This is a genomic window from Acidovorax sp. KNOB132 (assembly GCF_057541515.1).
On the sequence record NZ_BAAJYT010000004.1, the window covers coordinates 1 to 56888 of the forward strand.

The 56888-nt window shown below is 68.2% G+C and carries 50 protein-coding genes, 2 pseudogenes and 2 riboswitches (1 of these 54 running past the window's edge); of the genes and pseudogenes, 24 read left to right on the forward strand and 28 right to left on the reverse strand.

Annotated elements, in window-relative coordinates; all coding sequences use genetic code 11:
* Positions 1 to 863: hypothetical protein (locus tag AC27IO_RS01285; protein WP_498736853.1), on the forward strand; the 863-nt coding region annotated here is incomplete at its 5' end.
* A gap of 81 nt (positions 864 to 944) precedes the next feature.
* Here the strand turns inward: AC27IO_RS01285 and AC27IO_RS01290 are convergent.
* The 11 genes from AC27IO_RS01290 to AC27IO_RS01340 form a co-directional block, all read right to left on the reverse strand.
* Complete coding sequence (locus AC27IO_RS01290; RefSeq protein ID WP_272569444.1) at positions 945 to 2225, reverse strand: NAD(P)/FAD-dependent oxidoreductase; 1281 nt, start codon at positions 2223 to 2225, stop codon at positions 945 to 947.
* Between the two features lie 166 nt (positions 2226 to 2391).
* Positions 2392 to 4647 carry a catalase/peroxidase HPI gene (katG, locus tag AC27IO_RS01295; RefSeq protein WP_498736855.1) on the reverse strand — a complete coding sequence of 752 codons (2256 nt, stop codon included), beginning with the start codon at positions 4645 to 4647 and terminating at the stop codon, positions 2392 to 2394.
* Positions 4648 to 4854: 207 nt separating this feature from the next.
* Complete coding sequence (locus tag AC27IO_RS01300) at positions 4855 to 5784, reverse strand: SMP-30/gluconolactonase/LRE family protein (RefSeq protein WP_498736857.1); 930 nt, start codon at positions 5782 to 5784, stop codon at positions 4855 to 4857.
* A 73-nt stretch (positions 5785 to 5857) separates the two neighbouring features.
* Positions 5858 to 6760, reverse strand: coding sequence for an amidohydrolase family protein (locus AC27IO_RS01305; protein ID WP_498736858.1), 903 nt, complete (start codon positions 6758 to 6760; stop codon positions 5858 to 5860).
* Between the two features lie 8 nt (positions 6761 to 6768).
* On the reverse strand, positions 6769 to 7728 hold the full coding sequence (locus tag AC27IO_RS01310; RefSeq protein WP_498736860.1) for a Bug family tripartite tricarboxylate transporter substrate binding protein: 960 nt from the start codon (positions 7726 to 7728) through the stop codon (positions 6769 to 6771).
* Positions 7729 to 7836: 108 nt separating this feature from the next.
* Entirely contained in the window at positions 7837 to 8769 is a 933-nt protein-coding gene (locus tag AC27IO_RS01315; protein WP_498736923.1) for a tripartite tricarboxylate transporter substrate binding protein, read from the reverse strand.
* Between the two features lie 189 nt (positions 8770 to 8958).
* Positions 8959 to 9897 carry an NAD(P)-dependent oxidoreductase gene (locus AC27IO_RS01320; protein ID WP_498736862.1) on the reverse strand — a complete coding sequence of 313 codons (939 nt, stop codon included), beginning with the start codon at positions 9895 to 9897 and terminating at the stop codon, positions 8959 to 8961.
* Positions 9894 to 10580 carry an RraA family protein gene (locus AC27IO_RS01325; RefSeq protein WP_284430905.1) on the reverse strand — a complete coding sequence of 229 codons (687 nt, stop codon included), beginning with the start codon at positions 10578 to 10580 and terminating at the stop codon, positions 9894 to 9896. The genes AC27IO_RS01320 and AC27IO_RS01325 overlap by 4 nt, the downstream gene beginning before the upstream one ends.
* Before the next feature lie 63 nt (positions 10581 to 10643).
* Complete coding sequence (locus AC27IO_RS01330; protein ID WP_498736865.1) at positions 10644 to 11663, reverse strand: Bug family tripartite tricarboxylate transporter substrate binding protein; 1020 nt, start codon at positions 11661 to 11663, stop codon at positions 10644 to 10646.
* Between the two features lie 18 nt (positions 11664 to 11681).
* Entirely contained in the window at positions 11682 to 12590 is a 909-nt protein-coding gene (locus tag AC27IO_RS01335) for an amidohydrolase family protein (protein ID WP_498736866.1), read from the reverse strand.
* 48 nt (positions 12591 to 12638) lie between these two features.
* Positions 12639 to 13646: a Bug family tripartite tricarboxylate transporter substrate binding protein gene (locus AC27IO_RS01340; RefSeq protein WP_498736868.1), complete on the reverse strand. Its 1008-nt coding sequence runs from the start codon at positions 13644 to 13646 to the stop codon at positions 12639 to 12641.
* Between the two features lie 213 nt (positions 13647 to 13859).
* Between AC27IO_RS01340 and AC27IO_RS01345 the strand changes: the two genes are divergently transcribed.
* From AC27IO_RS01345 to AC27IO_RS01355, 3 genes and pseudogenes are all read left to right on the forward strand, one after another.
* Complete coding sequence (locus AC27IO_RS01345) at positions 13860 to 14597, forward strand: IclR family transcriptional regulator (protein ID WP_284430901.1); 738 nt, start codon at positions 13860 to 13862, stop codon at positions 14595 to 14597.
* Between the two features lie 50 nt (positions 14598 to 14647).
* A pseudogene (locus tag AC27IO_RS01350) lies at positions 14648 to 15221 on the forward strand (peroxidase-related enzyme).
* A 240-nt stretch (positions 15222 to 15461) separates the two neighbouring features.
* Entirely contained in the window at positions 15462 to 17366 is a 1905-nt protein-coding gene (locus AC27IO_RS01355; RefSeq protein WP_487088734.1) for a multicopper oxidase family protein, read from the forward strand.
* Positions 17367 to 17559: 193 nt separating this feature from the next.
* Here AC27IO_RS01355 and AC27IO_RS01360 read toward each other — a convergent pair whose 3' ends face one another.
* Complete coding sequence (locus tag AC27IO_RS01360; RefSeq protein WP_284430898.1) at positions 17560 to 17781, reverse strand: hypothetical protein; 222 nt, start codon at positions 17779 to 17781, stop codon at positions 17560 to 17562.
* Between AC27IO_RS01360 and AC27IO_RS01365 the strand changes: the two genes are divergently transcribed.
* Entirely contained in the window at positions 17769 to 18536 is a 768-nt protein-coding gene (locus tag AC27IO_RS01365; protein WP_498736871.1) for a DJ-1/PfpI family protein, read from the forward strand. The genes AC27IO_RS01360 and AC27IO_RS01365 overlap by 13 nt on opposite strands.
* A 24-nt stretch (positions 18537 to 18560) precedes the next feature.
* Here the strand turns inward: AC27IO_RS01365 and AC27IO_RS01370 are convergent, their stop codons facing one another.
* A complete protein-coding gene (locus AC27IO_RS01370) occupies positions 18561 to 19223 on the reverse strand; it encodes a TetR/AcrR family transcriptional regulator (protein ID WP_284406886.1) in 663 nt (220 codons plus the stop codon).
* A gap of 120 nt (positions 19224 to 19343) precedes the next feature.
* Positions 19344 to 20351 carry a LacI family DNA-binding transcriptional regulator gene (locus AC27IO_RS01375; RefSeq protein WP_498736874.1) on the reverse strand — a complete coding sequence of 336 codons (1008 nt, stop codon included), beginning with the start codon at positions 20349 to 20351 and terminating at the stop codon, positions 19344 to 19346.
* Between the two features lie 305 nt (positions 20352 to 20656).
* Between AC27IO_RS01375 and AC27IO_RS01380 the strand changes: the two genes are divergently transcribed.
* The 3 genes from AC27IO_RS01380 to garD all read left to right on the forward strand — a co-directional run bounded on the left by AC27IO_RS01380 (position 20657) and on the right by garD (position 24506).
* Positions 20657 to 21616 (forward strand): Bug family tripartite tricarboxylate transporter substrate binding protein, encoded by a 960-nt coding sequence (locus tag AC27IO_RS01380; RefSeq protein WP_498736876.1) that lies wholly within the window; start codon positions 20657 to 20659, stop codon positions 21614 to 21616.
* Between the two features lie 61 nt (positions 21617 to 21677).
* Positions 21678 to 22832: an L-talarate/galactarate dehydratase gene (locus AC27IO_RS01385; RefSeq protein WP_284406888.1), complete on the forward strand. Its 1155-nt coding sequence runs from the start codon at positions 21678 to 21680 to the stop codon at positions 22830 to 22832.
* 78 nt (positions 22833 to 22910) lie between these two features.
* Complete coding sequence (gene garD / locus AC27IO_RS01390) at positions 22911 to 24506, forward strand: galactarate dehydratase (protein WP_498736878.1); 1596 nt, start codon at positions 22911 to 22913, stop codon at positions 24504 to 24506.
* A gap of 42 nt (positions 24507 to 24548) precedes the next feature.
* Here the strand turns inward: garD and AC27IO_RS01395 are convergent, their stop codons facing one another.
* Positions 24549 to 24971: an acyl-CoA thioesterase gene (locus AC27IO_RS01395; protein WP_317358922.1), complete on the reverse strand. Its 423-nt coding sequence runs from the start codon at positions 24969 to 24971 to the stop codon at positions 24549 to 24551.
* Positions 24972 to 25310: 339 nt separating this feature from the next.
* Here AC27IO_RS01395 and AC27IO_RS01400 point away from each other — a divergent pair, with 339 nt between their 5' ends.
* Positions 25311 to 26216, forward strand: coding sequence for a metal-dependent hydrolase (locus AC27IO_RS01400; RefSeq protein ID WP_498736881.1), 906 nt, complete (start codon positions 25311 to 25313; stop codon positions 26214 to 26216).
* An 83-nt stretch (positions 26217 to 26299) separates the two neighbouring features.
* Here AC27IO_RS01400 and AC27IO_RS01405 read toward each other — a convergent pair whose 3' ends face one another.
* From AC27IO_RS01405 to AC27IO_RS01425, 5 genes are all read right to left on the reverse strand, one after another.
* Positions 26300 to 26968: an ankyrin repeat domain-containing protein gene (locus AC27IO_RS01405; protein ID WP_498736883.1), complete on the reverse strand. Its 669-nt coding sequence runs from the start codon at positions 26966 to 26968 to the stop codon at positions 26300 to 26302.
* Positions 26969 to 27080: 112 nt separating this feature from the next.
* Positions 27081 to 28607, reverse strand: a complete 1527-nt coding sequence (gene katB / locus AC27IO_RS01410; protein WP_487090559.1) for a catalase KatB — start codon at positions 28605 to 28607, stop codon at positions 27081 to 27083.
* Positions 28608 to 28863: 256 nt separating this feature from the next.
* Positions 28864 to 29583, reverse strand: a complete 720-nt coding sequence (locus AC27IO_RS01415) for an autoinducer binding domain-containing protein (protein ID WP_284430888.1) — start codon at positions 29581 to 29583, stop codon at positions 28864 to 28866.
* A gap of 152 nt (positions 29584 to 29735) precedes the next feature.
* A complete protein-coding gene (locus AC27IO_RS01420; protein WP_498736886.1) occupies positions 29736 to 30653 on the reverse strand; it encodes a DMT family transporter in 918 nt (305 codons plus the stop codon).
* Positions 30654 to 30663: 10 nt separating this feature from the next.
* On the reverse strand, positions 30664 to 31446 hold the full coding sequence (locus AC27IO_RS01425) for an SDR family oxidoreductase (protein WP_272563733.1): 783 nt from the start codon (positions 31444 to 31446) through the stop codon (positions 30664 to 30666).
* Between the two features lie 139 nt (positions 31447 to 31585).
* Between AC27IO_RS01425 and AC27IO_RS01430 the strand changes: the two genes are divergently transcribed.
* Complete coding sequence (locus AC27IO_RS01430; protein ID WP_284406895.1) at positions 31586 to 33292, forward strand: electron transfer flavoprotein-ubiquinone oxidoreductase; 1707 nt, start codon at positions 31586 to 31588, stop codon at positions 33290 to 33292.
* 194 nt (positions 33293 to 33486) lie between these two features.
* Positions 33487 to 34089: a lipocalin family protein gene (locus tag AC27IO_RS01435; protein ID WP_284430885.1), complete on the forward strand. Its 603-nt coding sequence runs from the start codon at positions 33487 to 33489 to the stop codon at positions 34087 to 34089.
* A gap of 137 nt (positions 34090 to 34226) precedes the next feature.
* Here AC27IO_RS01435 and AC27IO_RS01440 read toward each other — a convergent pair whose 3' ends face one another.
* The gene (locus AC27IO_RS01440; protein WP_272563736.1) at positions 34227 to 34685 is read right to left on the reverse strand and encodes an Lrp/AsnC family transcriptional regulator; all 459 of its coding nucleotides are present in this window, start codon (positions 34683 to 34685) and stop codon (positions 34227 to 34229) included.
* 280 nt (positions 34686 to 34965) lie between these two features.
* Positions 34966 to 35053, forward strand: a riboswitch (glycine riboswitch).
* Positions 35054 to 35076: 23 nt separating this feature from the next.
* Positions 35077 to 35190, forward strand: a riboswitch (glycine riboswitch).
* 47 nt (positions 35191 to 35237) lie between these two features.
* On the opposite strand from AC27IO_RS01440, the gene gcvT reads away from it, so the two are divergent.
* The 10 genes from gcvT (at position 35238) to AC27IO_RS01490 (ending at position 47846) form a co-directional block, all read left to right on the forward strand.
* The gene (gene gcvT / locus AC27IO_RS01445; protein WP_498736890.1) at positions 35238 to 36371 is read left to right on the forward strand and encodes a glycine cleavage system aminomethyltransferase GcvT; all 1134 of its coding nucleotides are present in this window, start codon (positions 35238 to 35240) and stop codon (positions 36369 to 36371) included.
* 80 nt (positions 36372 to 36451) lie between these two features.
* Positions 36452 to 36826, forward strand: a complete 375-nt coding sequence (gene gcvH / locus AC27IO_RS01450) for a glycine cleavage system protein GcvH (protein ID WP_284426881.1) — start codon at positions 36452 to 36454, stop codon at positions 36824 to 36826.
* 43 nt (positions 36827 to 36869) lie between these two features.
* Positions 36870 to 39788, forward strand: coding sequence for an aminomethyl-transferring glycine dehydrogenase (gene gcvP / locus AC27IO_RS01455; protein ID WP_498736893.1), 2919 nt, complete (start codon positions 36870 to 36872; stop codon positions 39786 to 39788).
* Between the two features lie 174 nt (positions 39789 to 39962).
* Positions 39963 to 40310 carry an FKBP-type peptidyl-prolyl cis-trans isomerase gene (locus tag AC27IO_RS01460; protein ID WP_442867280.1) on the forward strand — a complete coding sequence of 116 codons (348 nt, stop codon included), beginning with the start codon at positions 39963 to 39965 and terminating at the stop codon, positions 40308 to 40310.
* A gap of 22 nt (positions 40311 to 40332) precedes the next feature.
* Positions 40333 to 41352 carry a MerR family transcriptional regulator gene (locus AC27IO_RS01465; protein WP_498736895.1) on the forward strand — a complete coding sequence of 340 codons (1020 nt, stop codon included), beginning with the start codon at positions 40333 to 40335 and terminating at the stop codon, positions 41350 to 41352.
* Between the two features lie 82 nt (positions 41353 to 41434).
* Positions 41435 to 42772, forward strand: coding sequence for an MFS transporter (locus tag AC27IO_RS01470; RefSeq protein ID WP_498736897.1), 1338 nt, complete (start codon positions 41435 to 41437; stop codon positions 42770 to 42772).
* A gap of 191 nt (positions 42773 to 42963) precedes the next feature.
* Positions 42964 to 45159 (forward strand): PAS domain-containing hybrid sensor histidine kinase/response regulator, encoded by a 2196-nt coding sequence (locus AC27IO_RS01475; protein WP_498736899.1) that lies wholly within the window; start codon positions 42964 to 42966, stop codon positions 45157 to 45159.
* Positions 45143 to 45844, forward strand: coding sequence for an RluA family pseudouridine synthase (locus tag AC27IO_RS01480; RefSeq protein ID WP_498736901.1), 702 nt, complete (start codon positions 45143 to 45145; stop codon positions 45842 to 45844). Before AC27IO_RS01475 ends, AC27IO_RS01480 begins: the two co-directional genes overlap by 17 nt.
* Before the next feature lie 133 nt (positions 45845 to 45977).
* Complete coding sequence (locus tag AC27IO_RS01485) at positions 45978 to 46736, forward strand: SDR family NAD(P)-dependent oxidoreductase (protein WP_498736903.1); 759 nt, start codon at positions 45978 to 45980, stop codon at positions 46734 to 46736.
* 126 nt (positions 46737 to 46862) lie between these two features.
* Entirely contained in the window at positions 46863 to 47846 is a 984-nt protein-coding gene (locus AC27IO_RS01490; protein ID WP_284426888.1) for a Bug family tripartite tricarboxylate transporter substrate binding protein, read from the forward strand.
* Positions 47847 to 47971: 125 nt separating this feature from the next.
* Here the strand turns inward: AC27IO_RS01490 and AC27IO_RS01495 are convergent, their stop codons facing one another.
* Entirely contained in the window at positions 47972 to 48409 is a 438-nt protein-coding gene (locus AC27IO_RS01495; protein ID WP_272552433.1) for a universal stress protein, read from the reverse strand.
* A 135-nt stretch (positions 48410 to 48544) separates the two neighbouring features.
* Entirely contained in the window at positions 48545 to 49294 is a 750-nt protein-coding gene (locus tag AC27IO_RS01500; RefSeq protein WP_284426889.1) for a 2OG-Fe dioxygenase family protein, read from the reverse strand.
* A gap of 120 nt (positions 49295 to 49414) precedes the next feature.
* On the opposite strand from AC27IO_RS01500, the gene AC27IO_RS01505 reads away from it, so the two are divergent.
* On the forward strand, positions 49415 to 49798 hold the full coding sequence (locus AC27IO_RS01505; RefSeq protein WP_284400318.1) for a PilZ domain-containing protein: 384 nt from the start codon (positions 49415 to 49417) through the stop codon (positions 49796 to 49798).
* A 15-nt stretch (positions 49799 to 49813) separates the two neighbouring features.
* On the opposite strand, the gene AC27IO_RS01510 is transcribed toward AC27IO_RS01505, so the two are convergent.
* On the reverse strand, positions 49814 to 51517 hold the full coding sequence (locus AC27IO_RS01510) for a long-chain fatty acid--CoA ligase (protein WP_498736907.1): 1704 nt from the start codon (positions 51515 to 51517) through the stop codon (positions 49814 to 49816).
* A gap of 349 nt (positions 51518 to 51866) precedes the next feature.
* Between AC27IO_RS01510 and AC27IO_RS01515 the strand changes: the two genes are divergently transcribed.
* A complete protein-coding gene (locus tag AC27IO_RS01515) occupies positions 51867 to 52874 on the forward strand; it encodes a D-2-hydroxyacid dehydrogenase family protein (RefSeq protein ID WP_284412378.1) in 1008 nt (335 codons plus the stop codon).
* A gap of 133 nt (positions 52875 to 53007) precedes the next feature.
* Here the strand turns inward: AC27IO_RS01515 and AC27IO_RS01520 are convergent, their stop codons facing one another.
* The 4 genes and pseudogenes from AC27IO_RS01520 to AC27IO_RS01535 form a co-directional block, all read right to left on the reverse strand.
* Positions 53008 to 54138: a branched-chain amino acid ABC transporter substrate-binding protein gene (locus AC27IO_RS01520; RefSeq protein ID WP_272563750.1), complete on the reverse strand. Its 1131-nt coding sequence runs from the start codon at positions 54136 to 54138 to the stop codon at positions 53008 to 53010.
* Between the two features lie 160 nt (positions 54139 to 54298).
* Positions 54299 to 54544 carry a hypothetical protein gene (locus AC27IO_RS01525; protein ID WP_498736910.1) on the reverse strand — a complete coding sequence of 82 codons (246 nt, stop codon included), beginning with the start codon at positions 54542 to 54544 and terminating at the stop codon, positions 54299 to 54301.
* Between the two features lie 291 nt (positions 54545 to 54835).
* Positions 54836 to 55270, reverse strand: coding sequence for a DNA polymerase III subunit chi (locus AC27IO_RS01530; RefSeq protein ID WP_284430874.1), 435 nt, complete (start codon positions 55268 to 55270; stop codon positions 54836 to 54838).
* A pseudogene (locus AC27IO_RS01535) lies at positions 55267 to 56800 on the reverse strand (leucyl aminopeptidase). The gene AC27IO_RS01530 and the pseudogene AC27IO_RS01535 overlap by 4 nt, the downstream one beginning before the upstream one ends.
* A gap of 23 nt (positions 56801 to 56823) precedes the next feature.
* On the opposite strand from AC27IO_RS01535, the gene lptF reads away from it, so the two are divergent.
* Positions 56824 to 56888, forward strand: partial view of an LPS export ABC transporter permease LptF gene (lptF, locus tag AC27IO_RS01540; protein ID WP_272563754.1) — the start only. 1030 nt of this gene lie beyond the right edge of the window; only the first 65 of its 1095 coding nucleotides appear in the window; it begins with the start codon at positions 56824 to 56826; its stop codon lies beyond the right edge, outside the window.

A 56888-nucleotide genomic window follows, 5' to 3' on the forward strand; every position in this document is an offset into this window, starting at 1 on the left:
TCGCAGCCCTCGCCGCATTGACCGCCGCCTCCCTGACCGCATGCGGCGGTGGTGGAGGTGGGGGCGATGTGACCACGCCGCCCGGCGGCACCCCAGCTCCAGCGCCCACGCCAGCCCCATCCCCATCGCCATCGCCATCGCCATCGCCATCGCCATCGCCGACACCATCACCCGCTCCGGCACCGGCCCCCACTCCAGCCCCCGCACCTTCGGGCAGCAGCTCCGCCGCCTGCTACAACGCGGCGGACTTCAACGAGGGAACCGTGCTCGTCGAAGAGGGACTCACGAAGATGGACGGGCAACCCGACCTCACCACCACCAGCACGACGACGACCGGAGGCCGGCAGGATTTCGCCGGCGCGAAACCGGTCATGTTCACGCCGCAGTCCACCGGTTCCCTGGGCAACAACCGGCTGTTCCGCGACCGCACGGCCAGCAGCGAACTGGCGTATGGCGTCGTCTCCGACACGTCCACCCAGGTACTGACGCAGGTCTACGATCCACCCGTGTCCACGCCCCTGGACATGCAGCCCGGCCAGACCGTCCAGCGGGACCACAAGAACCAGTTCACGATCGTGCCCAAGGCGGGCTCGGCGCCCAGCTCCTATTCGGAAACCGTGGAAGACCAGTTCACGTACGTGGGCAGGGAGTCGCTGCAGACCGCCATGGGTACCTTCAACGTCTGCAAATTCAACAACGACTTCGTCACGGTGGGGCCGACCGGGCGCGTCGTGGCCAACTTCCAGACCTGGGTGGTCGCAGAAGGCCCTTACCAGGGCCGGACGATCAAGATCGCCACGTCCAGCTCCAACGGCAGGCCCTCGACTTACGAGGTAACGAAGATCACCTATACCCCCAAGTAAGGCGCGCAAGCGGGCCGCAGGACGGTGGCGGGCGGCCGGGTCGGAACCGGCATGCCTGCCCAGCTCCTTGCAGCCACGCGCTCAGTGAAGCTTCAGCCGTCCGGACACGCGCTGCTGCAGCAGCCGCGCCAGGGCGAGCACAGCCGTCTTGCCCAGGCCCAGGATGGCCCGGTGGTGATTCAAGTGCAAGGAGATGTACATCCACTTCGCGATGAGGCCTTCCACGAAGAAGTTGCGTCCCATCAGGCCGCCCATGAGGTTGCCCACGCCCTTGTTATCGCCCAGCGACACCAGCGAGCCGAAGTCGCGGTACACGAACGCCTCGGTCACTTCGCGCTCGCGCAGCATCGCGCCGAGCACCTTGGCCAGGTAGTCGGCTTGCTGGTGCGCGGCCTGGGCCCGCGCCGGAACGGTCTTGCCTCCCTCCCACGGGCAGGCGGCGCAGTCGCCGAATGCATAGACGCCGGGCACCGAGGTGCGCAGGCGGTCGTCCACCACGAACTGGTTCAGACCGTTCACGGCCAGCCCCATGCGGGCATTGGCATCAGCAGCCTTGATGCCCGCGGCCCACACGATCATTTCGGCGGGAATGCTGCCTTCGGAGGTGACCAGCGCGCCACGGCGCACCTCGGTCACACGCGTGCCGGTGCGCACGTTGACCTGCTTGCGCTCCAGCGCCAGCCGGGCCTGGGCCGAGATCTTTTCGGGCAGGCCGCCCAGGATGCGCGGGCCGCCTTCCACCAGCGTGATGTCGAGCCGAAAGCGCTGGCCATCGCCCATGCTTTCCTGAAGTTCGGCATGGGCCTCCAGCAGTTCGGCCGACAGTTCCACGCCGGTCGCCCCACCGCCCACGATGGCCACGCCCAGCGCACGGCTCTCGGAGAAAGAAGCACGGGCGCACGCGGCCAGCCAGTCGGCATGGAAACGCTGCGCATCGCGCACGTTCTCCAGCAGGTACGCGTGCTCCACGCCAGGCGTGCCGAAGGCATTGGAGCCGCTGCCGATCGCCAGCACCAGGCGCGTGTAGCTCACGGTGCGCCGGGGCACCACGGCTTCACCCTGCGCATCGCGAATCTCCGACAAGGTGATGCCTTTGCGCTCGGTGTCGAGGGCCGCCATCTCGCCCATGGCAAAACTGAAATGGTTGCGCCGGGCCAGCACGGTGTAGGACAGCCCTTCCTGGTGCGCATCGAGCGTGCCGGCGGCCACCTCGTGCAGCGTGGGCTTCCAGATGTGGAACGGGCTGCGGTCGACCAGCAGCACCTTTTCCCGCCCTACCCGGGGCCCCAGGCCCCGCCCGAGGCGTGCCGCCAATTCCAGGCCGCCCGCGCCGCCGCCAACGATCACGATGTCGAAATGCATTCCATCTCCCGCTTTTTGTGCGATGCAGCAAGTTTAGGGCGCACGGGCCTTCCCCGCGCCCAAAAGGGCTCCTTTGCCGCACGCGGATGCGAAAAAGCCCGCGGCGTCGAAGCCGCGGGCTTTTCCCGGAGAAAGCGCGCCGGCTCAGCAGAGCCGACGCGGCAGGTCAGGCCAGATCGAAGCGATCGAGTTCGGTGACCTTGGTCCAGGCCGCAACGAAGTCGTCCACGAACTTGCGTTTGGCGTCCGCCCCGGCATACACCTCGGCCTGCGCCCTCAGCAGGGCGTTGGAGCCGAACACGAGGTCCACGCGCGTGCCGGTCCACTTGACCTCGCCGGTCTTGCGGTCGCGGCCTTCGAACACCCCGGCGTCCTGGGCCGATGCCTTCCACTCTGTGCCCATGTCGAGCAGGTTGACGAAGAAGTCGTTGGTGAGCGCGCCAGGCGTTGCGGTCAGGACACCGTGGCGGGTTCCGTTGGCATTGATGTTGATCGCACGCAGCCCGCCGATCAGTACCGTCAGCTCGGGCGCAGTCAACGTCAGCAGCTGGGCCTTTTCGATCAGCAGCACCTCGGCAGGCACGCTGTAGCGGCGCTTTTGGTAATTGCGGAAACCGTCTGCCACGGGCTCGAGCACTGCGAACGATTCCACGTCGGTCTGGTCCTGCCGCGCATCGGTGCGGCCCGGGGAGAACGGTACCGTCACCTCGACGCCCGCGCTCTTGGCCGCCTGCTCCACGCCCGCCGCACCTGCCAGCACGATCAGGTCGGCCAGCGAGATGCGCTTGCCCCCTGCGGCGCCGCGATGGAAGTCGCTCTGGATGCCTTCAAGCACCTGGAGCACCCGGGCCAGTTGCGCCGGCTGGTTGACGTCCCAGTCCTTTTGCGGCGCCAGGCGGATGCGGGCGCCATTGGCCCCGCCGCGCTTGTCCGAACCGCGGAAGGTGGATGCCGAAGCCCAGGCCGTACCCACCAGTTCGGACACCGACAGGCCGGAGGCCAGGACCTGTGCCTTGAGGGCCGCCACATCGGACGCCTCGACCAGCGGATGGTCCACCGCGGGAACGGGGTCTTGCCAGATCAGCACTTCCTTCGGCACTTCGGGGCCGAGGTAGCGGGCGCGCGGCCCCATGTCACGGTGCGTGAGCTTGAACCAGGCCCGTGCAAAGGCTTCGGCGAAGGCCTGGGGGTTGTCCAGGAACCGGCGCGAGATTTTTTCGTAGGCTGGGTCCATGCGCAGTGACAGGTCGGTGGTCAGCATGGTCGGCAGGCGCTTCTTGGTGGGGTCGTGCGCGTCGGGAATGATGGCTTCGGCGTTCTTGGCCTGCCATTGATGCGCGCCGGCCGGGCTCTTGGTGAGTTCCCATTCGTAGTTGAACAGGTTCTCGAAGAAGTTGTTGCTCCACTGCGCAGGCGTGGTGGTCCAGGTCACTTCCAGGCCGCTGGTGATCGCATCGCCGGCCTTGCCGGAGCCGAAGCTGCTGGCCCAGCCCAGGCCCTGCTGCTCGATGCCTGCGGCTTCGGGCTCGGCCCCCACATGGTCGGCCGCGCCAGCCCCATGGGTCTTGCCGAAGGTGTGGCCGCCGGCGATCAGGGCCACGGTTTCCTCGTCGTCCATCGCCATGCGGCCGAACGTTTCTCGGATGTCGTGCGCAGCGGCGATCGGGTCGGGATTGCCTTCGGGGCCTTCCGGGTTCACATAGATCAGGCCCATCTGGACCGCGGCGAGGGGGTTCTCCAGGTTCCGCCCCTGGCTGTCCGTGCGGTCGGTTTCCTGGCCATGCATGGCGGGGTCGGCCACCAAGGTGCCGTCGCCGGGGGTACCCTTGCCATAGCGGGCATCGCCGCCCAGCCACGTCTTCTCGCTGCCCCAGTACACGTCCAGGTCAGGCTCCCACGTGTCTTCACGGCCGCCGGCGAAGCCGAAGGTCCGAAAGCCCATGGTTTCCAGCGCGACGTTGCCGGTCAGCACCAGCAGGTCGGCCCAGGAAATTTTTTGACCGTATTTTTGCTTGATGGGCCAGAGCAGGCGGCGCGACTTGTCGATGTTGACGTTATCGGGCCAGCTGTTGAGCGGCGCGAAGCGCTGCTGCCCACGGCCCGCACCGCCACGGCCGTCGCCTGTGCGGTAGGTGCCGGCGGCGTGCCACGCCATGCGGATGAACTGCGGGCCGTAGTGTCCGAAGTCGGCCGGCCACCAGTCCTGCGAGTCGGTCATGAGCGCGCGCAGGTCTTTCTTCAGGGCTTCGTAGTCGAGCTTCTTGAACTCTTCGGCGTAGTTGAAGCTGCCGCCCAGGGGGTCGGACTTGGACGAATGCTGGTGCAGCAGGTCCACGCGCAACTGGTTGGGCCACCAGTCCTTGTTGAGGGTTCCACCATTGACGGCGGCGGCATGGAACGGGCACTTGGTCTCTTGGCTCATGGGGCATTCCTCTTGCGGCTGATTGATGGGTGAATGCTAGAGAAAAGACTCCCGCCGGAAAAGGCAATTAATCACATGCCTGGAATAGTTTTTCGAAATGATCAGCCATGACCGACTCCTCATCAAAGAGCGCGCGGCAAGCGGGCGCCGCATGTTTTTTCACTGCACTCCACTGCACGCCCTGCCCCGCCTCCTGGCTCTGTCAGATCAGCCGCCGCGCGCTGCGTCCGCGTGCAGTGGCAGCCCCGGTGCGTCCATGCTGGTACACAGGATGCGCCCGTGGGTGGAGTCGGTCACATAAAGCTTGGCCAGGTCGGCTCCGCCGAACGCCATGTTGGTGGTGGAGCTTCCCGGCACACCGCGCAGCACCTGCACCGGCTCGGCCCGGCCATTGAGTACCCAGACCCAGCCAAGACCGGGATTGGCCACGAGCAAACGGCCCAGTGCATCCACCGCCAGTCCGTCCGGGCCGCTCGGGCCGTAGGAGGTGAAGAACTGGCTCACCTTGGCCACGCTCCCATCGGGCAACAGCGGGACGCGCCACACGCAGTTGCCACGCGTCACGGCCAGGTAAAGCACGCGGCCATCCGGCGACAGTGCCACGCCGTTGGGACTGGGGACATTGTTCAGCAGCAGATCGAGCTGGCCGTTCGGACGCAGGCGGTACAGGCGGCCCGACGGGTCGTGCAGGCCGCTTTGCCCCTGGTCGGTGAAGTACAGGTTGCCTTCGGCATCGAACACCAGATCGTTCACGCCCTTGAAGCGCTCGCTGTTGCGACGCTCCAGGTAAGGCGTGATGGTGCCGCTCGCCACATCCAGTCGCACCAGGCCGTTCTTGTAATCGGTGATGAGCAACGTGCCGGCGTCCAGGAACTTCATGCCATTGGGTTCGCCGTCGTACTCGGCGACCAGGCTCCAGCCGCCCTGCGGGTCGATGCGGAAGATGCGCCCCCATGGAATGTCGGTCACGTACAGGTGGCCGGCGGTATCGAACACCGGGCCTTCGAGGAATGAATCGGTGATGGTGCCGCCGCGGTTGGCATCGGCCCATGCGCTGCGCGCCGGGCGCCGGAACGCATCGGGCAACGAGGTGAACGGCTCCAGTTCACGAACCTGTGGGGCCTGTAGCAAGAACATGGGATCGGCTTTCTTTGAAGAAGGGCCCGTCCCGGCGAAATCCTGGGCCAGGGCGGGAAACGGAATGCGATTTTCAGACGGCTTCGAACCCGTACAGCTGCGCAGGGTTGTCCACCAGGATGCGGTCCATTGCCATGGGATGGGACCCTGTCCAGGCTTGCAGCAGATCCACCAGATCGGCATCGTTCACCGTGCCGGGCGGCTCGGTGGTGTGGGGCCAGTCGCTGCCCCATACCAGCCGCTCGGGCACGGCCTGCACCAGCGCGCGGCCCAGAGGCAGCGTGTCGGCGTAACTCGGGCCTCGCACCGTGGAACGCATGTAGGCGCCGGAGAGCTTGACCCAGGTGTTGCCCCCGTCGAGCAGCCTGCGCAGCACGCCGTAGGCCTGCGCGGACGGGCCTTCCGCCGGGTCGATGCGGCCCAGATGGTCGATCACCAGCGGCACGGGCAACGCCTGCAGCACCGGCCGCAGTGCGACGATCTGCTCCGCATCCGCGAAGACCTGGATGTGCCAGCCACCACAGTGCGGATGGCGCGCGACCCGGCTCGCCAGCGTGGTGAGCATCTCGGGCGTGGTCGCACCCCAGGACTGCGGCGATACGAAGTTCACCCGCAGGCCGCACACGCGGCGCGCGGCCAGGTGTTCCAGCTCGTCATCGCTCACGTTCGTGCCCACGACCGCCACGCCCCTCGCGATGTCGCCGAGCTGCTTCAGGGCATCCAGCGTGCAGGCGTTGTCCGTGCCATAGGTGGAAGGCGTCACCACCACCGAACGCGCCGTGCCCAGGCGCTGCTGCAGCCGACGGTAGGCAGCCACCGGTGCATCGGGGGGCAAGCGCTTCCAGTGCACCGACGGTGCAAAACGCGGATCGAAAATGTGCATGTGGCTGTCGCATGCCATCGCGGGCAGCAAGCGCAACGGGCGGCTCACGCCCATGGAATGCGGCACTGGTGCGGGAATCGCAGGCAGGTGCATGGTGCCCGTCAGTCCAGTTTGATGTCGCCTTTGCGTACCACCTCGCCCCACTTGGCGTCTTCCTTCTTGAGGAAGGTGACGAACTCCGCGGGCGTGGAACCGATCGCCTGGGCGCCCAGATCCGCGAGGCGCTGCTTCACCTCGTCTTCCTTCAGTACCTCGACCAGTGCCTGCTGCAGCTTGGCGGCCACCGGCTCGGGCGTGCCCGCAGGCAGGAACACGCCGTTCCATTCATAGGCCTCATAGCCGGGAATGACGGTCTCGGCCACCGTGGGCACATCGGGCAGGCGCTTGGACCGCTCTGGGGCCGATACCGCCAGTGCACGCAGTTTGCCGCCCGACACCAGCGGGTACGAGGCCGCGATGGTGCCGAACATGAAGTCCACCTGCCCGCCCATCACATCGGCAATGGCGGGGCCACCACTCTTGTAGGGCACGTGCACCATGTCCAATTGCAGCTTCTGGCGGAACAGCTCCGCCGCCAGCCGCTGCACGGTGCCGCTGCCGCCCGACGCGAAGTTCAGCTTGCCAGGCTCGGCTTTCGCCTTGGCGATCAGGTCATTCACGTTTTTGAAGGGCGAGTCGGCTTTCACGATCAGCGCGTTCGGAGCCAGCAGTACCAGGGACAGCGGCTGCAACGCCGTGCTGGCGTAAGGCATCTTGGGGAACAGGTGCGGATTGATGGAATACGGCGTGGCGTCGTACAGCATGGTGTAGCCGTCGGCAGTGGCCTTGGCCACATAGCTCGCGCCGATCGTGCCGCTGGCGCCGGCCTTGTTGTCCACGATCACGCTGGCACCCAGCCGGGCGCCCATGCGCGTGGCCAGCACACGGGCCACGGCATCGGCAGCACCGCCGGGGGCGTAGGGCACGACGATCGTGATCGGGCGGTCCGGGAAAGCGGCATGTGCCACGGTGGCGGCAAGGGCGCAGGCGGCGATCAGAGGGGAGATGACAAAAGCACGCATGGAGTCTCCTGGTTCGAATGGCAAAGCGACAGAGAAAAAGCAACCGCAACCCGCCGCGAGCCCCGCGGCCCGGGCCCTGGACAGTTGCGTTGGAAGGCACGCCGGTGGTCAGTCGGCCTTGAGATTCAGGTCGAGGGCAATCTGCGTATAGGTGGCCACTTCACGCCCGACCCGCGCCAAGAAGGCAGCGCCGCAGGTCGACTCGGCGTCCAACCCCAGGCCACGCAGCTTTTCGGCAGCAGCCTCGCTCTTGGCGAAGTCAGCGGCCACGCGTTCCAGCGCCTGCGCGGCCGGCTCGGGAACGCCGGCGGGCGCCAGCACGCCGTACCATGCGTCGGCCGAGTAGTTGCCACCCCCCGATTCCGCGAAGGTGGCGACGTCGGGCAGCAGGCCGGAACGCTGTGGAGACGCCACCGCCAACGCCGCCAGCTTGCCGCTGCGGATCTGCGGCAGGACCGAGCCCAGCGTGGCGAAGGAGCTGTCGAGCTGGCCGCCCATCAGGTCCGTCACCACCGGTGCGGCGCCTTTGTAAGGCACATGGTTGAGCTGCAGGCCATTGGCGCGGGCGAACATCTCGGTCGCGAAGTGGCCCGAGCTGCCGATGCCAGCCGTTCCGGCAGTGATGCGGCCGGGCTCCTTGCGGGCCTTGGCCATGTAGTCGGCCAACGACTTCATCGGCAAGCCCGGCCCGACCACCAGCACCGTCGGGCTGGTCGCCACCGTGCACAGCGGACGGAAGGAGCGCACCGCATCGAACTTCACCCGGTTGCTGTACAGCCCGGGAATCATCGTGTGGTTGGTCGCACCGAACAGCAGCGTGTAGCCATCGGCCGGCGCGCTGGCCACCGCCTGTGCAGCCAGGATGGTGTTGGCACCCGGCTTGTTGTCGATGATGAATGGCTGGCCCAGCGCGCGGCTGGCGTGGTCAGCAAACGCCCTGGCCACCACGTCGGTGGGGCCGCCTGCCGCAAATCCCACCACCAGCTTCACGGGCTTGGAAGGATAGCCACCGGCCTGCGCGAAACAGGTGGCGGACACCATGCACAGCGCAACCGCCAGCGCCTTGCGCACCGGCGCTGCCAGCCTTCTGGTTTCGAAACTCTCGCTCATTGAATGTCTCCTGTCAGGGGCCGCACTGGCGGCGGCTTCTTGTTCTGGCGCAACCGGCATCCCACACCGGTCGGGGAAAAGCGGACACGCAACGCTGGCGTGCCCAGCCTCGGGTCTTGGCTACGAGGCTGCGGCAACGGCAGCCGGGGCGCGGGCCAACACCTCCAGCAGGTTCTTGGCAGCCCCCACGCCCATGTTCACGTAGGCATCGCCCGTCACGCCGCCGATGTGCGGGCTCAGGATGAAGCGTGGCTCGCCCTGGAACGGGTGGTTGGCCACCATGGGCTCCACGGCGAAGCTGTCCAGGCCCGCCGCCATCATCTGGCCCGATCGCACGGCAGCCAGCAGGGCAGCTTCGTCGACGAGTCCGCCACGCGCGGTGTTCACCACGATCACGCCGCGCTTGCACTGTGCCAGCGTGGCGGCATTCAGCATGCCGCGGTTATCGTCGGTCAGCGGGCAGTGCAGCGAAATCGCGTCGGACTCGCGCCAGATCGTCGCCAGGTCCACGCTCTGCACGAAGGCCGGCAGGTCCTTGGCGAAGGGATCGAAGCCGATCACGCGCATGCCCAGTGCATCGGCCATCCTGGCGAAGCGCAGGCCAATGGCGCCCAGGCCCACGAGGCCCACCGTGCGCCCACCCAGTTCCAGGCTCTTGTGCGTGGCCTTGTCCCAGTGGCCGGCGTGCATGCGGGCATCGAGTTGCACCACCGACTTGGCACAGGCCAGCAACAGGGCCAGCGCCTGCTCGGCCACCGCCGCGGCGTTGGCACCTGCAGCGGCCACGACCTCTACGCCACGGGCCTTGGCGGCCACCTTGTCGATGGTATCGGTGCCGCTGCCGTGCTTGGAGATCACCTTGAGCGATGGCGCCGCGTCCATCACGGCGGCGCCCACCTTGCCGTAGCGCACGATGATGGCCACCGGGTCATGCTGCCGACACAGCGCCACCAGGTCGTCTTCGGTGGGTGTCTTGCCGGCATAGACGATCTCGAAATCCTGAAGCAGATCGAGTGCCTGCTGCGCCAGATCGGCGCCGGTCACGAGGATGGCGCTCACAGCGATTCCCCTTCCTTCAGCACGCCGGCGGCGCGCAGCGCGGCGGGCAGCCATTTGGAGGCCGTATCGCCACGGGCAATCGCCTCGATGCGCGCGGCCTCATCGGCCACCTTCTTGTCGGCCAGCGCCATCATGGCGGGCGCCTTGGCACGCTCGATGACCACCACGCCATCGGCATCGCCCACCACCAGGTCGCCCGGGTTCACCACTGCGCCGCCGGCCGAGATGGGATGGTTGATGCGGCCCGGCACGTACTTGGTGGGGCCGGCAGGATTGAAACCAGCGCTGAACACCGGAAAACCGAGTTCCAGCAGTTCCAGCTTGTCGCGGATCGCACCGTCCACGATCACGCCGGCCAGGCCGATCTTCTTGCAGGCGCTGAGCATCAGCGTGCCCATGAGCGCGGCGGTCTGGTCGCCCTTGCCGTCAATGACCAGCACATCGCCCGGTTTCGCCAGCGCGATGGCCGCGTGGATCATCAGGTTGTCGCCCGGGCGCACTTCGACCGTGAAGGCGGGACCGGCCACCTTCATGTCCTGGTGGACGGGCGCCACGCGGGCATGCATGGTGCCGCGGCGTCCTGCCACATCGGACAGGATGGCGGCCTGGAAGGTCGCGGCCTTGGCGACGACCTCGGCGCTGACGCGCTCAATGTCACGGATGACTTCTGGGAGTTGGCTCATGGTGGTTCCAGTGGGGTTGGGAAGAAATAGAAAAACGGAAGAAAACACTGGCCTGCAGCGACCTCACTCGGCCTTGATGTTTCCGTCCTGGATGACCTTGGCCCACTTGGCGGAGTCGGCCTTCTGCAGATCGCCCAGTTGCCGGGGCGTGCCGCCGACCAGCGTGACGCCCAGCTTGTCGGCCAGCGCGACCACGCCCGGGTCCTTCAGCGCGTTGCCGATCTCCTGGTTCAGGCGCTGCACGATGGCGGCGGGGGTCTTGGCTGGTGCAAACACGGCCTGCCACTGCTCGACGACAAAGTCTTTCATGCCGACTTCGCCCATGGTGGGCACGGACGGCAGGGACTTCAGGCGCTGCGCCGACGTGACGGCCAGCGCGCGCAGCTTGCCCCCCTGCACATGCGGCAATGCAGCCGCGGCAGGCGCAAACATGAATTGAACCTGTTCAGCCAGCGTGTCCTGCAGCGCCGGGGTGTCGCCCTTGTAAGGCACGTGGATGAAGCGCGCGCCCGACTGCTGCTGCAGCAACTCCCCCTGCATCTGCAGGATGGTGCCGTTGCCGCCGGAGGCGAATGCCAGCTTGCCGGGCTGCGCCTTGGCCGCAGCCACCAGATCGGCCAAGGTCCTGAACGGCTGGTTGGCGCCGACCACGAGGATGTGCGGAATGGTGCCGATGGTGATCACGGGCTCGAAACCGCCGATCGGGTCATAGGGCAGCCTTCCCATGAGGTGCGGCGCGATGGCCTGGGGACCGATGGAGGTGCCCAGCAGGGTGTAGCCATCCGGCGGCGCCTTGGCGACGAACGCCGCGCCGATGGTGCCCGTGGCACCGGCCTTGTTGTCCACGATCACGTTCGTGCCCAGCGCTGCGCCGACGCGCTGCGCCACATTGCGGCCGAGCACATCGGTGCTGCCGCCCGGCGGGTACGGAACCACCCAGGTGATGATCTTGCCGGCAGGCCAGTCGCCCTGCGCCAGCGCGGGGCAGGGGAGCAGCGGGCCGAGCAGCGCGGCGCCTGCGGTGGCCAGCAGGCTGCGGCGTGCGAGCCGGGCCTTTGGAGAAGAAGGGATCGAGGTGGTCATGGGCTTGTCTCTTGTGGGTCAGGCGAAAGAGGAAGGAGGCGTGAAGCCGTACAGCGCGGCGGGGTTGTCCACCAGCACGCGATGCAGGATGGCCGCATCGCCGGTCTGGCCGGCCCAGTCGACGAGCCGATCCACCTGTCGGGCGTCGTCCGGCATGGGGTGCGCACCGGACGATGCGGTGGCGTGGGGCCAATCGCTGCCCCAGACCACGCGCTCGGGCGCGCAGCGCAGGTAGCTCGCGGCCAGCGCATCGAGGGCGGGGTCTTCGGTCGAGTGGTGTTCGCTCACGATGTAGCCGCCGGACAGCTTGATCCACGCCTGTCCGCGCTGCAGCAGGTCCTGCAGCAGCGCGTGTGCGGGATGTTGCCCGGCCTGCGCCGGCGAAATGCGGCCGAAGTGGTCGAAGACCAATGGAACGGGCAGCCGGCGCAGCACGTCGCCCTGCGCCGCCAGCAGATCCGGCGCCATCAGCAATTGCAGGTGCCAGCCCAGCGGCGCGATGCGGCAGGCCAGCGGCATCAGCGATTGCACGGTGCCCGATACGCCGAGCGACAGGTTCAGGCGCGCGCCGCGCACGCCGGCGTCATGCAGGTGCTGCAGTTGGGCGTCGCTCTCGCCGCCGTCGATCACCGCCACGCCACGCGCCTGCGGGCCCAGCGCCGCCAGGCCTTCGAGCATGCAGCGGTTGTCGGTGCCATAGGTCGAGGGTGTGACCAGCACGGTGCGCGCGGTGCCGATGCGTTGCTGGAGCGCGCGGTAGTCCTGCGCCGAGGCGTCCGGCGGCAGCAGTCTGGCGCCCGGTGCAGCGGGAAAGCGGCCGTCATAGACATGCACGTGGCAGTCGCAGGCGTCTTTCGGCAGCACCGTGCGCGGCGCGGCGCTACCGGCCGAGAAACGCACAGGCGTGGCAAAGCTTTCGCGGTGCATGGCGAGGGCTCGATGGGCGTGGGAAATAAAACGTTGCGGGGCGCCGCGTCAATCCAGGCTGGCGCCCGAGTCCTTGACGATCTTGGCCCAGCGGGGCACTTCGGACTTCAGCAGCGCGCCGAACTTTTCGGGGGTGCCGCCCAGCACATCACCGCCTTCGGAGCGGAGCTTTTCAGCCACGTCGGACTGCGCCAGCGCCTGGTTGATGGCCTTGTTCAACTGCTGCACGATGGGGGCGGGCGTGCCGGCCGGGGCCAGCACGCCATACCAGGAAGCGGCCTCGAAATCCTTGTAGCCCGACTCGGCCAGCGTGGGCGTCTGCGGCAACTGGTCGGATCGCTTGAGCGACGTGATCACCACCGCACGCAGCTTGGCATTGCGCACCTGCCCCAGCAGCGTGGGCACGGCCGACATGTACAGGTCGATCTGCCCGCCCACCAGGTCGGTCATCGCCTGGGCCGCGCCCTTGTAGGGCACGTGGCGCAACTTGATGCCGGCGGCGTTCTCTGCCAGTTCACCGGCCAGATGGGCGACGGTACCGTTGCCGGAGTAACCCAGCGTGATGCCGTCCGGCTTAGCCTTGGCGGCGGCGACCACATCGGCGAACGTCTTGTAAGGCGAGTTGGCGGGCGCGGCCATCACGATGGGGGCCGACGACACCAGCGCCACCGGGACCAGATCCTTCAAGGGGTCGTAGGGCAGCTTGGCATACAGCGAGGGGTTGATGGCCAGGTTGCTGGTCTGGCCCATCACCAGCGTGTAGCCATCGGGCGCCGACTTGGCCACGGCATCCACACCCAGGTTGCCGCCCGCCCCAGGGCGGTTGTCCACCACCACGTTCCACTTGTGCTGCTCGGTCAGCTTCTGCGCCACGGTGCGCGCGATCATGTCGGTGCCGCCGCCGGGCGGGAACGGCACGATCAGGCGGATTGGCTTGTTCGGGTAGCCGGACTGCGCTTGAGCAGTGCCGGCAGAAAAGGCCAGAACCGCCATGCCCAGCAGGGCGATGGACAAAGGAGCGCCCAGGGCGCGCCGGGTCAGCGAGAAAGTTGGCATGTTTTGTCTCCGTTGTGATGGGCCTGTCGCGCCTTGTTCCCAGGCGTTGCCAAGACTTTACGAAAACGTTTCAACCCATACAATATAGTTTCATACAGCGAAACATATTGCGCCATGAGCAACGCAATAGGCGGCAACCCAAACGCCTCATCCACACCGTCACAGGGGCTTGGCGAGGCCGCATCCGCCGCCCCGAGGTCCTCCTCTTCAGCCATGGCGAAAGAAACCGGCGGGGTCATCGCCGTAACGCGCGCCCTCCAGTTGCTGGAGGCGTTCTCCCTGGGCGAATCGCATCTGCCGCTCGCAGAGCTGAGCCGCCGCTGCGGGTTGCACAAGACCACCGTGCTGCGCCTGGCGCGCACGCTGGCGCAGTCCGGCTTCATGGTGCAGCGCGAGGACGGCGACTGGCGCCTCGGGCCGGCGGCGGGCTGGCTGGGGGCGCGCTACCAGGCGGGGTTCGACGTGCAGAATGTGCTGGAGCCGGCCTTGCGCGAGCTCACCCAGGCCACGGGCGAAAGCGCGGCGTTCTATGTGCGTGAAGGCAACGTGCGCACCTGCCTCGTGCGGGTGGAAGGCCCACAGGCGCTGCGCCACCATGCCCGCATGGGTGAAGGCCTGCCGCTCGACAAGGGCTCGCCGGGCCGCGTGATCCTGGCCTTCTCGGGCGAACCCGGTGCGGACTACGAAGACATCCGCCAGCGTGGCTACCACTGGTCCATCGGCGAGCGGGAGCACGGCGTGGCCACCGTCTCGGCGCCCGTGTTCGGCATGCATTGGCGGCTGATGGGCTCGGTGTGCATCTCGGGGCCGGAATCACGCCTGCCCGAAGCCCGTCTGCAGGCGCTGGCCAAGACGGTCACCGCAGCGGCCACACGGCTGTCCTATGCGCTGGCGGGCAGTTCCGCGCCCCCCTCCTCCACCGGGATGCGCGCGACCCAGTGGCATCCGTGATAAGTTGCAGGCGACCATTCGCGCCAGCCACAACACAACGGAGACAACCTTTGAGCCGCTACCCCTTCCCCGACCTCGCCGCCCTGCCCGACGACATCCGCGCCCGCATTCTCGAAGTGCAGGAAAAGGCCGGCTTCGTGCCGAACGTGTTCCTGGCATTTGCTCGGCGACCCGCCGAATGGCGTGCGTTTTTTCGCCTACCACGACGCCTTGATGCTCAAGGAGGAAGGCAGCCTGACCAAGGGCGAACGCGAGATGATCGTCACCACGACCAGCGCCGCCAACCAGTGCCTCTACTGCGTGGTCGCGCACGGTGCCCTCCTGCGCATCTACGAAAAGAAGCCGCTGGTGTCCGATCAGGTGGCGGTCAATTACCGCAAGGCCGACATCAGCCCGCGCCAGCGGGCCATGCTCGACTTCGCGATGAAGGTGTGCAGCCAGTCGCATGCCATCGAGGAAGCGGATTTTCCCGCGCTGCACGCCCACGGCTTCGATGACGAGGACATCTGGGACATCGCGGCCATCGCGGCATTCTTCGGCCTGTCGAACCGCATGGCCAGCTTCGCGGGCATGCAGCCCAATCCCGAGTTCTATCTGATGGGCCGCGTACCGCGCCAAAAATAGCGCCCTCGAAATGCGTTGACCCGCCCCAGGCGCCTCCGCCATACTGGGACAAAGCAATCACACGGCAAGAGCTGCAGCCAGCAGCCGCCTCGGCTTTGCAATACCCGCAAGAGGGGGAGGAAAACCATGGAACTCGCGTTTCGGAATGCGTGCGCGTCTGCGTCTGCAACCGCCTTTGCCATTGCGTTGGCGTGCACCGCCGCACTGCCCGCACAGGCCCAGTCAGACACCCCGCGGCGGGTGTCCAACCCACCCCTGCTGGAGTTGCAGCGCAAGGCGCCTCGCAGGCTCCAGCTGGCAGCGGGCCCGGCCACGCGCGCCGTGTCCCACGAAGCCTCGCTGGACCTGAACGTCGTCTACACCGACGGCAAGCTCTGGAACCCGGCCGAGCAGCGCTTCGACAAGGTGCGCCTGCGCAGCTACCAGGGCACCCGCGTCGATCCCAAGGCGCCTTTCGTCTCGCCCATGCTGGAGATCCGCCCCGGCGACACCATCCGCATCCGCCTGAACAACCAGTTGCCACCCGACCCGAGCTGCACCACGTTCACCGGCGGGGTCAATACGCCGCACTGCTTCAACGGCACCAACCTGCACACCCACGGCCTGTGGGTGAACCCGGCAGGCAATGGCGACAACGTGCTGATCTCCATCAACCCGACGGTGAGCTTCGAGTACGAGTACAACATTCCCTCGGACCATCCCGCCGGCACCTTCTGGTACCACACGCACCGCCATGGCTCCACCGCGCTGCAGGTGGCCAGCGGCATGGCGGGCGCACTCGTCATCCGCGGCGACCGGCCGCCCACCTCCACGCAGACGGGCGATGTGGACACCCTGCTGCGGCCCACTGCCCGCCAATCGTTCAAGGAACGGGTGCTGGTGCTGCAGCAGATCCAGTACGCCTGCCGCGACAAGAACAACCGCATCCAGTTCAACCCGGACGGAACCTACCGCTGCAACGAAGGCGACGTCGGTGGCATCGAGCACTACAAGGCCGTGGACAAGGAGGACAAGGACCAGTTCGGCCCCGGGTCCTGGCCAGCCTCCGGGCGCTACACCAGCATCAACGGCGAGGTGCTGCCCACCTTCGAGGGCGCGAAGGCTGGGCAGATCGAACGCTGGCGCACCATCCATGGCGGCGTGCGCGACACCATCAACCTGGAGTTCCGCAAGCTGCGGCCGGGCGCTCGCAGCGCACAGGCGCTGCGCGCCAGCGAGCACGATGCCTACATCGAACAAAATTGCACGGGCGCCCCGCTGCCCCAGCACCTGATCGCAGCCGACGGACTGACCACCGCTGCGGCGATCCCCAGCACGCAGACGGTGTACCAGCCGGCTTACCGCTGGGACACCTTGATGGTGTTTCCCGAGGCGGGCGACTACTGCGTGATCGACGCCGCCTCGCCCGCTTCGGCCAGCGTGAACCAGGCGCCCCCGTCGCGCCAGTTGCTGGGCACCGTGAGCAAGGTCGCCCCTGGCAATCCCGTTCCTCAGAACATTTCGGCGTACCTCGCAGCGGAACTCGCCGCCGCTGCCGCCATCAACCTGCCCTCGGACGTGCGGGCCCAGGTCAGCGCTGAATTGAAGGATGGACTGAAGCTCACCAGCTTCGTGCCCCACCCCACCGTGCAGGACAGCGAAGTCACGGGCACGCAGACCCTCGCATTCAACATCGACCTGAACGCCCAGCCGATCCAGTTCCAGGTGAACGGCAAGCCCTTCGATCCGAACCGCGTCGACCGCGTGCTGACCTTGGGCGGGGTGGATGAATGGACGCTGCAATCGGACTTCGTGAGCCACCCGTTCCACATCCATGTGAACCCGTTCCAGATCGTCAAGATCCTCGACCCGGACGGCAAGGACGTGTCCGGACCGGACGGCGACGACAAGGCGGACGGCACCGTCGACCCGCAATACCGCGCGCTCAAGGGCGTGTGGAAAGACACGCTCTGGGTGAAGAACATCGCAACCAAGGAAAAGCCCAACGGCAAGTACACGCTGATCGTGCGAACGCGCTACCAGCGCTACATCGGGGACTACGTGCTGCACTGCCACATCCTGGACCACGAAGACCAGGGAATGATGCAGATCGTGCGGGTGGCATTGCCGGACGGCGCTGGCGGGGCCAGTAAGGGCCACCACTGACCTCAAGGCCCGACGCCCCCCCGACACCGGAGAACCTCCCCATGATCAGCAAAAGAAACGCACTGAAAACCGCGGTCGCCGCCGGCCATCACCCCGTTCTCGGGCCTGATGCCCCGAGAGACCTGATCTTCAGGATGCACCGGCAACCTCGACCGCATCTGCCCGTCCGGGAACGCGCTTGGCCGACGGGAGATCACCGCGCTTCGCGGTGCACCCGCTGCGCGCCTTCACCGCGGCGCAGCCACAGCGCAGCCAGCGGTTTCTCGTCTCCCTGGCAGGTGATGCCCCCCTGCCCCCGGCGGGGCAGCCGGTCTGCCTGCTGATCGGTTGTCCCATCGACGGCATCCCCCACGAGTGCGGGCGAGCCGCCCTTGCCATTGAACTCTTTCCCACCAAATGACCATGCCTGCAGCATCCCGTTCCACACCCGCCACGGCCTTTCCACGCACCCAACGCATCGGGATCCTGGTGTTTCCCCAGTTCGAGCCGCTCGACGTGTGGGGCTTCATCGAGGCGTTTTCCATCGCGCGCTTCATCGGCACCTCCTATGCCAACGCGCCGGCCCTGCCGTTCGAGATCGTGCTGATCTCCAACGAGTGCAGGCCGGCCGCGAGCGGTGCCAGCCCTGCGCCGGTTCCCGCGCCGGTGGCCAGCTTCAACGGCCCCCGCGTGGCGCCGGATCTGTTCCGCGACGAGGCGCTGGAGCAGCCGCTGGACCTGCTCATGATTCCCGGCGGACAAGGGGTCGGCACCTTGCTGATGGACCCGGACACCGCAGCCGTCCAGGCCTTGCTGCAATGGGTGCAGGCCATGGACCAGCACGTGGCCGTGGTCACTTCGGTCTGCACCGGCGCGGCCATCCTGGCGCGATCCGGCCTGCTGGATGGGCGGCCGGCCGCCACCAACCACCAGGCCTTCGGCTGGGTGGCGGGCTTCGGTCCCGCGGTGCTGTGGGACAACGTTTCGCGCTGGGTGGATGCGGGCAAGTACGTGACCTCGGCGGGCGTGTCCGCAGGGACCGACATGGCCTGGCACCTGGTTGCTCGCCTGGCTGGCCGTGCCGTGGCCGAAACGGCCGCCCTCGCCGCCGAGTACGACTGGCACCGCGATCCGGCGCAACCCATCTTCTACCCCCAGCAGGCTGCGGTGCCTTCTTCCCGAGTCCTCTGACGACGTCAGCAGAAGGGGGGAGCGCTAATCCCCCGCGTCGGCGCGCAGCATGCCCCACAGCATGCGCACCAGTTCGTCCTCGAACGCGGGCTGGCCCAGCAGGGGCGAGTCCTCCAGCGCGGCGCTGCGGATGGCGCCCATGATGGCGCGCGTGGCAACGAACATCATGGCCGGCGTGGGAGCGCGCACCGAGGTATCGCCCACCTCGATCAGGCGGGCCAGCGCCAGGGCATTGCGCTCCGCCCCTTCGCGCAGCGCGGCCGTCACGCGGTCGTGGTGATCGATGCGCCAGCCCAGCCGCACCATGCCGCGCCGAACCCGCGAATGGCCGCCGGTGCCGAAGGCCGCCACCAACAGCCGCACCACGTCGCGCAGCACGGCCCGCACCTCACGCCGCTGGGCCACGGCCTCGTCCAACAGCTCGCGCAATTGCTGCTGCACGCGGTTGCGCTCGCGCTCCACCATGGCCAGCACGATGGCCTCCTTCGAGGGGAAATACTGGTAGAGCGTGCCGATGGAAAAGCCCGCCACCTGCGCGACCTTGTTGGTGGTGACGCCCTCCTCGCCTTCCTTTTCCACGATCTGGGCGGTGGCGCCGAAGATGGCCTCGATGGTCTGGCGCGCCCGCGCCTGCGTGGGCTGGCGGCGCATGCCGGAGGAACTGTCGGGGGATGGAGATTTCTTCAAAGGCGGCTTTCGAGCGGTGGACGCGGCACGGCAGGGCCAAGCCCTGGAAACTGAATGGTGCTCAGAAAAGGTGGCGGCGGCAAGGGTGCCAGCGTCACCTGGCCCCAACCATCCGCCCCTTCAGCCGGCGGATGCCGTCGATTGCCGCTCGATCAGGCGAAAGCCCAGATCGAAGATGGTGCGCGGGCCCGCGTTGCCCCGGCAACGGTCGATGACCAGTTGCGCCGCCAGCCGGCCGATCTCCGGGCCATCGACATGCACAGTGGTGATCGAAGGCAGCATGTGCTCGCTGAAGTCGGCATTGCCAAAGCCGCAAATGGCGAGGTCCTGCGGCACCCGCAGCCCGCGGGCTGCGGCCTCGACGAGCACGCCATGCGCCAGCGTGTCCGAACTGCACGACACGGCCTGCAGCCGCGGCTCCTGCGCCAGCAGCTCCGCCAGGGCCCTTCGCCCCAGCGCCAGGCTGCTGGGTGCGGGTACCGTGGCGGTCGGCACGTCTCGTCCCAGGGTGGCGACGAAACCCTCGCGGCGCAGCATGGCTCGGTGATCGCCGCCCGTGGCAATTCCCACGCGCTGCCAGCCCCGGGACAGAAAGAACCCCGCCACCGCGCTGCCCACTTTCAGGTGCGAAAAGCCCACCACCATGTCCACGGGGCGGTCGCTCAGGTCCCAGGTTTCCACCACGGGAATGCCGGATCGGCGCAGCCGGTCGCGCGCGCGCTGCGATTGCACCAGCCCGGTCATCACCAGCCCGTCGGGCTGGCGGCCGATCATGGTGTTCAGCACGGCCTCTTCGCGCTCGGCGTCGTAGGCGGTCTGGCCCAGGATGAGCTGGTACCCCTCGGCAGCCAGCGTGGTCGTCAGGCTTTGCACGGTGGGCAGGAACTGCGACACCGACAGCGCCGGGACCACGGCCGCCACCATCAGGCTGCGGCGGGACTTGAGCCCACCCGCCAGCAGGTTGGGGATGTAGCCCGTCGCCTCGACGGCCTGCTGCACCCGGGCCTTTGTCTTGTCGGACACCACCCCCGGATTGCTCAGCGCACGCGAGGCGGTGATCAACGACACGCCAGCGGCCTTGGCCACGTCGTGAAGCGTGGCCGCCTTGAAGTTGGAGGGGGCGTTCATGGGGGTTTCGGAGCACACCGGTCGGGCGAAAGACGAGGACCATACCGCATTCCACGGCACCGCCCGTGGCGAGTGCACCGCTGCATTCCAGAGCACGTCCCGGACGCCAGCGGCGGTCACGGACGAGGGGAAAACCCCCAGCAGAAAAGCTTGCCGACCGGAAATGACAACGATATCATTTCCAATGCGCGCACACAGCGCACCTGAAAAAATCATAAAAACATGTCGATCCTGTAGTGTTTTTGGCGGGGCTTCACCTTCCAACCAAAAATGACAACGTTCGCATTTCCATTAGGAGACAAATCATGAAACGATTCCTGGCAGCCATTTCCCTCGGCATTCTGGCTCTCGGCGCCCAGGCACAGTCCTGGCCCGAAAAACCCGTGACCCTGGTCGTGCCCTTCCCGCCTGGCGGCTCGACCGACCAGGTCGCACGCGCCGTGGGGCCCCGGTTGACGGAGAAGTTCAAGCAGTCCTTCCTGGTGGACAACAAGCCCGGCGCCACCGGAACGATCGGCGCCACGTTCGTGCAGCGGGCCGCGCCCGATGGCTACACCTTCCTTGTGACCTCCCTGGGGCCGCTGGTCATCGTGCCGCACCTGCTCAAGGGCCTGCAGTACGACGCGCTGCATGGTTTCGACCTGATCACCGTGGCGGTGCAGTCGCCCAACGTGCTGGTGGTGCCGGCCAACTCCCCGCACAAGACCGTGGCCGACGTCATCGCCTACGAGAAAGCCAACCCCGGCAAGATGAGCTTCGCCTCGGCCGGCAACGGCTCAAGCGACCACCTGACCGCCGAGCTGTTCTGGCAGCAGACGGGCACCAAGGGCGTGCACATTCCCTACAAGGGCGGCGCACCGGCCCACACCGACCTGATCGGCGGTCAGGTGGATGCCTCGTTCCAGAACATCAACGCCGTGTCGCAATACATCAAGGCCGGCAAGATGCGCGCGCTGGCCATCACCAGCGCCAAGCGATCGCCGGTGTTGCCCGACGTGCCCACGCTGGCCGAAGCGGGCGTGCCCAATGTCGAGGTCGCTTCCTGGCAGGCCATCGTCGCACCCAAGGGGCTGCCACCCGCCGTGCGCGAAAAGGCCCATGCGGCGTTCGTCGAGGCGCTCAAGGACCCGAAGGTGCGCGAGCAGTTCACGTCGATCGGCTTCGAGATGGTCACCAACACGCCCGAGCAGTTCGCCGCCTTCCAGCAGCAGGAGTTCGCCCGCTGGAAGAAGGTGATCGAGACCGGAAGGATTTCGATCGACTGACCCTCGCCCTGCCTGCCTGGCGCCTGCCCCCCCGTTTTGCCCGAATGACCTGCACTGCACCATGACCGCTTCCTCGTCCCCCTCCTCTTTCAGCGACAGCATCGCCTGGGTCCGCATCTCATCGTGCTACCTGCCCCTGGCCAACCCCATCAGCGATGCCAAGGTGCTGACCGGACGGCAAAAGCCCATGACCGAGATCGCCATGCTGTTCGCCGAGATCGAGAGCAAGGACGGCCACCGGGGCCTGGGCTTCAGCTACTCCAAGCGGGCGGGCGGGCCGGGGCAGTTCGCGCACGCCCGGGAGGTCGCGCCGGCGCTGCTGGGCGAAGACCCGAGCGACATTTCCCGGCTGTGGACCAAGCTCTGCTGGGCCGGCGCGTCGGTGGGGCGCAGCGGCATGGCGGTGCAGGCCCTCGGCGCCTTCGACGTGGCGCTGTACGACCTCAAGGCGCGCCGCGCGGGCCTGTCGCTGTCCAAGCTGCTGGGCTCGCAGCGCGACTCGGTGCGCTGCTACAACACCTCGGGCGGCTTCCTGCACACGCCGCTGGACCAGCTGCTGCGCAACGCCAGCGCCTCGCGCGAGCGGGGCATCGGCGGCATCAAGCTGAAGGTGGGCCAGCCCGACCATGCGCTCGACATCCAGCGCGTGGAGGCGGTCCGCAAGCACCTGGGCGATGCCATGCCCATCATGGTCGATGCCAACCAGCAGTGGGACCGCCCCACCGCGCAGCGCATGTGCCGCGTCTTCGAGCCCTTCAACCTCGTGTGGATCGAAGAGCCGCTGGACGCCTATGACTTCGAAGGCCACGCCGCGCTCGCCGCCCAGTTCGACACGCCGATCGCCACCGGCGAGATGCTCACCAGCGCGGCCGAACACGGCGAGCTGATCCGCCACCGCGCGGCCGACTACCTCATGCCCGATGCACCCCGCGTGGGGGGCATCACCCCGTTCCTCAAGATCGCCGCGCAGGCCGAGCACGCGGGCTTGAGCCTGGGCCCGCACTTCGCGATGGAACTGCACGTGCACCTGGGCGCGGTCTATGCCACCGAGCCCTGGGTCGAACACTTCGACTGGCTCGAGCCGCTGTTCAACGAGCGCCTGGAAATCCGCGACGGCCGCATGATGGTGCCCACGCGCCCGGGCCTCGGCCTGAGCCTGAGCGAGCAGGCCCGCGGCTGGACGCGCGAAACAGCGGAGTTCGGCACCCGCGCGTGAGCCCGGCGCCATCGACAATCGAGCGGCATGCCGCATGCAAAGCCCCCAGAACATCGCCCCACCCACGACGACCGCCCCATGACCGATTCCGCTTCACCCACCCGCCCGCCCCTGACCGTGCAGATGCACGCGGCCGACAACGTGGCCATCGTCGCCAACGACGGGGGCCTGCCCGCAGGCACGGTGCTGGCCTCGGGCCTGACGCTCGTCGACCGCGTGCCCCAGGCCCACAAGGTCGCCCTGGAAGACATCCCACAGGGCGCCGCCGTGCGCCGCTACAACGTGCCCATCGGCTACGCCATCCAGCCCATCCCCGCCGGCAGCTGGGTGCATGAGCGCCTGCTGCACATGCCCGAGGCCCTGTCGCTGGAGGGCCTGCCCCTGGCCACCGTGCGCCCCGAGCCCCTGCCCCCGCTCACCGGCTACACCTTCGAGGGCTACCGCAACGCCGACGGATCGGTGGGCACCCGCAACATCCTGGCCATCACCCAGACCGTGCAGTGCGTGGCCGGCGTCACCGAATTCGCCGTCGCGCGCGTCAAGGCCGAACTGCTTCCCCGCTTTCCCAATGTGGACGACGTGGTGGCGCTGGAGCACACCTACGGCTGCGGCGTCGCCATCGACGCGCCGGACGCCGTCATTCCCATCCGCACCCTGCGCAACATCAGCCTGAACCCCAACTTCGGCGGCGAGGTGATGGTGGTCAGCCTGGGCTGCGAGAAGCTCCAGCCCGAGCGCCTGCTGCCCCCGGGCAGCATCCCACTGGTGGACGAGCGCAGCGTGGCCGACGTGGGCACCAGCGCCGAACCCAAGCTGGACGTGGTCTGCCTGCAGGACGACGCCCACGTGGGTTTCATGTCCATGATCGACTCCGTCATGCGGCAGGCGGAAAAGCACCTGGAGCGCCTGAACGCCCGCCGCCGCGAGACCGTGCCCGCCGCCGAGCTGGTGGTCGGCGTGCAGTGTGGGGGCAGCGACGCCTTCAGCGGCGTCACCGCCAATCCGGCCGTGGGCTTTTGCACCGACCTGCTGGTGCGCGCGGGCGCCACCGTCATGTTCTCGGAAGTGACCGAGGTGCGCGACGGCATCGACCAGCTCACCTCGCGCGCCAGCACCCCGGAAGTGGCCCAGGCCATGATCCGCGAGATGGCCTGGTACGACGCCTACCTGGACAAAGGCCGGGTGGACCGCAGCGCCAACACGACGCCGGGCAACAAGAAAGGCGGCCTCTCCAACATCGTGGAAAAGGCCATGGGCTCCATCGTCAAATCGGGCAGCGCCCCGATCTCGGGCGTGGTCTCGCCCGGGGACAAGGCCACGCAGAAAGGGTTGCTGTATGCCGCCACGCCGGCCAGCGACTTCATCTGCGGCACGCTGCAGCTCGCGGCCGGCATGAACCTGCACGTGTTCACCACGGGGCGGGGCACGCCCTACGGGCTGGCCGAGGTGCCGGTGATCAAGGTGGCCACGCGCAGCGATCTGGCCCGGCGCTGGCACGACCTGATGGACATCAACGCCGGGCGCATCGCGGACGGGCAGGCGACCATCGCGGACGTGGGCTGGGAGATGTTCCACCTGATGCTGGAGGTGGCCAGCGGGCGCAAGAAAACCTGGGCCGAGCAGTGGAAGCTGCACAACGCCCTCGTGCTGTTCAATCCCGCGCCCGTGACCTGAGCGGCCCGGCGGCACCGGCCGCCGAACGCGATGACGGCGGCGTCACGCGCCGACGAGCGCGCGCACCCAGGCCGGCAGGTCCACGGCTTTCTTGCGCGGAAAGTCCACCCAGATGGTCGTGGCACCGCCCGCCGCGCACACCACGCCGGGCCGGTCCACGCGTTCCATCGTGCCCCAGGTCTCGAACGTGGTGCGCCCCGGGTCGCTCACATAAAGCTTGAGCAGCACCTCGGCCGGGTACTCAAGCTGCTGGTAGAAATTGCAGAAGGCATTCACGATCACTGGCCCCTGGCCCTGCGGGTCGGGATTGCAGCCCGCCGCGACCAGCCAGTCGATGCGGGCCGTCTCCAGATAGCGGAAGTACACGGTGTTGTTCACATGGCCCATGGCGTCCATGTCGCCCCAGCGCACGGGAAAGCGCATCGTGTGCACGAGCGTCTTGGCTTCGGGAATCTCGATCTTCATCGGCGGCCTCGGTTGGTGCCGGGCGTGCGGGGCGGAACGCGCTGCAGACGGCCCGGCGAAGACTGGCGTCCACCCGCACAGCGTATCGCACGGCAGTCCCTGCACAGCGACCTTTTCCGAAACATGAGCACGGCGGCCAAAGCGGGACGGTCGCTCGACCACCTCACGGCTGAAACGCAGCATCCACGCGGTCCCGGGGCCTGGCTGCAGGCGATCGGGCTGCCCCGGAAAACCTGAGCGGTAGGCGAGTAGCGCGTCCGGTCTAAAACTGAATAATCCTCAGAAAACGGAGCCCGGCGGCGTTGCCGGGCCACCGCCGTTTCTGGAAAGCCGCCTCCCATGTCCGAGATCCCCGCCTCCCCCGACCCCGCGCCCGCAGCAGCAGCCGCCGCCGCAGCCACCCTCCCCGTGCGCAAGCTCGAAGTGGACCTGCAAAAGGGCTTCGCCCGCCACTGGCACGGCGGCGATGCCTTCCGCACGCAGTTCTTCAATGCGCTGTCGATGAGCTTTCCGGTGGGCGAGCAATTCTTCATCGATTCCGTGCGCGATGCCACGCCGCTGCTGGGCAATCCCCATGGGCCGCTGGCCACCCGCTTCCAGGCCCTGCTGCGCGGCTTCATCGGGCAGGAAGCCACGCACCGGCATCTGCATGGGCTCTACAACGCCGAGCTGGAGCGCCAGGGCCTGCAGAACCACTGGCAGCACTGGGCGCGCGGACGCATCGCCCGCTTGCACCTGCGCACCAAGAATCCGCTGCACGCCCTGGCGGTCACCTGCGCCTACGAGCACTTCACGGCCCTGCTGGCCGATGGCACGCTGCGCCATGGGCGCTGGCTCGATGGCGCCGACGCCACGCTGCAGACCGTGTGGCGCTGGCATGCGGCCGAGGAGACCGAGCACCGTGCCGTCGCCTTCGACCTCTACCGCGCGGCGGGCGGCAGCAACGCCTGGCGGGTGCGCTGGTACTTGTATGTGGCGCTGGTATTCACCGTCGATGCGATGCGCCAGACGGTGCTCAACCTGCAGCGCGACGGCACGCTGTGGCGCCCCTCCACGGCCTGGAGTGCGCTGCGGTTCTTCTGGGGACGCGATGGCGTGGCCTGGCGCTCGCTGCCGGCGCTGGTGCGCTACCTGCGCAGCGACTTCCACCCCGATCAGGAGCACGCATCGCCCACGGCCGCGGCGCTGGCCCAGCAATGGCTGCAGGCGAACGCCGAGCGCTTTCGCGTGGTGGGGCGCAGCTGACCCTCGTTACTATTATTTTTATAGCAAAACGCCCTAGTTCCCATTGCGCTGGAGGGCGATTTGGCTTGAAGACCCGCGAAGGCTCATCGCGCGGGTGAACCGGCAAATTCGCCGCGCTGCAGCTGCGACACATCGTTGCCCCGCGCGTCCCTGGCGCCGAGATCCGCGCCTTTGGCGGCCAGGGCCTGCAGCAGTTCGGTCCGCTGGAACAGGGCGGCGTACATGGCAGCGGTCTGGCCGGCGTTGTTGCGCTGATCGGGGGCGCAGTCGGCCTGCACCAGCCGCCGCGCGATCGCCACCTCGCCCTTGAAGATTGCGCCCATCAGGGCGGTGTTGCCGCGCAGGTCCTGCACGCAGGGGTCGGCGCCGGCCTTGAGCAACTGCTCCACCACCTCGCGGTGCCCGTGGTAGGCCGCCAGGATGAGCGCGGTATAGCCTTTTTCATCGCGAACATTGAGGTCGTAGCGGGCGGCGATGAACTCACCCAGCATGTCGCGCCGGCCCTCGCGGGCCGCATCGAAGAAATAGCGGCGCAACTGCCGCTGGACCTGGGCCGGATCGGTCGGGGCTGCCGGCTCGGCCCCCGCCGCGGCTGCGGGTGGCGACGCAGATGCCGCCGCTGCCGTGCGTGGGACCGCACTGGGGGCCGCACTGGGGGCCGCACTGGGGGCCGCACCCGCTGCGCCAGCCGCCATCGCGCCCATGCACAGCACGGCCAGCACCCAGTGGCGCGATTGATGGGAAAGGGACATGCCGATCTCCTTGAAATGGGGGGACGGTCGTGGGAGGGGCACCGCCAGCGGCGCCCCTCGATGCAGCACGCGGGCGCCAGACGGCCCCCACGCGTGCATCGCATGCCCCGCGTCAGTCCTGCAGCGCCGAGGCCAGTTGCTTCACGCGGGCCAGGTCGCCCTTGGCCACGCGGGCCACGCCCGTGCCGTACTCGGGATCGGCCTTGTACAGGAACGACAGGATGATGTGCTTGCTCTCGGCATCGGCGCCGGCCAGCGATTCGCCGAAGCTCTGGATCAGGTCCTCGCGGTCCTTCTTGCCGTAGCTGCGGTACAGATCACCGGCCTGCTTGAAGTTCTGCTCCTTGCCGATCTTGGCCTGCTGCGTGGTGCCGGACAGCGGCAACTGGCTGTAGCGCGCCGCCGAGACCTGCGGGCGGGGCTCCAGGCGGCTGGGCTCGTAGTTCACGCCGCTGGTCGTCTGCCCGAAGTTCAGCGTGCCGTCCTGGTTGCCGTTGTTCACGCCGACGCGGGGGCGGTTCACCGGCAGGCTCAGGCCGTTGGTGCCCACCCGGTACAGCTGCGTATCGGCGTATGAGAACACGCGGCCTTGCAGCAGGCGGTCTTCCGAGGGCTCGATGCCGGGCACCACGTTGGCGGGCGCCATGGCGACCTGTTCGGTTTCCTGGAAGAAGTTGTCCACGTTCTTGTTCAGCACCATCTGGCCGATCTTGCGCTCAGGCACATCGGGCCAGATCTTGGTGGCGTCCAGCGCGTTGAACTCGAACTTGTTCAGGTCCTCGGGCTTGAGCACCTGCACGTACAGGTCCCACTTGGGGAAATCGCCCTGCTTGATCGCGTTGACCAGGTCGTTGGTCATGTGGCTGTAGTCCTTGGCCTGGACGGCGGCGACCTGCTTGGGGTCGAGGTTCTTCAGCCCCTGCAGGCTCTTCCAGTGGAACTTCACGTAGTGCACCTGGCCCTGGCTGTTGACCAGCTTGTAGGCATGCACTCCGTTGCCGTCCATGAACCGGTAGCCGGCGGGCGTGCCCTCGTTCGAATACAGCAGCGTGAGCGTGCGCGTGGCCTCCGGCACGTGCGAGAAGAAGTCGAAACGGCGGGAATCGTCGTCCAGGTTGGTGCGGGGGTCCGGCTTGAACGCATGCACCATGTCGGGAAACTTGATGGCGTCGCGGATGAAGAAGGTGGGAAAGTTGTTGCCCACCAGATCCCAGTTGCCCTGGCTCGTGTAGAACTTGGTGGCGAAGCCGCGGGGGTCGCGCAGCGTCTCGGGGGAATGGTTGCCGTGCACCACGGAAGAGAACCGCACGAACACCGGGGTGCGTTCGCCGGCGCTGAACACCTTGGCCTGGGTCAGCGAAGAGAGGTCTTCCGTCGCCACGAACTCGCCGCGCACGCCGGTGCCGCGGGCATGCACGACGCGCTCGGGGATGCGCTCGCGATCGAAACGCTGCAGCTTCTGGATCAGCTGCACGTCCTGCAGCAAGGTGGGGCCGTTCGGGCCGGCGGTCTGCGAATTCTGGTTGTCGCCCACCAGGGCGCCGTTGTCGCGCGTGAGGGCGGATTGGGCGAACGCCGCAGGCGCTACCAGCACGCCTTGCAGCACCAGCGCTGCGGTGAAGATTTTTCTGGTTGTCATGGAAACTCCGCTCCAGTCGTTAAGGGAAGCGAATGATCCACGTGGCGGAATGTGGCTCACAAGGGGGGTTTGGCTATGGCCGCGATGAATATTGCCGATGGGCCCCTCACAACCCTTTGGATGGAGTGCCGTCAATGCAGGAAATCGCACGGATGGACGCTATTAAAAAAATAGCAATCTGGAAATTCGAACACCCCTGTGGTCGCTTTTTATTACATATCCGAAGCGCTTTCCGGGGTCTTTCGGTTAATTGCGGTCAGTCAAGCCAGCCCAGCAACGCCGCCTTGACCGCGGCCGCCGTCTTGTTGGGCGTCTGCAGTTTGGCAGTGGCGTTCTTGAGGTGAAACCGCACCGTGTTTTCGGAAACGTCCAGAATCTGCGCAATATCCGCCATGGTTTTCCCATCCGCCGTCCATTTGAGGGCTTCCAGTTCGCGCGGGGTCAGGAACGCCTTCTGGCGGGTGCCGTGCAGGGCTTTCATGGCACGGCCCATGGCCTCGTACGAGGCGCTTGCAAGGAACGACATGCGGGGCTCGTTCGCCTTGAGTTCCTCCTCTGCCAGGGGGACACGGGAGCGCACCAGGGTCAGAACGCCGCGCAGGCTGCCCGCGCTCTGGTTGGCCTGCGACCAGCCGACCTTCAGCCCATGGGACTGCGCTTCACGCCACAGTTCGGGCGCCGAGGCGAAAAGCTCGTCGCTCCAGACCACGGGCCGCTCGGATTTGCGGCAATGGGCCACGGTGGGATCGATATGGTGGTATTCGGCGACGGAATATCGCCTTTGCCACGCTTCCGGAAAATCGTCCACCTGGACCACCTGCGGGCGGGAGATGGGGACGGGAATGTAGAGGGTATACGCGCATCGCTCGAAACCCAATTCCGTCGCCGCGGACTTGATTTTGCTGAAGATTCTGTTCTTGCACGTCTCATTGGAGAAACATTCAGAAACCTTGTGCTGCCACGACTGCACTGCCATCACCACCCCTTTTTGATTAACTATTGATTAATCAGTCTACCCAGCAATGTTTTGGGAGGGCGCCCTTTTGCCATGCCGATTGGGATGCGCAATATGAAAACCGTGCATAACCCCACCCGATTCCAAGGACGCGCGGGGGGGCCGGGCAGGACTCAGCGGTGGGCCTGGATGGTCGCCAGAATGCCCAGGGTGAACATGCCGCACGCGGCCCATTGGGCAGGCGCCGGCCAGTGGCCGTCCCAGGCGAAGGAATAGAAGAGAGCGAACAGGGTCTCGCTCACGATCAGCTGGCCGCACAGGCTGGCGGACAGGCGCTGGCTGGCCACATTCCAGAGGATGGTGGCCAGCCAGGTCGCGCCCAGCCCGATCGCAAGGCAGACCAGCACAAAGGCGCCGAAACCTGGCTGCGCCGCCAGTTCTGCCAGAGGCGTGCCCTTCACCCCCCACAACAGCCATCCCCCCAGGCCCGTGGCCACGCCCAGCCAGTTGGCCCATTGGGTTGCGCCCACCTCCGGGTGGCGCTGCACCCAGGCCGAATTGAGGATGGCGAACGCCGTCCAGAAGACCAGTGCCACCAGCACGATGCCGATGCCGCGCCACCAGTACGCCCCGCCACCCGCAGCTGGCGATCCGCCCTCCCCGTGCGGCGCGAACGCCATCAGCGCCAGGCCCGCCAGGGTCAGGGCCAGCCCCGGCACCAGGGCCACCCAGCGCAGCCCCTTCGGCTTGCCCAGCAGCATGACCCACACCGGGATGGTGCCGATGATGAGGGCCGGCACCTCCACCCCCGCATCGCGGATCGCCAGCACCAGCAGCAGGTAGTAGCCAGTGAATCCCAGCACGCTCAGGCCCAGGGCGGCCCCGACCTGGCGGGCGGTGGGCCAGCGCACCGCCCGGCGCGTGCCGGGGCGCAGGCCCCAGAGCAGCATGCCCACGGCCATGGCGCCGTAGGCCACGAAACGGCCAGCGGTGAGGTCCACCGACGCGAACCCGGCCGCCATGCGCGGCGCGACGAACACCAGCCCCCAGAGCGCGCCCGCGGCGAGCCCTGCCAGGATTCCAGTCAGCATCGGCCGGCGGTCAGACCGCGAAACCGTCGTCGGCGGCGATCACCGCGCCGTTCACGAAGTGGCTCTGGTCGCTGGCCAGCATCACGATGAGAGCATCCAGATCCTTGGGCTGCCCCACGCGCTTGCGCGGCAGCATGTCCAGGAGCTTGCGGCCCTGCTCGGTCTGCCAGTGGTGGTGGTTGATCTCGGTGTCGATGTAGCCCGGGCACAGGGCGTTGACCGTGATGCCGAAGCGGCCCCATTCGAGCGCCATGGCACGCGTCATGTGCACCACGGCCGCCTTGCTCATGCAGTAGGCACCGATCTGCGGCAGCACCTTGAGGCCGGCCATCGAGGCGATGTTGATGATGCGCCCGCCGGTGAAGCTGCCCGGCGCCGCCCCGCGCGAGCGCGCCAGCATGCGCTTGCCGACCTCCTGCGCCACGAAGAAGGCGCCCTTCACGTTGGTGTCGAAGATGAAGTCGAAATCCTCGGGTTCCACGTCCTGCAGGCGCTGGGTGGTGGAGACGCCCGAGTTGTTGACCAGGATGTCGATGGAGCCCATCTCCGTCTCGGCGTGGGCCACGGCCGCCTTGATGGAGTCGTGGTCGGTCACGTCCAGCTCGATCACATGGGCGTCGCCGCCCTCGCCTTCGATGCGCGCGCGCAGCTCCTTGAGCTTTTCCACGCGCCGGCTGGCCAGCACCACGCCGGCCCCTGCGGCGGCCAGCGTGCGGGCGAACTGCGCGCCGAGCCCGCTCGATGCCCCGGTCACGAAGGCGACGCGCCCTTCCAAATCGATGCTGTAAGCCATGGGATGTCTCTCTTGTCAGAAAATAGAACGATCGTTCGATTGTCGGTTTTCCGTGAATACAATCTGTCCGACCGACGGACTGCGCGCAGGCCAGTCGCCCGCGGCGGATCACCCATTATCAAACCACCACGAGACACCCATGACCCCAGAAGAAATCCTCGCCCAACACGGCCCCCGCGAAGCCATGGAGTACGACGTGGTGGTCGTCGGCGGCGGCCCCGGCGGCCTGGCCACCGCCATCCGGCTCAAGCAGCTCGCCACCGAAAAAGGCCAGGACATCTCGGTCGTGGTGCTGGAAAAGGGCTCCGAGACCGGCGCGCACATCCTGTCGGGCGCCATCATGGACCCGAAGGCGCTGACCGAGCTGATCCCCAACTGGAAGGAACTGGGCGCGCCGCTCAACCAGCCCGTCACCGACGACGCCATGATCTTCCTGGGCGAAAAGTCGTCCTGGCGCACCCCCAATTTCCTGCTGCCGCAGTGCTTTCAGAACCACGGCAACTACATCGTGAGCCTGGGCAACGTGGTGCGCTGGCTCACCACCCAGGCCGAAAACCTGGGCGTGGAGATCTTCCCCGGCTTTCCGGCCGCCGAAGTGCTCTACAACGAAGACGGCTCGGTCAAGGGCGTGGCCACCGGCAATCTGGGCGTGAGCAAGGAAGGCGAGCCCACCGCCGACTTCCAGCTGGGCATGGAACTGCACGCCAAGTACACGATCTTCGCCGAGGGCGCGCGCGGCCACCTGGGCCGCCAGCTCATCAGCCGCTTCAAGCTGGACCAGGGGCGCGACCCGCAGGCCTACGGCATCGGCGTGAAGGAGCTCTGGGAAATCGACCCCAAGCGCCACCAGCCCGGCTTCGTCATGCACACGGCCGGCTGGCCCATGGACAGCGACACCTACGGCGGCGCGTTCCTCTACCACGCCGAGGACAACAAGGTCACGCTGGGCTTCATCACCGGGCTGGACTACTCCAACCCCTACCTGAGCCCGTTCGAGGAATTCCAGCGCTGGAAGACGCACCCCAACATCCGCTACTACCTGGAAGGCGACGAGGCCAAGGGCATCAAGCCGGCCAAGCGCATCGGCTACGGCGCACGCGCCATCACGGCCGGCGGCCTGCTGTCGCTGCCCAAGACGGTGTTCCCGGGCGGCGCGCTGGTGGGCTGCGAGGCGGGCTACCTCAACGTGAGCCGCATCAAGGGCAGCCACGCGGCCATCAAGACCGGCATGCTGGCGGCCGAAGCGGCCTACGACGCGGTGCACGCGGGGCGCCAGCACGACGAACTCACGGCCTACCCCGAGGCGTTCGAAAAGAGCTGGCTCTACGCCGAGCTGAACAAGGCGCGCAACTTCAAGGCGTGGTTCAAGAAGGGCCTGGCCACCGCCACGCTGATGAACGGCATCGAGCAGTTCGTGCTCAAGGGCAACATTCCCTGGACGCTGCACCGCGACAAGCCCGACCACGCCTACCTGAAGCCCGCCGCCGAGTGCAAGCCCATCGTGTACCCCAAGCCTGACGGCAAGCTCACCTTCGACCGGCTGTCCAGCGTGTTCATCAGCAACACCAACCATGCCGAGAACCAGCCGGCGCACCTGACGCTCAAGGACCCGAGCGTGCCGGTCAATATCAACCTCGCCAAGTACGCCGGCCCCGAGGCGCGCTACTGCCCCGCCGCCGTGTACGAGTTCGTGCCCGACGAGGCCAAGGGGGGCGATGCCCAGCGGCTGCAGATCAACGCGCAGAACTGCGTGCACTGCAAGACCTGCGACATCAAGGATCCGACGCAGAACATCGTCTGGGTCACGCCCGAAGGGGGCGGCGGCCCGAACTACTCCGGCATGTGATGCCTCCCCCGCCCTCGCCACGGCGACCCGAAGGGCCTGCGTTGCAGGCCCTTTTTTCGTGGCGATTCCGACGGCCTTTGCAGGAACGCGCCTACAGGACCCTCCTGACCTGCGGGCGAGACTGTCTGGCCTTTCCGCGCCGCGCACTGCAGCGCAGTATCAAGAACCACCACGCCATCGAAGCAGGAGACCCCATGGCCCGTTCCCCCGCCCCACGCTACCGCACCCACCGTCGCCCGCTCTGGCCCCTGGCCTTGGGCGCAGCCGCCGTGGGGGCAGCGCTGGCATTCTCGGCCAGCGCATCCGTGCGGGCCCCGCGGGGCATCGAGGTGGTGGAGGATTTCAACGTGGACCGCTATGCCGGGCACTGGTACGAGCTGGCCCGCATCGACCACCGTTTCGAAAAGGGCCTGGTCCAGACCAGCGCCCACTACAGCCGGGGCCCGGACGGATCGGTGCAGGTGCTCAACCGCGGGTTCGATCCGGCCCGCAAGCGCTGGCGCGAATCGCGCGGCCGGGCGGTGTTCATCGGCCGCCCCGACCAGGCATCGCTCAAGGTGTCGTTCTTCGGCCCCTTCTACGGCGGCTACCACGTGGTGGCGCTGGACGAGGACTACCGCTGGGCCATGGTCGTGGGCGCGAGCCTCGACTACCTGTGGATCCTCTCGCGCACCCCCACCCTGCCCCGCGGCGTGCGCCCCCGCCTGCTGGCCCAGGCGCGCGCGATGGGCGTGGACATGGACCGCATCGTCTGGGTGCCGCAGGACGAGGACGGTGCCGTGCGCATCGCAGCCTGACGCGGCACGGCGCCAACGTCGCACCCCATTGCTCCCGAATTAATAGCATCCAAGGCAATAAGATCTAGGGCAATCGGCACTTTTCAGCACAAACCGATTGCCTTGGCCCGTCCGAGTCCCCCCCGGCACCTCCACGGTCACTGCGCGAACAAAGGCAGGTCGGCCCGCTTGAGCGTGCGTAGCACGAAGCTCGACCGGCTGTGGCGAATGCCCTTGATCTTGTAGAGCTTCTCGCGCAGCAGCCGCTCGTAATCGCGCGTGTCCTTGACCACCACGCGCAGCAGGTAGTCGTAATCGCCCGACACCAGGTGCGCCTCGATGACCTCGGGAATGCTGGCCAGGGTTTCGCCGAACTTCTCCAGCGTGTTGTCCGAATGGCTGTCGAGCGTGACCTGAACCAGCACCGTGTCGTTCAGATCGAGCGCCTTGGGGTTCAGGCGCACGGTGTAGCCCTCGATCACGCCCGCCTCCTCCATCTTCTTGATGCGGCCCCAGCAGGGCGACGGGCTCAGGCCCACGGCGTTGCCGATCTCCTGCAGGCTGGCGCGGGCGTCGGCCTGCAGGACGGAGAGGATTTTTCTGTCGAGGCGGTCCATGCACTGCATTGTTCTCCCAATTCACATATTTCAGAAGAATTTTCTGCAAATCTGGCATTTTTGAAGAAATTCAGAAAATCCATCCAGTGCCCGCACCGCATACTTCATCCATCAAGGCGCCCTTACCGGGGCGCACGAAACAGGCAGGGCCCCGGCGGATTACCGTTCGCCGGGGCGCTTGGCTTTCGAAAGCATGGCCTTCTGGATACACGGCAAGCCCCCGCGCACACCGCGGTCGGATCGCCCGGCGCGCACCGGCGCTGCAGTTAGAATCCGCCCGGTCAGGAGAGAGCGCCGCCCCGTCACCGGGATTGCTGGCGCCGCCGAAGGCGCAGGGTGACCCCGAACGCTCAGGCAAAAGGACTGGCAAAACGCCCGCAGGGATGCGGGCGTTCCCCTTGCTGGAGAGAGGTCCGCCGCGTGCGCGGGCCCACCGAAGGAGCAAGCCCCGCGCCGCCTTGGCACGTGGGTGAATCTCTCAGGTAAAGCGGACAGCGGGGCAAAGGCGTGGCCATGGGGCCGCGTTCCCATTTGCCCTTGCTGGAGATTGCCATGTCCGCCGCCGACGCCGCCCTGCTCACCACCCCGCTGAATGCCCTGCACCTCGAACTCGGGGCCCGCATGGTGCCGTTCGCCGGCTATTCCATGCCCGTGCAGTACCCCGCCGGCCTGATGGCGGAGCATCTGCACACGCGCCAGGCCGCCGGCCTGTTCGACGTGTCGCACATGGGCCAGTTGCGCCTGTTGGGCAGCGATGCCGCGGCCGCCTTCGAATCCCTCATTCCCGTGGACGTGATCGACCTGCCCGTGGGCAAGCAGCGCTACGGCCTGCTGCTGAACGACGAGGGCGGCATCATCGACGACCTGATGTTCATCAAGCAGGGCGAGGGCGACATCTTCGTGATCGTGAACGGCGCCTGCAAGGCCGGCGACATCGCCCACATCCAGGCCCGCATCGGCCAGCGCTGCGAGGTCGTCCCCATGCCCGACCATGCGCTGCTGGCGCTGCAGGGCCCGCAGGCCGTCGCGGCGCTGTCGCGGCTGGCGCCCGGCATCGAGCAGCTCGTCTTCATGACCGGCGGGCGCTACGAGATCGCGGGCTGCGAGGCCTTCGTCACCCGCAGCGGGTACACGGGCGAGGACGGGTTCGAGATCTCGGTGCCCGCATCGCAGGCCGAGGCGCTGGCACGCGCCCTGCTCGCACAGCCCGAAGTCAAGCCGATCGGCCTGGGCGCGCGCAACTCGCTGCGCCTGGAGGCGGGCTTGTGCCTGTACGGCAACGACATCGACACCACCACCACGCCCCCCGAAGCCGGCCTGAACTGGGCCATCCAGAAGGTGCGCCGCACGGGCGGTGCGCGGGCCGGCGGCTTTCCCGGCGCGACCAAGGTGCTGGCGCAGATCGACGACCCGGCCACCCTGGCGCGCAAGCGCGTGGGCCTCACGGCGCTGGAGCGCGTGCCCGTGCGCGAACACACCCCGCTGCAAGGCGCCGAGGGCGAGGCCCTCGGCGAGGTCACCAGCGGCCTGCTGGGCCCGAGCGTGAACCAGCCCATCGCCATGGCCTACGTGCCCCCGGCGCTGGCCGCCATCGGCACCCGCGTGCAGGCCATCGTGCGCGGCAAGCCGGTGCCCATGCAGGTGTGCGCGATGCCTTTCGTGGCGCCCCGCTACTACCGCGGCTGAAACGGGCAGCCGGGGCCACCGCCAAGGCGGCGGCCACCGCTACATTCCAGATTCCTTTTCTTCATTTTTCAGGAGCCCCCATGACCGTTCAATACTCCCGCGATCACGAGTGGATCGACGCCGCCGATGCCAACGCCGCCGTGGTCGGCATCACCGTCCATGCCCAGGATGCCCTGGGCGACGTGGTGTTCGTGGACCTGCCCGAAGTCGGCAAGACCTTCTCGCAGGGCGAAGTGGCCGGCGTGGTCGAGTCCGTCAAGGCCGCCGCCGATGTGTACATGCCCGTCTCGGGCGAGGTGGTGGAAGTGAACGAGGCGCTGCGCGCCGACCCCTCGCTCGCCAACTCCGATCCCTTGAACGCCGGCTGGTTCTTCAAGGTCAAGCTGTCCGAGCCGGCCCAGTTGTCCGGCCTGATGGACGAAACGGCCTACACCGATTTCGCCAAGAACGCCTGAGCCTTTTCCTTCCCCTTTCTTTTTCCGTCCACGGTCCTCTTCCATGCTGATGCAATCCGCCCTGCCGCTTGGCGCGCTTGAAAACGCCACCGAGTTCCTGCCCCGCCACATCGGCATCGACGGGGCGGACGAACAGCACATGCTCTCCGCCATCGGCGAGGCCTCGCGCCGCGCGCTGGTGGACGGCATCGTGCCGCGCTCCATCGCGCGCAGCCGGACCATGGACCTGCCGCCCGCCACGACGGAAGCCGCGGCACTGGCCGAACTGAAGGCCATCGCCGCACAGAACCAGGTGCTGCGCAGCTTCATCGGCCAGGGCTACCACGGCACGCACACGCCCGGCGTCATCCTGCGCAACATCCTGGAGAACCCCGCCTGGTACACGGCCTACACGCCGTACCAGGCCGAGATCTCGCAGGGCCGCATGGAGGCGCTGGTCAACTTCCAGACCATGGTGTGCGACCTCACGGCCATGCCCATCGCCAACGCCTCCATGCTGGACGAGGCCACCGCGGCGGCCGAGGCCATGACGCTGGCCAAGCGCTCGGTCAAATCGAAAAGCACGCGCTTCATCGTGGCCGGCGACGCGCACCCGCAGACCATCGAGGTGATCCAGACGCGCGCCGCGCCGCTGGGCATCGAGGTGGTGCTGGCCAATTCGCTGGCCGAGTGGAATGACGCGCTGGACGGCGACTACTTCGCCGTGCTGGCGCAGTACCCCGCCACCAGCGGCTGCATCGACGACCTGGCGGCCGATGCCGCCAAGGCGCATGCCAAGGGCGCGGCCTTCATCGCCGCGGCCGACCTGCTGGCCCTCACCCTCATCACGCCGCCCGGCGAATGGGGTGCGGACATTGTGGTGGGCACCACGCAGCGCTTCGGCATGCCCATGGGCGCGGGCGGCCCGCACGCCGCCTTCATGGCCTGCCGCGACGAGTACAAGCGCTCCCTGCCCGGCCGCCTGGTCGGCGTGAGCGTGGACGTGCACGGCAAGCCCGCCTACCGCCTGGCGCTGCAGACGCGCGAGCAGCACATCCGCCGCGAAAAGGCCACCTCCAACATCTGCACGGCCCAGGTGCTGCCCGCCGTGGTGGCCAGCATGTACGCCGTCTACCACGGGCCCCAGGGCCTGATGCGCATCGCCCAGCGCGTGGCCGCCTACGCCGCCATCCTGGCCAAGGGGCTGGAGCAACTGGGTGCGCCGCTGCGCCCGCAGGCCGCCTTCGACACGCTGTCGCTGCACACCGAAGGCGCGACGCAAGCCATCGCGGCCCGCGCCGTCTCGCTGGGCGCCAACCTGCGCGTCTATTTCGAGAACTACCTGTGCATCTCGCTGGACGAGACCACCACGCGTGCCGACATCGAGCTGCTGTGGAAGGTGTTCGCCCGGGACGGCCAGGCGCTGCCCACCTTCGCCGCCTTCGAGAAGGGCGTGGAGCCGCTGATCCCCACGGGGCTGCGCCGCACCAGCGCCTTCCTCACGCACCCGGTATTCAACACCCACCATTCCGAGACCGGCATGCTGCGCTACATCCGCCAGCTGTCCGACAAGGACCTGGCGCTGGACCGCAGCATGATCCCGCTGGGCAGCTGCACCATGAAGCTGAACGCGACCAGCGAGATGATCCCCATCACCTGGCCCGAATTCGCCAACGTGCACCCCTTCGCCCCGGCCGACCAGCAGCGGGGCTACCGCCTGCTCGACGAACAGTTGCGCGCCTGGCTGTGCGAGGCCACGGGCTACGCCGGCATCAGCCTGCAGCCCAACGCGGGCTCGCAGGGCGAATACGCCGGCCTGCTGGCCATCAAGGCCTACCACGCGGCCCAGGGCGAGGGCCACCGCAACATCTGCCTGATCCCCAGCAGCGCGCACGGCACCAACCCCGCCAGCGCCCAGATGGTGGGCATGCAGGTGGTGGTGACGGCCTGCGATGCCAACGGCAATGTGGACCTGGCCGACCTGCGCGCCAAGTGCGAGCAGCACAGCGCGCACCTGGCCTGCGTGATGATCACCTATCCCAGCACGCACGGCGTGTTCGAAACGCAGGTGAAGGAGCTGTGCGCGCTGGTGCACCAGCACGGCGGGCGCGTGTACGTGGACGGCGCCAACATGAACGCCCTGGTGGGCGTGGCCGCCCCCGGCGAGTTCGGCGGCGACGTGAGCCACCTGAACCTGCACAAGACCTTCTGCATCCCGCACGGCGGCGGCGGCCCCGGCGTCGGCCCCGTGTGCGTGGTGGCCGACCTGGTGCCCTACCTGCCGGGCCACCGCACCGCGGCCGCGCAAGGCGCCCTGGGTGACGACGCGAACGCTGCCAACGGCGTGGGCGCGGTCAGCTCCGCCCCGCTGGGCAATGCCGCCGTGCTGCCGATCAGCTGGATGTACATCCGCATGATGGGCGCCGAGGGCCTGCAGGCCGCGACCGAGACGGCCATCCTGTCGGCCAACTACATCAGCGCGCGCCTGAAGGACCACTACCCCACGCTGTACGCGAGCGCCAACGGCCACGTGGCCCACGAGTGCATCCTGGATCTGCGGGGCCTGAAGGAAACCAGCGGCGTGATGGCCGAGGACGTGGCCAAGCGCCTGATCGACTACGGCTTCCATGCGCCCACTCTGTCGTTCCCGGTGCCCAACACGCTGATGGTCGAGCCCACCGAGAGCGAAACGCTGTCCGAGCTGGACCGCTTCATCGACGCGATGATCGCCATCCGCGAGGAGATCCGCCAGATCGAATCCGGCGCCTGGCCGCAGGACGACAACCCGCTCAAGCACGCGCCCCACACGGCCGAGAGCCTGCTCGCCCCGGAATGGACGCGGCCCTACGCCCGCGAGACCGCGGCCTTTCCGGTGGACGCCTTGCGCCGCAGCAAGTACTGGTCGCCGGTCGGCCGCGTGGACAACGTCTGGGGCGACCGCAACCTGTCGTGCAGCTGCATTCCGGTGAGCGATTACGCGTGACGGCGAGGGGTGCGCCGGCCGCGCCACGGGCCCGGCCGGCCTGGCCCTCCAACATGGGGTGACAGGGCCGCGGGCAGACTCTTTAAGATCGCGGGCTACCTTTTTTCAGGAGATGCTTTCGTGCGAAATTCCTTGTGCGCCCTGCTTGCCGGGCTTGTGATCGTTCCCGCCGCCATGGCGCAGACCGCCCCCGTCACCCTGCCCAGCGGGCTGGTGTACGAGTCGCTGAAAGAAGGTACCGGCACCTCGCCCAAGGCCACGGACACCGTCAAGGTGCACTACAAGGGCACGCTGCCGGACGGCAAGGAGTTCGACAGCTCCTACAAGCGCGGCGAGCCCACCGAGTTTCCGCTCAACCGCGTCATTCCCTGCTGGACCGAAGGCGTGCAGCGCATGAAGCCGGGCGGCAAGGCCAAGCTGACCTGCCCGCCGGCCATCGCCTACGGCGAGCGCGGCGCGGGCGGCGTCATTCCCCCCAACGCCACGCTGAACTTCGAAATCGAACTGATCTCGGTCCGCTGACCCGTCCGAGGCCCCGCCATCCATGCTGCTCCAGGTCGGCGAGCTGGCCCGGCGCACCGGCCTCACGGTGCGCACGCTGCACCATTACGACGAGGTGGGTTTGCTCAAGCCCTCGGGCCGGTCCGGGGCGGGTTACCGCCTCTATAGCCCGTCCGACGTGCAGCGGCTGCACGGCATCCAGACGCTGCGACAGATGGGCCTGCCGCTCAGCGACATCGCGGCCCTGCTGGCGGGCGACGGCATGGCGCCCGAGCAGATCATCGGGCAGCAGATCCGCGCGCTGGACCAGCAGATCGCGCAGGCCACCGAGCTGCGCGGCCGCCTGTCGCTGCTGCGCGACGGGCTGGAGTCCGGCGCCGAGCCCGACATGGGCGACTGGCTGCAGGCGCTGGCGCTCATGGCCACCTATGGCAAATACTTCAGCGCGGCCGAGCTCAAGCACATCTTCTCCCATTGGCACCGCATCGAAGCGGACTGGCTGGTCGTCAGGGACCAGGTGCGCCAGGCCATGGACGAAGGCCTGCCGATCGATGCGCCCGCAGTCCAGGCGCTGGCCTACCGATGGATGGCGCTGATGCTGCACTGGATGGACGGCGACATGGACCTGCTGGAACGCTGGGGCCACATGTTCCGCACCGAGCCCAGCACCCAGGGCCGCAACCATGCGCCGCCGGGCGACATGATCCGGTACATCGAAGGCGCCATCCAGTTGCGCATGGACCTGCTGCTGCGCTACCTGGACCGTGACGACCTGCGCCGGCTGGGCCAGGTACACCACACGCAATGGCAGCACCTGGAACAGGAAGTGCAGCAGTTGCTGGACCAGGGCATTCCCCCGGGCCATCCGCGCGCGCGGGCGGCCGCCGCGCATTGGGACACCCTGTTCGGCACCCTTTGCCGCAACGACGCGGGGCTGCGCGCCAAGCTGATGCGCGCATCGGCCAGCGAGCCCCTGCTGCGCGCCGGCTCTCCCTTGAGCGAGCCCGTGCGCAACTACCTGCACGCCGTGCCGCGCCTGCCAGCCGCCGCGCCATCGCCCTGAAAAAAATGGCTTGACCCTCACGCTACGTGAGGCTTCACAGTCGGCCCCCATCGCTGCCCCTGCGCAGCCAACGGACCGACCCATGACCCCTTCGCCCCAACACCCGCGCGCCGCATTGCTGCAGGACTCCAACTTCCGCTGGATGGTCAGCGGCACGGCCCTCACTCTTCTGGGCGACCAGTTCACGCTCATCGCCCTGCCCTGGCTCGTGCTGCAGATGACCGGCGACACGCTGGTGCTCGGGACGGTGCTGGCCCTCATGAGCGTGCCGCGCGCGCTGTTCATCCTGATCGGCGGCGCCCTGGTGGACCGCCACTCGCCCAAGCAGGTGCTGATGCGCACCAAATACGCCAACCTGGCCTTGCTGGGCCTGCTCAGCGGGCTGGTGCTGACGGGTGCGCTCACGCTGTGGATGGTCTATGCGCTGTCGCTGGCCATCGGCCTGGCCACCGCCTTCAGCATCCCGGCCGGCACGGCCATGCTGCCGCACGTGGTGCCGCGCACGCAGTTGCAGGCGGCCAACGGCATCAGCATGGGCCTGCGGCAGCTCACGATGTTCCTGGGGCCACTGCTGGCCGGCCTGCTGATCGCCCTGTTCGGCGACGGCAGCCGTGCGGACGGCGCCGGCACCATGGCCAACGCAACGGGCATCGGCATTGCCTTCGGGCTCGATGCGCTCAGCTTCGGCGTGTCGGCCTGGACGCTGTCGAAAGTGCGCCTGCTGGCCACGGCGCCAGCCACATCCGCCAGTCCCAACCGCCCCGCCGGACAGGGCACCGCCCCGCCCGCGGTGCTGGCTTCGGTGGCGCAGGGCCTGGCGCACTTCTGGCGCGACCGCGAATTGCGCACCTGCTTTCTCTACTGGAGCGCCGTGGCGGTGCTCATCATGGGGCCGCTGCACATCGCCATGCCGGTGCTGGCGAGCAGCCTGCCCCACCTGGGCGCCGCCGCGTTCGGCGCGCTGGTGGGCGCCCACGGTGCCGGCACGCTCGCGGGCATGGTGGCCTCGGGCATGCTGCCGCGCCTGCGCTGGGGCAGCCTGGGGATGACGCTGCTGGCATTCGACGCCACCATCGGCCTGCTGTTCATGCCCATGGGCGTGATCGGCACCCTCTGGCAAGGGGTTGCGCTCATGCTGGCCATCGGCCTGCTGGGCGGCTTCATGCAGGTGCGCATCTTCACGTGGATCCAGCAGCGGGTGCCGCCGGCTCTCATCGGCCGGGCGATGGCGCTGTTCATGTTCATCTTCATGGGGCTGGCGCCGATCTCCGCCGCCGCCACGGGCTGGGCCATGAAGGGCATCACGCTGGCCCAGCTGTTCGCGGCCTGCGGCGGCGCGCTGGTGGCGGTGGCGGCGCTGGCCTTCCTGCTCACGCCGCTGCGGCAGGTGAACGACGCGCCGGGCACCGTGCCGCGCTGAACCGCGGCGTGGCGTCACCGGCCCGGTGGACGCTTGCCGATGGCCGGAAAGGGCTTCGCCGCGCCGCCGCGTGAAAGGCACTTCCTGCAGCAGGCCACCGGCTGGCCGGCACCCAGGGGCGGGCGTACACTGAGCCCCTTCCGTGCGGCGCTGGCGCCGCTGCCGCTCTGCCTGCCGTCGCTGCCCCGCCCATGAGCCGTCCTGATCTTTCCCTGCTCCTGCCCCCGGGCTCGGAGAACCCGCCCGCGCCCATTCCGCCCGAGCGCCGCGCGCCCGCGAGCCGGGCCGAGGGCCCCGTGGCCGCGCTGATCGGCGAATTGCGCGCCTACCAGGCCGAGCTGGAGGTGCAGAACAAAGTGCTGCGCTACAGCCAGGCCGCGGCGGAAAGCGCCTCGGAGCGCTTCGAGACGCTGTTCGCCAGCGTGCCGCTGTCGCTCATGGTGCTCGACGAACATGACATGGTGGTGCAGGCCAACTCCATGGCGCACCGCTCCTTCCAGCCCACCGAGGCCGACCGTCCCGTCACTTCGCTCATGCCGTTCGTGAGCGCGGCCGACGCCGAACGCGTGCGCGAGGCCTTCGCGCAGGCGCGCGAACTCGGCCACAGCGAGGCCACCGAGGTGGTGTTTCCTGTGGGCTCGGGCGGCACCATCACCGGCGACCTGCACATCGCCCGCATTGAGGCGCCCCAGGAAAGCGGCCCGCCGGTGCTGCAATTCCTGTGCGCCGTGATCGACCAGGGACCGCTGCTCACCGAGCGCCAGGCGCTGCAGCAAAGCGCCCAGGCCCTGCAGGAGCGCAATGCCCAGCTGCACGCCAGCGAGCGGCGGCTGGAGGCGGTGATCAACTCCGCCCTCGATGCCATCTTGTGCGTGGACCAGCACCAGCGCATCACCGTCTTCAACCCCACGGCGGCCGCGCTGTTCCAGTGCGCCACGGCCGACGCCATGGGCAGCCGGCTCGACCGCTTCCTGCCCGATGCGGCGCAGGCGCTGGCGTTCGCGCAGCTCACCACGCAGGCCGTGCTGGGTGAGATGGTGGCCTGCACCGCCAGCGGCAAGGAGCTGGCGGTGGAGGTGAGCATGTCGTTCGAGCGCCATGCCGAGGGCGAGACCACCACCGTCTTCGCGCGCGACCTCACCGGCCGCAAGAAGGCCGAAGCCCACCGCAGCGAGCTGGAAGCGCAGCTGCGCGAGTCGCACAAGATGCAGGCCGTGGGCACCATGGCCGGTGGCATCGCCCACGACTTCAACAACATCCTGAGCGCCATCCTGGGCAACGTCGAGCTGGCCAAGGCCGACTGCGACGCCGCCTCGCCCGTGCTGGAGAGCCTGCGCGAGATCGACAAGGCCGGCCGCCGCGCGCGCGACCTGGTGCGCCAGATCCTCACCTTCAGCCGCAACGAACCGCCGCAGCGCACCGCCGTGAGCGTGCACGACGCCATGCACGACACCGAGCGGCTGCTGCGCGTGACCCTGCCGCCCGCCATCGAGCTGCGCATGCGCCTGGATGCGGGGCTGCCGCCCGTGCTGGCCGACGCCACCCAGGTCGAGCAGGCGCTGCTCAACCTGTGCACCAACGCCATCCATGCGATCGGCGAGGCGCGCGGCATCGTCAGCATGGAGGCCTCGGCCCTGGAGCCCGACCTGCGGCTGTGCGAGCGCCTGGGCCTGCCCCTGGGCGAGTACGTCGCGCTCACCGTGGTGGACAACGGCCCGGGCATCGACGCGGCCACGCAGCAGCGCATCTTCGAGCCCTTCTTCACCACCAAACCCGTGGGCCAGGGCACCGGCCTGGGCCTGGCCGTGGTGCACGGCGTGATGCGCACGCACGGCGGCGCGGTGGATGTGCACAGCGCTCCGGGCGAAGGCAGCCGCTTCACGCTGTACTTCCCCGTGGCGCCGGATTCGGCACCGAGCGCGCCGCCGCACGCCCCCCCAGCCCGCCGCCCCGCCGCCCGTGCAGAGCGCGGACGAGCGCACGCGCACGTGATGTACGTGGACGACGACGAGGCGCTGGTCTTCCTCGTGCGGCGCCTGCTGCGCCGCCGCGGCTACCAGGTGACCGGGTTCACCGATCCGCACGAAGCCACCGAGGCCCTGCGCGCCGACCCGCGCAACTACGACCTGCTGGTGACCGACTACAACATGCCCGGCTACTGCGGCGTGGACCTGGTGCGCGAGGCCAAGCGCATCCGTCCCGACCTGCCGGTGGCCCTGGCCTCGGGCCACGTCACCGCGGAGATCGAACAATCGGCCCTGGCCGAAGGCGCGAGCGCCCTCATCCACAAGCCCAACGACGTGGAAGAGCTTTGCGCCACCGTGCACCAGCTGGTGCATGGCACGGCCAAGGGCCCCGATGACCCGGCCGATGGCGGACGCCACTGAGGTGGTGCCAGGCGCCGGGAAAGCCGCACCGCCGCCCGATTGCCTGTACGCCGACGACGACCTGCTGGTGCTGGCCAAGCCCTCGGGCCTGCTGTGCGTGCCGGGGCGCGGCCCCGACAAGCAGGACTGCCTGAGCGCCCGTGCGCTGCAGCACTGGCCGGACGCCCTGGTGGTGCACCGGCTGGACCAGGCGACCTCCGGCATCGTGCTCATGGCGCGGCACGCGACGGCCCAGCGCACGCTGGGCGACGCCTTCGCCGCACGGCAGGTGGACAAGCGCTACGAGGCCGTGGTGCAGGGCCCCGCGCCCGCGCCGTCCGCCGCCGATGGGAGCACCGACGGCTGGCAGGCGATCGACCTGCCGATCGCCGCCGACTGGGAGCGCCGCCCGCTGCGCGTGATCGACGCCGCACAGGGCAAGCCGAGCCTGACCCACTGGCGCGTGATCGCCCACGACACCGCCGCCCACACCACCCGCGTCGAACTGCAGCCCGTGACCGGCCGCACCCACCAGCTGCGCGTGCACCTGGCGGCCATCGGCCACCCGATCCTGGGCGATGCGCTGTATGCGCCCGGGGCGGTGCAGGCCCGCGCGCCGCGCCTGCTGCTGCATGCGCGCCAGGTGGCGTTCACGCATCCGCGCACCGGGCAGCCCATGGCGTTTTCGTGCCCCACGCCCTTTTAGTGTTTCAGGCCACCAGCACAATCAACACCAGGGCATATCGCTATATTTTTAATAGCATGCTTAGCCGCGGAAACCGGTGCGCCCTCGAAGCCCCCGCCGGCCACGCCCGCAGTCCACGCAGTACCATCGCCGGATGCCAAAACACCTCACGATCTTGACCGGCGCCTCGCGCGGCATGGGCCTGGCGATGACCCGCCAGCTGCTGCAGCCCGGCCACGCGCTGCTCACCCTCTCACGCAACGCCCATCCCGAACTGGCCGCCGAAGCCGCCCAGGCCGGCGCCACGCTCGAGCAGTGGGAGCAGGACCTGTCCCAGGGCCTGCACGCTGCGGCCCGCCTGCGCACCTGGCTGGCCAACGTGCCGGCCGGCGAGTACGCCAGCGCCACCCTCATCAACAACGCCGGCGTGGTGCCGCGCATCGCACCGCTCTCGGGCAGCGACCCGGCCGATCTGGCGCACGCGCTGCGCGTCGGGCTGGAGGCCCCGATGCAGCTGAGCGGCGCCTTCCTGGGCGCCACCGAGAACTGGCCGGTGCCGCGCAAGGTGCTGAACATCTCCTCGGGCCTGGGGCGCCGCGCGATGGCCTCGCAGGCCGCCTATTGCGCCGCCAAGGCGGGCATGGACCACTTCACTCGCTGCCTGGCGCTGGACGAGGCCGCCAAGCCGAACGGCGCCAAGGTGTGCTCGCTCGCGCCCGGCGTGATCGACACCGACATGCAGGCCCACCTGCGCGATGCGAGCGCCGCCGACTTCCCCGATGTGCAGAACTTCGCCAACCTCAAGTCGGGCGGCCAGCTCACCTCGCCCGCCGATGCGGCGGCGCGCGTGCTGGCCTGGCTGGAGCGTGCCGACTTCGGCGAAACGCCCGTGGCCGACGTGCGCGACGCCTGAGGGCCACCCCCGTGCAAACGCTATGCTTTCAATAGCAATATGCCCTAGATAATATTGCGCTGAAGGCCATTTTTGCCTTGCATCGACTGGCTTGAACTTCCCCCGCAAAAAATGGAGACACGACCGATGATCCGCAGCCTGCTTTCCTTCACCGCGCTCGCCCTGGCGCTGGGCGCCACCGCCCAGGCGCAGACGCCCCCTCCCGCCGCCACCTACCCCACCAAGCCGGTGCGCCTGATCGTGCCCTTCCCGCCCGGCGGCGGCACCGACATCCTCTCGCGCCTGGTGGCCACCAAGCTGACCGAGGTGACCAAGTGGACCGTGGTGCCCGACAACCGCGCGGGCGCCGGCGGCACCATCGGCATCACCGAGGCCGTGAAGGCCGCCCCCACCGGCTACGACCTGGTGATGGGCCAGAAGGACAACCTGGTCGTCGCGCCCTGGCTCTACAAGAACCTGCCCTGGGACCCGACCAAGGACCTGGTCGCCGTGGCCCACGTGGCCTACACGCCGGTGATCATTGCCACCGGCGCCAACTCCCGCTTCAAGACCCTGGCCGACGTGGTGGCCGCCGCCCGCGCCGAACCCGGCAAGATCACCTACGGCTCACCCGGCAACGGCACCACCATCCACCTGGCCGGCGACCTGTTCGAAAAGGCCGCAGGCATCAAGCTGAGCCACATTCCGTACAAGGGCTCCAACCCCGCACTGATGGACGCGCTGGCGGGCAATGTGGACCTGCTGGTGTCCTCGGTGCCCTCGGCGATGGGCCAGATCAAGTCGGGCAAGCTGCGCCCGCTGGCCGTCACCTCGGCCAAGCGCAGCTCGTCGCTGCCCGACGTGCCCACCGTGGCCGAGTCGGGCTACAAGGGCTTCGACGTGAGTTCGTGGTACGGCATCTTCGCGCCGGCCGGCACGCCCGCCAACGTGGTGACCACGGTGAACGCCGAGGTCAACAAGTTGCTGGCCTCGCCGGAGATGCAGGCCGCCATCCAGGCCCAGGGCGCCGAGCCCGAGTCGCTGTCGGCCGCGCAGTTCTCCACGCTGCTCAAGACCGACTACGCGAAGTGGAAGGGCATCGTGGAAGCCTCCGGCGCGAAGATCGAATAGGTGCGGCACGGGCCTTGTGCCCCCTGCTGCCTGCAAGCAACGCGCCCCATGCAAAACGGCTCCCGAGGGAGCCGTTTTGCTTTGAGGGCCGGGTCAACGCCGGCCCCCATGGCATCGACTGGCGATCAGTCGCGCACCACCAGCACGGGCACGTGCACCGCGCCCAGCACGCGCTGCGTCACGCTGCCCAGCACCAGCTTTTCCAGGCCGCGGCGGCCATGCGAGCCCATCACGATCAGGTCGGCCTGGCTGGTCTCCAGCGCACGCAGGATGCCGTCGTGCACCGCATGGCCCTCGCCCACCACCGCCGTCACCGGAACGCCGGCTTCCTGCATGGCCTTCTTGACGCCGTCCAGCGCCACGTTGGCCTCGGCCGTCGCAGCGCTCAGGTACTGCGACTGGCCATAGGCAAAGTCCGCGCCCACACCCGTGAACGGGTACGGGTCCACCACGTACACCGCGGTCACGGCCGCACCGAACGCCTTGGCCAGGCCGGCGGCCTTGGATACGGCGGTCATGGAGGTCGGCGAGCCGTCCACGGGAATCAGGATGTGCTTGAACATGGTTACTTCTCCTTCGGTTGATGGATCAGGCAGGGCCTGGGCCGGGGGGATCGCCTGCGCGATCCGTGCCCGCGTCAGGCCCCAGTGTCGCGGCGACCGGTTGGCCGGCCGTTGATCCGCATCAAGTCATGGCCTTCAGGCCGGCGCGTCCTGGAAGCCTCCGCGCCGGCAGGTCACGACCAGCGTGTCGCGGAAACCACCGTCGGCCAGCGGCTGGATGGGCGTGGTCTCGTGGATCATGCGCGCATCGTCCAGCAGCATCAGCGACCAGGGCTCGCTGAGCGTGAAGCGCTGCCCGCTGGGCCCGGACGCTTCGAATATACGCGTCTCGCCGCCCTTGACCCGCTCGCGGCCGACGAGGAAAACCGCCACCAGGTCCACGCCGTCGCGGTGCGCGCCCTCGGGCGTGGGCCGGCCGATGCCGTCGGTGGTGTCGATGCGGAACTGGTGCGCCTCGACGAACCAGCGCTCGGGCTGCGTGGCCAGGGCCTGCTGCGACACGCGGGCCAGCGCGGCGATCAATTGCCGCCACGCCGGGCGCGCCACGGTGGTGTCCAGCATCGGCGCGAACATCCGCTGCATGCCGCCGTGCAGCGCGTTGTATTCCACCGGCTGCCAGTGCGCGCGGTGGGGCACCGCCTGCACGCTGTCGCCATCGGCGACGAAGCTCGCGTGGCGGCGGCGGCGGTACCGCCCGCCGTCCTTCAGGAACTCATCGGGCGGCAGGCCGCTCCAGTCGGCGTGCAGCGCCTGGAGCTCGCCCAGCGGGCAACCGATCCACGCCGCGGTGTCGGCAGGCCGCAGCACGGCATAGCCGGCGCTGCGCAGATGGCTTGCCACTTGGTCCGGTGGCAGGTACGGAGGGGAGAAGGTGATGTGCGCCATAGGCGGCCAAGCTTAACCCGGCCCGCCCATGGAACCTGGCGCAAAAGTGCCAGCCATCCGCTGGCGGCATCACCACCGTGCAGTAGCATGGCGGGGCCTTCGCCATTCCAGGAATCCGCCATGCCCCATGAACGCCGCCACTACGTCCGTGTGGCTTTCGATGCACCCGCGCTGCTCACCACCGGCCTGGGCACGTTCGACGTGCAGGTGCTGGACCTGTCGCTGCAAGGCGCGCTGCTCGCCCTGGGTGCGGAGCCCGCGGCCGCCCAACTGCCAGCCGGCGCGCCGTGCCAGTTGGTGATCGCCTTGTCGGCCGACAACGACCACATCGCCATGACCGGCGACATCGTGCACATCGAAGGCCCGCATGCCGGCCTGCAGTGCCGCACGATGGACCTGGACAGCGTGACCCACCTGCGCCGCGTGATCGAGCTGCAGCTGGGCGATCCCGCCCTGCTGGAGCGGGACCTGGCGGAGCTCATTGCCGCGCACGCGGCGCAATAGGCGCGGCGCGGCCCGTCAGGCGGCGGCAGGGCTGGCCAGCTCGGCCTCCTGCAAGGCCCGCCACATCACCTTGCCGCTGCCGCTCTTGGGCAGCGCGTCCACCAGTTGCACCACGCGGGGCACCTTGTACACGGCCATGTGGTCTCGGCACCAGGCGATGATGTCTTCGCCGGTCACCTGCCCGCGGTGCTCCTGGCGCAGCACCACCACGGCCTTGACCGTTTCGCCTCGGTAGCTGTCGCGCGCGGCGATGATGCAGGCCTCCTGAATCGCCGGGTGGCGGAACATGAGCGCCTCCACCTCGGCCGGCCAGACCTTGAAGCCGCTGGCGTTGATCATCCGCTTGAGCCGGTCGGTCAGGAAGAAATACCCCTCGTCGTCCACCCGCCCCAGATCGCCCGAGCGGAAGAACCGCTTGCCGTCCAGGTCGATGAAGGCCGAGGCCGTGGGCCCGGGCAGCTTCCAGTAGCCGCTGAAAACACCCGGGCCGTGGATCACGATCTCGCCCTGCTCGCCAGCGGGCAGCTCCTGCAGCGTGTCGGGGTCAATGATGCGGGCATCGGTGCTGATGAACGGAATGCCCAGGCACTGCTGCTTGGGGTGGTCCGGCGGGTTGGTGTGGGAGGGCGCGGCGGTCTCGGTGAGGCCGTAGCCCTCGGTGTAGCGCAGGCCGTACTGCTCGAACAGCCGCTGCGCCACCGCCTGCGGCATGGCCGCGCCGCCGCCGCCGATGTACACCAGGCTGGACAGGTCGTACTGGCCGAAGTTCGGGCTGCCCATGAGGTCGATCACCATCGTGGGAATGTTGGTCCAGTTGCTCACGCGGTAGCGGGAGATGAGCCGCCCGGCCAGATCCCGGTCCCAGCGCGGCATGAGCACCAGAGTGGCCCCCACGTAGATGCAGGAGTGCATCACGCTGACCATGCCGGTGATGTGGAACATGGGCACGACGGCCAGCGTCACGCTCTCGGGCGTGGCGGTGCCCCACAGGCTGCTGGCCACCGCGTTGTGCATGAGGCTGCGGTGCGGGTGCATGCAGCCCTTGGGCAGGCCGGTGGTGCCGCTGGTGTAGGGCAGCACGGCCAGGTCTTCGGGCCCGACCGTGAGATCCGGGGCGGGCGCCGTGCAGGCCAGCGCACCCGTCCAGGCATGCACCTGGCCGCCGGCCAGGACCGGCAGCGGGTGGCGGGTGCAGAGCCAGTCGCGCCACGCCGGCGGAATCGCGTCGGCGCCGGCCTCCTCGGGCGAGAACGCATCGGTGAACTGCGCCACCACCAGGTGGGCCAGGCCCGCGCCCGGCGCCAGCGCATCGCTGGCCTGCACCAGCTCGGGGGCCAGGTCGGCCGTGGTGATGGCCACGCGTGCGTCGGGGTCGGTGATGTAGTGGGTGAGTTCCTGCGCCCGGTTCATCGGATTGACCGGCACGACGACCGCGTTGGCCCGCAGGATGGCGAAGTGCGCCAGCACCAGTTGCGGACAGTTCTGCGTGCACAGCAAGACGCGGTCGCCCTGCCGCACGCCCAGGGCATGCAGGTGCGCTGCCATCCGCTCGGCACCGTCGGCGAGCGCGCGGTAGGTCAGCGTGCGCCCGAAGAACACCAGTGCCGGCTTGTCCGGGTAGCGGCGGGCGCTGATCGCCAGGTTGTCCCAGAGGGAAGTGGCGGGCGGCGTGAGCGCGTGCGGCAGGCGGCGGGGCCAGAAGGCGTGGTGGGCAGGCATGGGCGATTCGGTTCCTTTCGCTTGCAGCCTAGTGACCTGCCCCGGGCCCGGCATCGGGGATGCCCCCTACGGCCCGTCGCGTGGGCGACCCGGTCTGCCCATGGCCCGCCGAGGTGCGGCAATGGTGCCAGGACGAAGACTTTTGTAACCGCGTGTCCCGCACCGGCGCTTTGAGCGGGCTTGCGCGGCGACGCGGCCGCGCGCATCAACGACAATGTGCGGCTGGGCCAAGCGCCCTGCCCCGCCGGCACCGCCCGGGCCCGGCAGGCCGCGCGGCACGATTCTTTCGATTTCTGCGGCAGGCCCCCCCACAGGCCCTGCCCCGCAGCTTGCGGGTTTTACGGACAACATGAACATTGTCATTCTCGACGACTACCAGGACGCAGTGCGCAAACTGCATTGCGCCGCACGCCTGGACCCCTACAACGCCAAGGTGTACACCAACACCGTCAAGGGGCTGGGCCAGCTTTCGGTGCGCCTGAAGGACGCGGACATCATCGTGCTGGTGCGCGAACGCACCCACATCTCGCGCCAGCTGGTCGAAAAGCTGCCGCGCCTCAAACTCATCGCGCAGACCGGCAAGATCGGCCCGCACGTGGACGTGGCGGCCTGCACCGAGCGCGGCATCGCGGTGGCCGAAGGCGTGGGATCGCCGGTGGCGCCGGCTGAACTGACCTGGGCGCTCATCATGGCCGCGATGCGCCGCCTGCCCCAGTACATCTCCAACCTCAAGCATGGCGCCTGGCAGCAGTCGGGCCTGCGCGCGGCATCGATGCCGCCCAACTTCGGTGTTGGCACCGTGCTGCGGGGCAAGACGCTGGGCCTGTGGGGCTATGGGCGCATCGGGCAGATCGTCGCCGGCTACGGCCGGGCCTTCGGCATGAATGTGCGGGTGTGGGGCCGCGAGGCCTCGCGCGCCCAGGCCCTGAGCGACGGGCTGCAGGTGGCGACCACGCGCGAGGAGTTCTTCGCCCAGTGCGACGTCATCTCGCTGCACCTGCGCCTGAACGACGAGACACGCGGAATCATCCGGCTGGAAGACCTGTCGTGCATGAAGCCCACCGCGCTGCTGGTGAACACCTCGCGTGCCGAACTGATCGAGGCCGATGCGCTCATCGCCGCCCTGAACCGCGGCCGCCCCGGCATGGCCGCCGTGGACGTGTTCGAGAGCGAGCCCATCCTGCAGGGCCATGCCCTGCTGCGGCTGGAGAACTGCATCTGCACGCCGCACATCGGGTACGTGGAGCAGGACAGCTACGAGCTGTACTTCGGGGCCGCTTTCGACAACGTCGTCAACTACATCCGGGGCACGCCCACCAACATCGTGAACCCGGGCGCGCTGCAGGTCCGGCGCTGAAGCGCCCATCCCCCGGCCACACCGGAATCGAGCGCGGCCCGTTTCAGCCGCACCATGAAAAAAGGCCTCCGAACCGGAGGCCTTTTGCTTGGCGTGGACCACCGGTCTTTCAACCGGCGGTGCCGCTGCGCGCTCAGTTCAGAGGCGTCTTCTTGCCGTCCTTGTACACGTACAGGGTGATGGCGGGGTTCTTCAGTTCGCCATTGGGTTCGAAGGCGATGTTGGCCGTCACGCCCTTGTAGTTGGACTTTTGCAGTTCAGGGATGTAGACCTTCGGATCCCACGAGTTGGCACGCTTCATGGCATCGACCAGCAGCATGGTGGCGTCGTAGGTGTAGGGGCTGTACACCTGGAACTGGTTGGGGTACTTGGCGTCGTACTTGGCGCGCCATGCGGTGCCGCCAGGCATCTTGGCCAGCGAAGCGCCGCCTTCGGCGCAGACCACGTTGTTCAGCGTCTTGGCGCCGGCGGCCAGCTTGGCCACTTCAGCGGTACAGATGCCGTCGCCACCGAAGTACTTCACGTTGCCCATGCCCAGCTGTTCCATCTGGCGCAGCATCGGGCCGGCCTGGGGGTCCATGCCGCCGTAGAACACCGCATCGGGGTTCTTGGACTTGATGGCCGTCAGAATGGCCATGAAGTCGGTGGCCTTGTCGGTCGTGAACTGCTCGTCCACCACCTTCATGCCCTTGGCGGCCGCCGTCTTCTTGAACACGTCGGCAACGCCCTGGCCGTAGGCCGTGCGGTCATCGACGATGGCCACGGTCTTGAGCTTCAGCGTGTCGGCCGCGTAGAACGCCAGGCCAGCGCCCAGGGCGTTGTCGTTGGCGATGATGCGGAACGTCGTCTTGTAGCCTGGCTTGGTCAGGTTGGGGTTGGTGGCGGCGCCGGTGACGTGGGGAATGCCGCAGTCGTTGTACACCTTGGAGGCAGGGATGGTCGTGCCGGAATTCAAATGGCCCACCACGCCAGCAACCTTTGCATCGCACAGCTTCTGTGCGGCGGCGGTGCCTTGCTTCGGATCTGCAGCATCGTCTTCCGCCTGCAGTTCGAACTTGATCTTCTTGCCGCCAATCGTGACGCCTTGGGCATTCAGTTCTTCAACTGCCATGCGGGCGCCGTTTTCGTTGTCCTTGCCGTAGTGGGCTTGTGGGCCGGAAACCGGTCCCACGTGACCGATCTTGACCACCTGCTCTTGTGCAGAGGCCGCGCCGGCAAAAGCCGCGATAGCGGCAACCACGGTCAGTTTCAACTTCAGTTGCATATGAATCTCCATTAAGGGGTGAGCGCTGAGAAATATTGTTGTGTCTCAACGCCGGAAACATATCGCAATTTATGGGCCAGATCACTAGGGAACACGATGACATGCGGCAGAAACCACAGGGGAATACCCTGTCACTGACCCAACGCACCCCCGAAGGAGGTCAAACGGAGGACGCTCCGGGGTGTCCAGCCAGCTCTTCGGCCACGGCTTCGTACACCGCATGGCGCACCACCGACTCCACTTCTTCGCGCAGCCGGGGCACCATGGAGCGGGTCTGCTCCATGACCACGGTGGCGATCGCCTCGCGCAGCCGCTGGTCCAGCACCACGTCGACGCGCTGCATGACACGGTGGATCACCACCTCTTCGATGTCCTTCAGCCCGGCAGCCGGCAGGGCCAAGTCCATGGGCGCGGGGGGCCGGCAAAGGCGCGGGGGTGTGGGCCGCCGCCGGGGGAACGGGCGGCGTGGCAGACCGCGCCATGGCCGGCGCCATGACAGGCGACAGGACCGGCCGGGGCGGCAACCCGGCGACCACGGGAGGCTTGACGAACGACGGCGAAACCGCGGGCACTGCAGGGGCCGCCGCACCCGGCACCGCGGGGCTCGGCTGCCCCACGCCGGGTACGCCGTCCGAAAGCTGCACCACATCGGTGAGTGTGGGCACAAATCTGGGGGGCGCCTTGGGTGGTGAAGACATTAAGCGCCTTTCAGCACGAGGTCGTGCCGCACGATCTGGTAGCCGCGCGACGCATAGTGGCGCCACCGGTCGCGCGCACCGCTGCGGTCGGCCTCGTCGTGCGCGCTCACCACCTCCACCAGCTTGCCGAACCGCTCGAAGCCTTGGGGCACCGTACCGCCCAGGTTCAGCAGCACCTCGTGGTGCGGCGCCAGGCGCAGGTCCTGCGCCAGCAGCACGGGCGAGGCCTCGCGCAGGTCGTCACCGTCGCGCTCGTTGCAGTGGGCAACGAAATCCTGCGGAGCCATCGCCCAGAGCGCGCGGTCCAGGCCGTCAAGCGCGGACTCCGGCCCCGTGATGACCAGCCGGGCATCGCTGCGCAGCACCTTGCGCGCGAAGCGGCAGGCATAGGCCAGCTTGTCCGGCGCGTTGAAGTGGAAAGCGATTTCCGTCATGGCCAACCGGTGGGCGCGATCAGCGGGCCGACACGCGCGGCGCGCGCGCGGCCTTGCACCGGCTTGCGCGCCGGCGCCTTGGCCCGGGGTTGCGCCGCCGCATCGAGCAGGTATTGCACCAGCAAGCCGACCGGCCGGCCCGTGGCGCCCTTGGCGGCGCCACCCTTCCAGGCCGTGCCGGCAATGTCCAGGTGCGCCCACGGGGTGTCGCCCACGAAACGCTGCAGGAACTTGGCCGCCGTGATGGCGCCGCCAGCCCGCCCGGCCACATTCCCCATGTCGGCGAAGTTGCTTTTGAGCCCCTCGCCATATTCGTCGTCCAGCGGCATGCGCCAGCACGGATCGAGCGCCGCATCGCCAGCCGCCTGCAGGCTTTGCGCGAGCGCGTCGTCGGTGGCGAACAGGCCGCTGCGCAGGCCGCCCAACGCGACCACGCAGGCGCCGGTCAGGGTGGCGATGTCCACCATCGCCGCCGGCTTGAAGCGCGCGGCGTAGGTAATGGCATCGCACAGCACCAGCCGGCCTTCGGCGTCGGTGTTCAGCACTTCGATGGTCTGGCCGCTCATGCTGGTGACCACGTCGCCGGGCTTGACCGCACGGCCATCGGGCATGTTCTCGCACGCGGGAATGAGGCCCACCACGTTGATGGAGGGCTTAAGTTCGGCCAGTGCGCGGAACACGCCCAGCACACTGGCGGCGCCGCCCATGTCGAACTTCATCTCGTCCATCTCGGCCGCGGGTTTGATCGAAATGCCGCCTGTGTCGAAGGTGATGCCCTTGCCGATCAGCACCGTGGGCGCCTGCCCGCGAACGCCGCCGTCATAGCGCAACTCGATGAAGCGCAGCGGCTCTTCCGAGCCGCGCGCCACCGCCAGAAACGCACCCATGCCCAGCTTGGCGGCTTCTGCGGGGCCCATCACCTTGCACTGGACGGAGGGGAACTTGGCCAGTGCCTTCGCGGCGCCCGCCAGCAGCGTGGGCGTGGCATGGTTGGCCGGGCGGTTGGCCCACTCGCGGGCATATTCGATGCCCGACACCAACGCTGCGCCACGCGCGAACTCGGACCTGGCGGCAGCGGCGTCCACCACGCCGAGCACCACGCGCGACAGCACGCGGGGCTCGGTCTTGGATTTGGTGGCGGTATAGATGTAGGTGGCTTCGGCCAGCGCCTGCACGGCGGCGCAGACGGCCCCGCTGACGGGGGGGCGCGGCGAAGCACACCGCGGCGCGCTTGACCTGGGGGGATTTGAGCAAAGAGGCCGCAGCCAGGATGGCCTGGCGCGTGGCGCGCGCGGAGCCGTCGCCACCGCCCAGCAGCACCACGCGGCGAGCGGCCACGGCGGGCATCTGGTACAGCTGCAGGCTCTTGCCGGCCTTGGTGTCGAAGTCGCCGTTCTTGAGGGCATGGGCGATCAGGCTGGGCAACGCACCGCCGGCGGGTTTCGCGCCGTCGGCCACCACGATGGCCAGCAGGTCGCATTTCTCGGCGGCGGCGCCGTCAAGGCTCAGGGTCTTCAGATCGAAGTTCATAATCGGTGTTTTCCTTCGAGCCAATGTTATTCGATTCATCCATTCGCAAGGAGCTGGCGCGCAGCTTCGGCGCGACCCTGGTGGTGCT

Bases quoted from the DNA above. Each gene is read 5' to 3' on its own strand.
- AC27IO_RS01290 (WP_272569444.1), bottom strand. From the start codon at position 2,225: ATGCATTTCGACATCGTGATCGTTGGCGGCGGCGCGGGCGGCCTGGAA.
- katG (WP_498736855.1), bottom strand. From the start codon at position 4,647: ATGAGCCAAGAGACCAAGTGCCCGTTCCATGCCGCCGCCGTCAATGGT.
- AC27IO_RS01300 (WP_498736857.1), bottom strand. From the start codon at position 5,784: ATGTTCTTGCTACAGGCCCCACAGGTTCGTGAACTGGAGCCGTTCACC.
- AC27IO_RS01305 (WP_498736858.1), bottom strand. From the start codon at position 6,760: ATGCACCTGCCTGCGATTCCCGCACCAGTGCCGCATTCCATGGGCGTG.
- AC27IO_RS01310 (WP_498736860.1), bottom strand. From the start codon at position 7,728: ATGCGTGCTTTTGTCATCTCCCCTCTGATCGCCGCCTGCGCCCTTGCC.
- AC27IO_RS01315 (WP_498736923.1), bottom strand. From the start codon at position 8,769: ATGGTGTCCGCCACCTGTTTCGCGCAGGCCGGTGGCTATCCTTCCAAG.
- AC27IO_RS01325 (WP_284430905.1), bottom strand. From the start codon at position 10,580: ATGAGCCAACTCCCAGAAGTCATCCGTGACATTGAGCGCGTCAGCGCC.
- AC27IO_RS01330 (WP_498736865.1), bottom strand. From the start codon at position 11,663: ATGACCACCTCGATCCCTTCTTCTCCAAAGGCCCGGCTCGCACGCCGC.
- AC27IO_RS01335 (WP_498736866.1), bottom strand. From the start codon at position 12,590: ATGCACCGCGAAAGCTTTGCCACGCCTGTGCGTTTCTCGGCCGGTAGC.
- AC27IO_RS01340 (WP_498736868.1), bottom strand. From the start codon at position 13,646: ATGCCAACTTTCTCGCTGACCCGGCGCGCCCTGGGCGCTCCTTTGTCC.
- AC27IO_RS01345 (WP_284430901.1), top strand. From the start codon at position 13,860: ATGGCGAAAGAAACCGGCGGGGTCATCGCCGTAACGCGCGCCCTCCAG.
- AC27IO_RS01365 (WP_498736871.1), top strand. From the start codon at position 17,769: ATGCCTGCAGCATCCCGTTCCACACCCGCCACGGCCTTTCCACGCACC.
- AC27IO_RS01360 (WP_284430898.1), bottom strand. From the start codon at position 17,781: ATGCTGCAGGCATGGTCATTTGGTGGGAAAGAGTTCAATGGCAAGGGC.
- AC27IO_RS01375 (WP_498736874.1), bottom strand. From the start codon at position 20,351: ATGAACGCCCCCTCCAACTTCAAGGCGGCCACGCTTCACGACGTGGCC.
- AC27IO_RS01380 (WP_498736876.1), top strand. From the start codon at position 20,657: ATGAAACGATTCCTGGCAGCCATTTCCCTCGGCATTCTGGCTCTCGGC.
- AC27IO_RS01385 (WP_284406888.1), top strand. From the start codon at position 21,678: ATGACCGCTTCCTCGTCCCCCTCCTCTTTCAGCGACAGCATCGCCTGG.
- garD (WP_498736878.1), top strand. From the start codon at position 22,911: ATGACCGATTCCGCTTCACCCACCCGCCCGCCCCTGACCGTGCAGATG.
- AC27IO_RS01395 (WP_317358922.1), bottom strand. From the start codon at position 24,971: ATGAAGATCGAGATTCCCGAAGCCAAGACGCTCGTGCACACGATGCGC.
- AC27IO_RS01400 (WP_498736881.1), top strand. From the start codon at position 25,311: ATGTCCGAGATCCCCGCCTCCCCCGACCCCGCGCCCGCAGCAGCAGCC.
- AC27IO_RS01405 (WP_498736883.1), bottom strand. From the start codon at position 26,968: ATGTCCCTTTCCCATCAATCGCGCCACTGGGTGCTGGCCGTGCTGTGC.
- katB (WP_487090559.1), bottom strand. From the start codon at position 28,607: ATGACAACCAGAAAAATCTTCACCGCAGCGCTGGTGCTGCAAGGCGTG.
- AC27IO_RS01415 (WP_284430888.1), bottom strand. From the start codon at position 29,583: ATGGCAGTGCAGTCGTGGCAGCACAAGGTTTCTGAATGTTTCTCCAAT.
- AC27IO_RS01420 (WP_498736886.1), bottom strand. From the start codon at position 30,653: ATGCTGACTGGAATCCTGGCAGGGCTCGCCGCGGGCGCGCTCTGGGGG.
- AC27IO_RS01425 (WP_272563733.1), bottom strand. From the start codon at position 31,446: ATGGCTTACAGCATCGATTTGGAAGGGCGCGTCGCCTTCGTGACCGGG.
- AC27IO_RS01430 (WP_284406895.1), top strand. From the start codon at position 31,586: ATGACCCCAGAAGAAATCCTCGCCCAACACGGCCCCCGCGAAGCCATG.
- AC27IO_RS01435 (WP_284430885.1), top strand. From the start codon at position 33,487: ATGGCCCGTTCCCCCGCCCCACGCTACCGCACCCACCGTCGCCCGCTC.
- AC27IO_RS01440 (WP_272563736.1), bottom strand. From the start codon at position 34,685: ATGGACCGCCTCGACAGAAAAATCCTCTCCGTCCTGCAGGCCGACGCC.
- gcvT (WP_498736890.1), top strand. From the start codon at position 35,238: ATGTCCGCCGCCGACGCCGCCCTGCTCACCACCCCGCTGAATGCCCTG.
- gcvH (WP_284426881.1), top strand. From the start codon at position 36,452: ATGACCGTTCAATACTCCCGCGATCACGAGTGGATCGACGCCGCCGAT.
- gcvP (WP_498736893.1), top strand. From the start codon at position 36,870: ATGCTGATGCAATCCGCCCTGCCGCTTGGCGCGCTTGAAAACGCCACC.
- AC27IO_RS01460 (WP_442867280.1), top strand. From the start codon at position 39,963: ATGGCGCAGACCGCCCCCGTCACCCTGCCCAGCGGGCTGGTGTACGAG.
- AC27IO_RS01465 (WP_498736895.1), top strand. From the start codon at position 40,333: ATGCTGCTCCAGGTCGGCGAGCTGGCCCGGCGCACCGGCCTCACGGTG.
- AC27IO_RS01470 (WP_498736897.1), top strand. From the start codon at position 41,435: ATGACCCCTTCGCCCCAACACCCGCGCGCCGCATTGCTGCAGGACTCC.
- AC27IO_RS01475 (WP_498736899.1), top strand. From the start codon at position 42,964: ATGAGCCGTCCTGATCTTTCCCTGCTCCTGCCCCCGGGCTCGGAGAAC.
- AC27IO_RS01480 (WP_498736901.1), top strand. From the start codon at position 45,143: ATGGCGGACGCCACTGAGGTGGTGCCAGGCGCCGGGAAAGCCGCACCG.
- AC27IO_RS01485 (WP_498736903.1), top strand. From the start codon at position 45,978: ATGCCAAAACACCTCACGATCTTGACCGGCGCCTCGCGCGGCATGGGC.
- AC27IO_RS01490 (WP_284426888.1), top strand. From the start codon at position 46,863: ATGATCCGCAGCCTGCTTTCCTTCACCGCGCTCGCCCTGGCGCTGGGC.
- AC27IO_RS01495 (WP_272552433.1), bottom strand. From the start codon at position 48,409: ATGTTCAAGCACATCCTGATTCCCGTGGACGGCTCGCCGACCTCCATG.
- AC27IO_RS01500 (WP_284426889.1), bottom strand. From the start codon at position 49,294: ATGGCGCACATCACCTTCTCCCCTCCGTACCTGCCACCGGACCAAGTG.
- AC27IO_RS01505 (WP_284400318.1), top strand. From the start codon at position 49,415: ATGCCCCATGAACGCCGCCACTACGTCCGTGTGGCTTTCGATGCACCC.
- AC27IO_RS01510 (WP_498736907.1), bottom strand. From the start codon at position 51,517: ATGCCTGCCCACCACGCCTTCTGGCCCCGCCGCCTGCCGCACGCGCTC.
- AC27IO_RS01515 (WP_284412378.1), top strand. From the start codon at position 51,867: ATGAACATTGTCATTCTCGACGACTACCAGGACGCAGTGCGCAAACTG.
- AC27IO_RS01520 (WP_272563750.1), bottom strand. From the start codon at position 54,138: ATGCAACTGAAGTTGAAACTGACCGTGGTTGCCGCTATCGCGGCTTTT.
- AC27IO_RS01525 (WP_498736910.1), bottom strand. From the start codon at position 54,544: ATGGACTTGGCCCTGCCGGCTGCCGGGCTGAAGGACATCGAAGAGGTG.
- AC27IO_RS01530 (WP_284430874.1), bottom strand. From the start codon at position 55,270: ATGACGGAAATCGCTTTCCACTTCAACGCGCCGGACAAGCTGGCCTAT.